Raw genomic sequence first — 55,924 nt, 5'->3', positions numbered from 1 at the left:
CGGCGGCGTCGCGGTGATCCGCGTCGGCGGTGCCACCGAGATCGAGGTCAAGGAGAAGAAGGACCGCGTCGAGGACGCGCTCAACGCCACCCGCGCCGCGGTGCAGGAAGGCATCGTCCCCGGCGGCGGCGTCGCGCTGCTCCGCGCCAAGAAGGCGGTCGGCCGTCTCACCAACGCCAATGACGACGTCCAGGCCGGCATCAACATCGTGCTGAAGGCGCTGGAAGCCCCGATCCGGCAGATCTCCGAGAACGCCGGCGTGGAAGGCTCGATCGTGGTCGGCAAGATCCTGGAGAACAAGTCCGAGACCTTCGGCTTCGACGCCCAGAACGAGGACTATGTCGACATGGTCGAGAAGGGCATCATCGATCCCGCCAAGGTGGTGCGCACCGCGCTGCAGGACGCCTCCTCCGTGGCCGGCCTCTTGGTGACCACCGAAGCCATGGTCGCCGAGCTGCCGAAGAAGGAAGCTCCGCCCGCCATGCCCCCGGGCGGCGGCATGGGCGGCTTCTGAGCCTTCCGTTCCGTGACAGGTTGCGAAGGCCGCCTCCGGGCGGCCTTCTTTTTTGCCGACCCTGCCGGCTTCGGTTTCCGATTCAACCAGCGGCCAAAACCCACTACGGTGGCGCGCCGATTCGATTGTTTGGGCATGATCCTCCCGGAAAACCGCTTCACACTTTTCCGGATCACGCCCGTTGCGCGAGGATGTCATCGATGCGTGCGCTTCTGGTTTGTTCGACGGTCGTTCTGGCCTTGCTCGCCGTTCCGCCGCAGGCCTTCGCCCAGATGAAACTGTCGCCGAAGGCGACCGCGCCGGGCGGACCCGAGACGCGCTACTTCACCTCGATCGACGGGCTGATGGACGGCAATGCCGACGTGATCCTGAAGGAGACGCGCCAGGGCAAGACGCTGACCGCGGCGGTGCTCGACGTCTGCTATCCCATCGCGAAGAACTCCGACCGCAAGGACCGCTTCGTCGTCAACCTCCAGGTCGCGGGCCAGACACTGACCGGATCGACGCAGAGCGTTGGCGAGAAGTCGCCGGTCAACGTCAAGCTGACGCGCAAGCAGTCCGGCGACACGGTCGAATTCCGCGGCCAGATCGCGATCGGCCAGACGGTGACCGAGGTCACCTCGCCGGACAATTCCGATCTCAGCGAAAAGGAATTCCTGGACAGTCAGACCTCCGACGACGGCATCACGCCGCAGCCGAAGGATTTCACCGACGTCTCGCCGGAAGCGATCGCGGTCAAGGTCAAGCTCGACGCCGCGACCGACTTCCTGAAGAGCCTGAAGGGCCAGGAGATCGAAGTGACGCTGGCGAGCCTCACTGTCGGCTGCGACGCGCTGCGCGCGGGCGAGCAGACCATCACCATGTCGGTCGATCCCGAGCGTGCCGGCGCGCTGCTGGCCAAGTTCAAGGCGATGCCCGGCGTCACGGCCGCAGGCTGGACCGCGGGCATGACCGAGATGGACCGCACCATCCGCTTTCCCGCGGCGGACTGGCGCGAGGGCGACAAGATCAACAAGGGCAAGCTGGCAAATGCGGTCGCGAACGTGCTGAGCAGGACGCTCGCGGCAAAGCCGGTCTCGCAGAACTTCAACCCGGCCACCGGCAAGCTCAAGCTGGTGTTCAAGCGGCCGAACCAGGATCATCCGGCGCTCGAGCTCACCGACACGATCGAGGTCGCGGGCCTCGTCTCACCCGACAAGCCGGGCACCACCGACAAGCTCATGCTCTGGATCGGCAGCCCGGCGACGACGACGGCCGACGAGGGCAGCGGGGCCAGGCTCAATCTGTCCGACGATGCCAGCGCGGACGAAGAGGGCGATCTGCCCGACGACAACGGCTCGATCGAGGCGCTCGTCAAGGAGCTGAAGGGCCAGCGCTGGGACGCCGACAGGTCGGTGTGGAAGTAGGCTCTCGTGCCCCGGACGCAGCGCGAACGCGCTGCAGAGCCGGGGCCCAGAGGCCACACACGCGATTGCAAAATAGAGTCTGGGTCCCGGCTCTGCGGAGCGTCACTTCGTGCCGCACCGCGTCCGGGACACGAGAGCGCTGCTTGCGATTCTAATTCCCCGTCGTCCTGAAGCGCAGCGGCTTCGGGCCGATCAGCGTCAGCACGTCGCCCTGGCGCTTCCAGGTCTCGACGCTGCCGAGGGCCGCGACGAGCTCGTCGTCGGCCTGCGCTCTCGCCGGCGGACAATTGCGGTCCTGGATCTGGCCGGGGACGAAGATCACGGTGTTGCCGGCGACGGAGAACTGGCCCTTGCCGCCCTTGCACCAGAGCTCCAGCACGACCTCGCCATTGTCGCCGATCTCGATGTTGGGGATCCGCTTCGAGCCTGCCTGCGGCAACGCCTCCAGCGTCATCTCGGTCCCGAACGGAAACCCCTCCTGGGCGCGCGCGAGCGTGGCCATCGCGAGCATTGCAACCGCCGCACACAGCAAGCGCAGAAGCGAAACCATGAGACCTCTCACCTGATTTGCGGCACCTTCTATAGGACAGCCGTGCCGTTGAGAAGGTTCGCGGAAGGTGCAAAAGATCCCCGCGGGGGCGAACCTCGCGGGGATTTGTGGACGCGGCCAGTCTGCTACTTCAGGACCAGTGCCGTGAAAGGCCAGACATAGGCCTGCAACGTCACCAGCACGCCGACGAGGCACGCCAGCACGATCGAGTGCCAGAACACGAAGCGCAGGATGGTGCCCTCATGGCCGTACCAATTGGTGGCGGTCGAGGCGACCACGATCGACTGCGCGTCGATCATCTTGCCCATCACGCCGCCGGAGGAGTTCGCCGCCGCCATCAGCACCGGCGACAGGCCGAGCTGCTCGGAGGTGATCTTCTGCAGGTTGCCGAACAGCACGTTGGAGGCGGTATCCGATCCGGTCAGCGCCACGCCGAGCCAGCCGAGCAGCGTGCCGAAGAAGGGATAGAGCACGCCGGTGGCGGCGAACGCCAACCCAAGCGTCGCGTCGACGCCGGACAGGCGCGTCAAGGTACCGATCGCGAGCATCGCCGAGATCGTGATCAGCGAGATCGCGCAGAGCCGGATGGTGCGGCCATATTGGATCAAAAGCTTGCCGGGACCGACGCCCATCAACAGACCGGAGATGATCGCGGCGACCAGCATGCCCGTGCCGGTGAAGGACAGGTAGGTGAAGGCGAACACCGCACTCTCCTTCGTCGGCCCCGGCGCGACCGGCGGCATCTTGTTGATCATCTGGTGCAGCTCGGGAACGGGATAGTTCCAGACGAAGATCGCGTTCGCCCAGGACTTGAAGGCGCCGTTGCCCCAGACCAGCATCACGACGCAGACGATGATCCACGGCAACAGCGCGCTGAACAGCTCGCTCTGCGTCAGCGGCGTCTTGTCGAGCGGTCTCGCCGCGGCCATCGTGGCGGCCGATTCGTCGCGGCCGCGCAGCGCCGGCGACAGCCAGAGCTGCCTCGGCTGCCACACCTTCAGGAACAGGATCAGCGCGCCCATCGAGATCAGCGACGCCCCGATGTCGACGATCCAGGGATTGATGTGGTTCGAGATCACGTATTGCGGGACCGCGAACGACACGCCGGTGACGAGGATCGCCGGCCAGACGTCCTTCATGCCCCTCCAGCCCGCGAACGCCCACACCACCCAGAACGGCACGATCAGCGAGAAGAACGGCAATTGCCGTCCGACCATGGCGCCGAGGATGTAGGGATCGAGGCCGGTGACCGAGGCGAGGCCCTGGATCGGCGTGCCCAGCGCGCCATAGGCGACCGGCGCGGTGTTGGCGATCAGCGACAGGCCGGAAGCCGCGAGCGGCGAGAAGCCGAGCCCGATCAGCACCGCACCCGTGATCGCGACCGGCGTGCCGAAGCCCGAGGCGCCCTCGAAGAACGCGCCGAACGAGAACGCGATCAGCAGCAATTGCAGCCGCCGGTCCTCGGTGACGCCGCCGACCGCGCGCTTGAGCAGCTCGAAACGCCCGGTGGTCACCGTGATCTGGTAGAGGAAGATGACGTTGAGAACGATCCAGCCGATCGGGAAGAACCCGGTGACGATGCCCAGCACCGAAGCGCGGATCGACATGTTCGCCGGCATGGTGAAGACGAAGATCGTGATCAGGTTGGTCACGATCACGGCGATGACGGCTGCGATATGCGCCTGGACGCGGCCGCTCGCGATCAAAACCAGCAGCGTGACGACGGGCACCGCCGCCGCGATCGTCGACAGCACCGGGCTGTGCAGCGGATCATAAATCTGATTCCACATAGTCTTCCTCCCCACGCATGTTGCGGCAGGCGGCCCGCGTGGAGAGCCGGTCCTGCTTGACGCCGGAAGCGATAGCCCCCGCGTTGGACGTGAATTCCTTGCGAATGCTGCGGTTCCCGGCCGCTCACAAGGTCGCGAAATCCCGGAGCACCTGCCCCGCGCCATCGAACCCCATGCTAGGGTTGCTGGCTGCGACAATCCAACGCAAATTGCAGACCTTGCGACTTTAGTCTAGGTGCGCCTGTTTCCGCCGTTGCCTCAAGTGTTTGGCTCCGGGCATTTATGCACATCCCCCAAGGAGACCCCGCTCTGTGAAGAACATCAGCGCCACGCTCGCGATCGTCTGGCGAATCGCCATCCCTTATTTCCGTTCCGAGGACAAATGGGCCGGCCGCGGCCTGCTCGCCGCGGTGGTCGTGATGGAGCTGGCACTGGTCGCGATCGACGTGCTGGTGAACCAGTGGCAGAACCGGTTCTACAGCGCGCTCCAGAACAGCGACTGGGACGCGTTCGTCACGCAGATCTGGATCTTCGTCGCGCTGGCCTCGACCTATATCGCGCTGGCCGCCTACAAGCTGTACCTGAACCAATGGCTCCAGATCCGCTGGCGGCAATGGCTGACGCGGCACTATCTCGGCGAGTGGCTGCAGGGCTCGACGCATTACCGCATGCAGCTCAAGGGCGATGCGGCCGACAACCCGGACCAGCGCATCACCGAGGACGTCAAGAACTTCGTCGAGCAGACGCTGACCATCGGGCTCGGCCTGCTGTCGTCGATCGTGACGCTGTTCTCCTTCGTGATCATCCTTTGGGGCCTTTCCAACGCCGCGCCGCTGCGCCTGTTCGGCACCGATCTCGTGATCCCCGGCTATCTCTGCTGGGGCGCGTTGATCTACGCGATCTTCGGCACCGCGCTGACGCACTGGATCGGCTCGCCGCTGGTCAACCTCAACTTCGAGCAGCAGCGCTATGAAGCCGACTTCCGCTTCAATCTCGTCCGCGTGCGCGAGAATTCCGAGCAGATCGCGCTGCTCAGGGGTGAAAGCGCCGAACGCGCCCGCCTGCTGGACCGCTTCGGCTTCGTGATCGCCAATTGGTACGGCATCATGAGCCGGACCAAGCGTCTCACCGCGTTCACGGCCAGCTACCAGCAGGCCGCGGTGTTGTTTCCCTACGTGCTGGTGGCGCCGGCCTTCTTTGCGAAGAAGATCCAGCTCGGCGACATGATGCAGACCGCTTCCGCCTTCTCCAGCGTTCAAGGCGCGCTGTCGTTCTTCGTCACGGCTTACCGGGCGCTGGCGGAATGGCGCTCGATCGTTGCCCGTCTCGACGGCTTCGAGATGTCGGTCGCCTCGGCGGTCAATCTGCCGGCACATGAGCCTGCCATCGCACTGGAGGTCGCCGGCCGCCATATCGACCTCGCGCAGCTCTGCGTGAACCTGCCCAACGGCACGCCGCTGGTGGCCGCCAAGGCCTTCACGGTTGAGGCCTCGGAGCGCGTGCTGATGACCGGACCGTCCGGCTCCGGCAAGTCCACGCTGTTCCGGGCCATCGCCGGCATCTGGCCGTTCGGCACCGGCACGGTTGTCATCCCGGAGAAGGCGAAGCTGATGATGCTGCCGCAGCGACCCTATTTCCCGGTCGGCATGTTGCGCGATGCCGTGGTCTATCCGGCAGCGTCCGGCGCGTTCGAGCCCGCGCAGATCCGCGAGGCCCTGCTCGCGGTCGGGCTGCCCGATCTCGCCGAGCGGCTTGACGAGGACGGCCACTGGAACCGAATGCTCTCACTGGGCGAGCAGCAGCGTCTCGGGCTTGCGCGCGCGCTGCTGCATGCGCCGGACTATCTGTTCCTGGACGAAGCCACCGCCTCGCTCGACGAGCCGTCGGAAGCCCGGCTCTACCGGTTGCTGGCCGAGAAGCTGCCGCAGGCCACCATCGTCTCGATCGGCCACCGCTCGACGCTCGAGGCCTTCCACACCCGCAAGGTGACACTGGTGAAGGACGGTGCGATCCATGTCGTCGGCGGCGAGCGCGCTGCGGCGGAGCCGAGCGCCGCGCGCTGAGGCGCAAGGGCTCCCTCGCCGGCCGTCGGTCGAAAGAACCGGATGGGCGGCCTCTGGTCGAAGGGAGGCCCCAACTCGGGCCTCGTCATTGCGAGGAGCTCTTGCGACGAAGCAATCCAGACTGCCTCGGCAGATAGACCCTGGATTGCTTCGCTGCGCTCGCAATGACGGAGTGTGAGGCAGCGGCGCCGCTCCCGGCTCGCATGTCGAGCCGCAGACGCAGCTTTGTAATCTCTTGGCCAGCCCCGCCCCAAAGCAAAAGGGCGGCAGGTTGCCCTGCCGCCCTCGCGAAGTCGTTCCGGAAGAGACTTACTTCAGGTTGGTCATCGCCGTCAGGTCGAACGAGAGCTTGGCCACGCCGGCCGCGCTGCACCAGTTGGAGCCGAAGCCGCCCGGGTTGATGGGGGTGAAGCTGCCGTCGAACTTGGCGGTGTGATCGCTGGTGAAGGCGTTGCAGTCGCCCTTGTTCATGTCGGTGTCGTAGTAGCGCAGATCGAGCGTGAACACCTTGTAGGTGAAGCCTACGCCGACGTTCCAGGTGTTGTAGCTCGGCTCCTTGATGCCGTTCGCGTACACCGGATCACCCGCGATGCCGTAGAAGATGTCGGAAGTGCCGAGCCACTGCCGGCCGAACTCACCCGACACGTACATGCCGACGCCGCTGGCGCCAAAGGTCGTGCTCGGCGCGGTCCACTTGGCGGTGATCGAGGCGTAATTGCCCCAGGCGCCGAGGTTCAGGAAGTTCGGCGAGTAGTACTCGTTGAAGCCGACCGTCCACTGGTCGTTGATGGCGACGTTCAGCTTGGCATAGGCTTCGTAGAAGCTCGCGTTCTTCTTGGCGAAGTTGCCGTTGATGGGAAGGCCGATCGCGCCCTGCGAATAATCGATGTCGCCGCCGCAATTGCCCTGCGCCAGGGTGCCCTGCGAGCCGAAGCATTGTCCGCCCGGATAGAGGTAGCCCCAGAGGCCGAAGTCGAAGGCGAACATACCGAAGGTCGGGCGGACACCGGCGTAGAAATCGACTTCCGCCGCAGCGCGGTTCGCGAAGGAGATGCTCGAGGCGGACGTACCGATGTAGAGCTGGAGATCCTTGTTGACGTTGTAGCGCGGCTCGAAATAGGCCGTGACCGCCGGCTTATGGTTCGACTGGGTGATGCCGCGGAAGATGTAATCGCTCATGATGCCGCCGCCGAAGGCGATATCCCAGGGATCGAACGCCGGGGGCGGCGGAGCCTTCAATGCCTTCACGCGCAGATCTGCCGCGAACGCGGATCCCGTCGTCACCATCGCCAGCGCCGTTGCCAACAAAGCCACTTTTTTCATTTCGGTCCCCATCTACCCGTTCTTACTTAGCAGTCGCCCCCGGAAGCCCCCCGGGGCATGCGGCCTACCTGCAAAATTGCGTCACTGCGGCAATTTGGATCGCTGGAACGGAACGGTGAAGCAAAAAGCGCGGGCATCTGCCGACTTTTTAGGCGTTTTGACGAATTCACGAAAGGTTGTCAGCCTGTGTGGCTTCTCGATCACATTATTTGCATTCCAAGGTGCAGAGGAGACCCGTGTAAACCCGGGGATCGCCAGGCGGCGTCACACCTTCGCTTCCGAATCAGGCTGGGCCCGGCACGGCAGCCGCCAGGGCGGCCTGCGGCGATGCAAAAAGGCCGCAGCACCAGGTGCAGCGGCCTTCTTGCTACCAGTCCCAAGTTACAGTCCCAGCGAGTGACGGTCCGAAGGCGATGAGAGGCCGCCTTCCTACCCCTGTCCCTCGGCCGGCGCCGCTTCCGCAGAAGACGAAGGCATCGCCCAGCTTGTCTCGGCGGGCGGGGGAGCCTCCGCCGGTGCCGACGGCTTCGGAGCAGGCGCTGCCTTCGCCTTCTTCGGTGCCGCCTTCTTCGCAGTTTTCTTGGCGGCCTTCTTCGGAGCAGCCTTCTTGGCCGCGGCCTTCTTTGCCGACTTCTTCGGGGTGGCCTTCTTGGCAGATTTCTTTGCAGACTTCTTGGCGGTCTTCTTGGCCGCCTTCTTCTTTGTCGCCTTCTTCGCCGCTACGACCTTCTTGGCCTTCTTGGCCTTCTTGCTTTTCTTCTTCTTCGCTTTCGCCATCGTGGTCCTCCTGTTGCCGCCGAACAATGGTCGATCGGGCGTCTTCAGTCGTCACCTCGGGAGGAAAGTTCAGGCTTCTGAAAGCTCAAACCTGCGCGTTCAGTGCCGGCCGCGCTCCGCCCGTCGCCCAATCGAGAAGCTCAATCGTGTGTACGACCGGAACTGACGTGCCACTGGCAATCTGCACCATGCAGCCGATATTGCCCGCGGCAATCATGTCCGGCTTGACGCTCGCGATGTTGGCGACCTTGCGATCGCGCAACCGACCCGCAAGCTCGGGCTGGAGAATGTTGTAGGTCCCCGCCGAACCGCAACACAAATGGCTCTCCGGTACATCTTTCACCACGAATCCATTCTTGGAAAGCAATTCTTTCGGAAGGCCTGTGATTTTCTGTCCATGCTGCAACGAGCACGCGGAGTGATAGGCGACGACGATGTCCTCGTGTCGCGCGGTCGGTTCGAGTCCGAGGCCGGCGATGTATTCGGTGATGTCCTTGGCGAGCGCGGAGATCTTCGCCGCGTCGGCGGCGAACGTCTTGTCCTCGCGCAAGAGATAGCCGTAGTCCTTGATCACCGTGCCGCAGCCGGACGCAGTCACCAGGATGGCGTCGAGCCCCTCGCCGGCTGCTTCTTTCCCCCACGCCGTGATGTTGGCCCGCGCCCGCGCCAAGGCATCGCCGTCGTTGCCGAGATGATGGGTCAGCGCGCCGCAGCACTGCTCGTCCCGAACCAAAACGACCTCGATACCGTGGCGGGTGAGCAGACTGATGGCGGCCTGGTTGATGCGCGGCGCCAGCACCTGCTGGGCACAGCCCTGCAGCAGCGCGACCCGGCCGCGCTTCTTGCCCAGCGCCGCGAACACGCTGCCGGGGAGCGGGCCCGGCGCCGGCAGCCGGCTTGGCGCCAGCGCCAACATCGCCTTGATGCGCTGGATCAGGCCGGGCGTGGCCGAAGGCCGCGGGGTCGGCAGGAACACGGCGAGCGGACGGGCCAGCCGTGCCAGCACCATGCTCAAGCGAAACCGCTGCGGGTCCGGCAGCACGAAGGCGAGCACCTGGCGCAGCAGCCGCTCGGCCAAAGGCCGCTGATAGCGCTGCTCGATCCTGACCCGGGCCTGGTCGACGAGATGCATGTAGTTCACGCCCGAGGGGCAGGTCGTCATGCAGGCGAGGCACGACAGGCAGCGGTCGACATGCTTGACCACCTCGGCGGTCGGCGCCTGATCCTTCTCCAGCATCTCCTTGATCAGATAGATGCGGCCGCGCGGGCTATCGAGCTCGTCACCGAGCAGCACATAGGTCGGACAGGTTGCGGTGCAGAAGCCGCAATGGACGCAGGCGCGCAGGATCTTGTCGGCTTCCGCAATGTCGGGATCGGCGAGCTGCGCGAGTGAGAAATCGGTCTTCATCAGCTAGCGCTCCGCGTGAGCCGCCCCCGGTTGAGAATGGTCTTCGGATCGAAGCTGGCGCGCACCCGCTCGCTCAGCGCGGCAATGCCCGGTGCCTGCGGATGGAACACGTCGACGTCGCGCCTGACATCATCGGTCGCCCGGATCAGCGTGGCATGCCCACCGACCGCATTCGCCCGCGCACGCACGAGCGCGGCATGCGCGTCCGGCTTCGGCGGCAGCGCCGCCCAGATCAGGCCACCGCCCCAATCGTAGATCACATCGCCGCCCGTCTCGCGCGTCAATTGGGTGCCGAGCGCCGCGCCCGAGGCCGGCGGGCAGACGATCCGCCAGACCGGCCAGGCGCCGAGCGCGCTGCTCGCCGCGAACGGCAGCACGTCGCGGATCGCGGTCCACAGGCCTGCGGATGCCCCGTCCTCGATCAGGGTCGCGGTTCCAAAAGGCGCCAGCAATTGCCGCAGCGAGCCGGCGCGGTGCGCGGCGGACGCGGTGATGCCCTCGAGCCGCAGCACGGTCAGCGCCTCGCTTTCCCCTGCGAGATCGCCCAGCCCCTCGGTCTTGGCCCGGAGCGCCGATTTCGGCAGATGCGCGGCGGCCGAGACGTCGAACGGGGAGCCCAGCGCCGCGGTCATGGCCTTGTTGGCCGCGGCATCATCGAGCCCGCGCAGCAGCAGCGTCCGCTCGGCCTCGGGCTTGGGCATCACCTTCAGCGTGACCTCGGTCATCACCGACAGCGTGCCCCAGGACCCCGCCAGCAGCTTGCAGAGGTCGTAACCGGTGACGTTCTTCACCACCTTGCCGCCGGTCTTGAAGCTGTCGCCAAAACCGGAGACCGCATGCGCACCAAGCAGGTGATCGCGCGCCCCGCCCGCCCGGATCCGCCTGGGACCGGCGAGCCCGGCCGCGATCATGCCGCCGATGGTGCCTGAGACAGGCGTGCCGAGCAGCGGCGCGGTATCCATCGGCTCGAAGGCGAATTGCTGGTTCTTGGCGTCGATCAGCGCCAGCACGTCGGCGAGCGGCGCCCCGGCCTGGAGCGTGATGATGAGCTCGTTGGGCTCGTAGGAGGTGACGGCATTGAGCGCGGAGACGTCGAGCACCGCATTGGTCGCCATCGCGTGCCCGATGCCGCGCTTGCCGCCATGGCCGATGATCTCGAGCGGCTGCTCATTGGCAATCGCCGCGCGCACCACCTCTTCGACGTCTTTGGCGTCTCTGACCTTGAGCGTATCCACGGGAAAAGGCGGTATCCAAGTTTAGAACGGAAAGCAAATCTGGCGCGACCTAGAACCGCGGCAAATCCGGGAACGCCAGCTTGCCCGCATGCACATGCATGCGGCCGAGTTCGGCGCAGCGGTGCAGGGTCGGAAATACTTTTCCGGGATTGAGCAGGCCCTGGGCGTCGAAGGCGCATTTCAGGCGCTGCTGCTGGTTGAGGTCGACCTCGCTGAACATGTCGCCCATCAGGTCGCGCTTCTCGATGCCGACGCCGTGCTCGCCGGTGAGCACGCCGCCGAACTCGACGCAGGCGCGCAGGATGTCGGCACCGAAGGCTTCGGCGCGCTCGATCTCGCCGGGCTTGTTGGCATCGTAGAGGATCAGGGGATGAAGGTTGCCGTCGCCGGCGTGGAACACGTTGGCGCAGCCGAGCTGGTACTTTTCCGAGAGCTCGCGGATGCGCGCCAGCGCCCTCGGCAGCGCGCCGCGCGGGATGGTGCCGTCCATGCAGAGATAATCGGGCGAGATGCGGCCCACGGCGGGGAACGCCGCCTTGCGGCCGGCCCAGAACAGGTTGCGCTCGGCCTCGGAACTGGAGATCTGCAGCGTCACCGAGCCGCAGCCTCGTGCAATGCTCTCGACCCGCGTGATCAGCTCATCGACCTCGATCTTGGGCCCGTCGAGCTCGATGATGAGCAGCGCCTCGACATCGAGCGGGTAGCCGGCATGGACGAAGGCCTCCGCGGCGTGGATCGCCGGCTTGTCCATCATCTCCATACCGCCGGGAATGATGCCGGCGCCGATGATGCGCGCCACGCATTCGCCGGCCGCTTCGACCTCGGCAAAACCTACCATCAGCGCGCGCGCCGTCTCCGGCTTCTGCAGGATGCGCACCGTGATCTCGGTAATGACGCCGAGCAGGCCTTCCGAGCCGGTGATGACGCCCATCAGGTCATAGCCGGGAGTCTCGCACCCCTTGCCGCCGATGCGCAGGATCTCGCCGCTCATCAGCACGATCTCGCAGCCGAGCACGTTGTTGGTGGTCATGCCGTATTTCAGGCAGTGCACGCCGCCGGAATTCTCCGCGACATTGCCGCCGATCGAGCAGGCGATCTGCGAGGACGGATCAGGCGCGTAATAGAAGCCCGCATGCGCGACCGCCTGGCTGATCGCGAGGTTGGTGACGCCAGGCTCGGTGACGACGACGCGGTTATCGAAATCGATCTCGCGGATGCGCTTGAACTTGCCGAGGCCGAGCAGCACGCCGTCCTCGAGCGGCAGCGCGCCGCCGGACAGCGAGGTGCCGGAGCCGCGCGGCACCACCTTGATGCCCTGCGCGGCACAATATTTCAGGACGAGCGAGACCTGCTCGGTCGTATCCGGCAGCACCACGACCATCGGCGGCTGCCGATAGGCAGTCAGCCCGTCGGATTCATAGGCCCGCATCTCGGCGAGGCTGTCGATCACGCCCTCGCCCGGCACGATGGCGCGCAAAGCGGCGACGATTTCGCTGCGACGCGCCAGCACGGCCTGGTCGCTTGCTGGCATCATGATGGCCATTTTGAGAAGCCTTCGTCCGACGGATGGAATTATCTCGGCAAATCAATCATGTCTTGCCGTCCTTGGGTAGGTCCTCCGAAGGTCGCATTGCTTTGTTGCAGCGCAAGTTCTCTCTGGGGCAAGTCTGCTATCAGGAAACCTGTCAAGGTTTCGCGGCTTGTCCACTTGCATCGGACCTGCCAAAACCACGACCCTCCATCTGACCCGGGAAGAGACGAAGAGCACACTTATGACAAAACTGACTTTCGGCGCGCTGACGATCCTCACCGCAATTGCCACCGCACCCGCCGCGATGGCGCAGGATGTCGCGGCCGGCAAGACATCGTTCAACAAGTGCCTGGCCTGCCACGCGATCGGCGAAGGCGCCAAGAACAAGGTCGGCCCCGAGCTCAACGGGCTCAACGGCCGCAAATCGGGCACTGCCGAGGGCTATAATTATTCGGACGCGAACAAGAATTCCGGCATCACCTGGGACGAGGCGACCTTCAAGGAATACATCAAGGACCCCAAGGCCAAGATCCCCGGCACCAAGATGGCGTTCGCCGGCATCAAGAACGAGACCGAGATCAACAATCTCTGGGCCTTCATCGCCCAATACGACAAGGACGGGAAGGTCAAGCAGTAAGCATGTGAGAACGCGGCCGCTGACTGCGCTTGAAAGACTTTAGTCGGCGGCCGCCTGCGCCGGAACGATTTTGCCGATCATCGTCTCGATCTCGGCCTTCACGAGATCCGGCACGGCGTTCTGCACCATGTGGCCGAGATCGGGCAGCACGATCAGCTTTGCATTCGGCACTGCCGCGGCGAACGGACGCGCGTGGATGCTGGTTCTCACCGTCTTGTCGGGCTCGCCGGCGATGATCGTGACCGGCGCGCTGATCTCGCCATAGCGCGCGACTTGCGCGGCGACCGCCTCTTTCAGCGTCACCAGATCATAGGCATTGGCGATGAACTCGCGCGGGCGCAGCAGAAGCGGCGTCGCGGAGTCCTCCACGAAACCATCCGGCATCGTCTGCGGCAGGAACACGTTGCGGGCCCCGGCTTCGGTGACGAAATAGCCGAGCGGGAGCGTGATGGTGTAGGCGAGCAGCGGGCCGATCACGGGCGTTGCGATGATCTCGTTGTAGCGCCCGACGCCGCCGCGCCAGGGATGCGTGACGGGCGCGAGCATCACGAGACCCGCAACGCGGTGCGGATGATCGAGCGCGATCCGGGCGCCGAGGGCGCCGCTCCAGGAATGCACCACGAAGACCGCGCGATCGATCCCGAGCCTGCCAAGCGCCTCGTCGATCATGCGCGCCTGAATCTGCGGCGTCGAATCCTGGCGGCTGGCGCGCGTGCTCCAGCCGTGGCCGGGGCGGTCGATCAGAATTACGCGATGATCCCTGGCGAGGAGATCGCCGAGCGGCCGGCGCATCGCTTCGAGATTGGAGCTCGCACCGTGCAGCATCACGATCGGCGGTCCGGCCTCGCGCGGCCCGAGATCGACGACATGAAGCGTCGCGCCATCGACCTCGATCATGCGGCCCTGCGGCGGAAAGGCGCGCTGCACGGCGACGACTCCGGCCTGCGTGAGCAGCGCCAGCAGGACCAGCGCCGTCACGACTGACATCACGATCATGGGGAGAATCCGGGTGGTCCTGGGCACGAGGCAGCTACGGCTCTGCTCGGGCGACAGTTTCGCCGGCGTCGGTCCGCGCTTCCATCGAAAATGCTGGGGCTGTGGATATGTGCATAATTGCCGATCGGAAAAACTCAACGAAATCAGGGCTATTCTAGGCGGCACGCAAGCTTCGGACCAGCTTCATGCGGGCGTCATGGCGGCTTCCATATAATCGCCATGGTCGGTTCCGCCATCTAGGCGCGGGTGGGCGCCGATCCTCCTCGCAACGTCAGGGGATGCGGGAAAGACCGGCAGGAATTGTCCTGGTTTGAACCGGAGAATTTTCGATGAGCTTCAGATCGAACGATAGTGCAATCGACGAAATCGTCGCGAGCTGCAATGGCGATCTGCGCGGTGCCGTGCGGGCGCTGCTGCTGATCAACGAGCATCTCGAGACCGAGCTGGCAAAGGCTTACGCCGCAGCCGCCGACCGCGGCCTCGTCGAGCGCGGCAGCAGCGTGCTGCATTGAGCACAGGCTAGTTCGTACCGTCCTCGTCTTTTTCCTCGTCCGGCGTGAGTGCGGGACAGACGCGGATCGTCGAGCGGGCAAGCTTGGCATCGGCCCTGGACTTGTAGGGACCGTCGCCGAACCAGATATCGCCGATGATGACCGGATTGCTGGTCACGATATTGCATTTTCCGGTGGCGCGATTGCCGACCACCCAGAACAATCCGTCGGCGAAGCTCGCCGTTCCCGACGCGAGCAGCACTACAGCTGCGACCATCAAACGCTTCATGGCTTTCGCTCCTGCCATGCAGGTAGGCCGGCAACAGGCCCCGCAATAGCCCTTGCGACGCCCTGGCTCGGATCGTGGTTAATCCGCGCCGGCCGCGATCGCTCGAGAAAGCATCGACTTATAGCTAGATGTCGCGGCCCTCGACCTTCTCGGTCAGCGCCTTGACCTGATCGGGGATCTTTTCGAGATACGGATTGAGGGCGAGCGCCTTGCGGTAGGCGTCGAGCGCGCGCTTCTCGTCTCCGACCTCCTGCATGATCATGCCGAGGCCGGCGAGCGCGCCGAAATGGCGCGGCTCGCGGGTCAGCACCTGCTGGATGTCCGCGAGCGAGCGGCCATAATCGTTCTGCATGTAATAGAGCGTCGCCCGCCGGTTCCAGGCCTCGATGTAATCGGGCCTGAGCTTGATGACCGAATCCAGCAGCTTGATCGCGACGTCGATCTTCTTTGCATCGACCGCGGTCTTGGCGCGTGACATCAGGAGCGCGGCGGTGTCGCTCGGGGTCTGCAGCCAGATCGCCCAGATCCGCGCCTCGACATGCTTGGCGCTGGCCTCGTCGGGCGCCGCCTTCAGCGCGCCGAACAGGAAATCGAGATTCTTGCTGCGGTCGACCTTCGGCAGCTTCGACGGCGCCTCGGGCAGCTTCTTCTGCTTGCCGGGCGGCTCGACCTGCTGGGCCAGGGCGGCCGGCGCAAGGCCGGCGGTTCCCAGCACGAGGGCCAGACACAGGGTGCGCGCGAAACGGAATCTCACTGCCATGGCAGAAGTCTAAACGCGCAAAGCCGCCCTTGCAAAGCAAAGGCGGCGTCAAACTCGTGTGAGACCGTGGTCTTGCGGGCGCGCAGAGGCGACCGCGGGGCAAACTCAGCCCTGGCGCGCCTTGAAGCGGCGCTGCACCTTGTTGATCACATAGACCCGGCCCTTGCGGCGGACCAGGCGGTTGGCGCGATGGCGACCGCGCAGCGATTTCAGCGAGTTACGGACCTTCATGGCGGAATCCTGAACGTTCGAAAGGCCGTGTTCGGCACTACCGTTTCGGCACGCGCGAATGTGGCAAAATGAGATTTTTCCCGCCGGCGGACCGACCGCCCGGGACGGAGCGGTTCTTAAGGCATGGCGGGAGGTGATGTCAATGTTAACTGGCTCCGCGGCCGCTCCAAAACCGTGAAAACAACCCCATGCACAGTAGAAGCGGCCGGATCGGCCCGATTTTCTCGCAATGACTTCAAAGGCTCTCCAACGCGCCTTGCCAAATTCGTTATATCCTATAATCAATTCGTCAACCCGTCGGGAGGACACAATGCCAAAGCTGAAGCTGCCTGATATCGACAAAGTCGTCGCCATCGACATCCACACCCATGCCGAGGAGCCCTGCGGCACCCATCCCGACGACGGCTATGACGATTTCCAGGCGCAGATGGCGGAGTATTTCAAGTCGCCGCACAAGCATCCGCCGACCGTGCCGGAGACCGCGGCCTATTACCGCTCCAAGAACATCGCCGCGGTGATCTTCCCCGTCGATGCCGAGCGCGAGACCGGCTTCCGCCGCTACAAGAACGAGGAGATGCTGGAGATCGCCTCCGACCATCTCGACGTGCTGATCCCCTTCGTCTCGATCGACCCGCACAAGGGCAAGCTCGGGGCCCGCGAGGCGCGCAAGCTGATCGAGGAATACGGCGTGCGCGGCTTCAAATTCCATCCGACCATGCAGGGCTTCTACGCCAACGACCGCATGGCCTATCCGCTCTATGAAGAGATCAACAATGGCGGCGCGATCGCGCTATTCCACACCGGCCAGACCGGCGTCGGCTCCGGCATGCCCGGCGGCATGGGCATGCGGCTGAAATATTCCAACCCGATGTACATGGACGACGTCGCGGCCGATTTCCCCGACCTCAAGATCATCCTCGCCCATCCCTCCTTCCCCTGGCAGGAGGAGGCGCTCTCGGTCGCGACCCACAAGCCGAACGTCTATATCGACCTCTCCGGCTGGTCGCCGAAATACTTCCCGCCGATCCTGGTGCGCTACATCAACTCGATCCTGCAGGACAAGATGCTGTTCGGCTCGGACTGGCCGGTGATCACGCCGGACCGCTGGCTGTCGGATTTCGCCAAGATCGACATCCGCGACGAGATCCGGCCGAAGGTGCTGAAGGCGAACGCGCGAAAGCTGCTGGGGATCTGACACGCATCGAGGGCTTCGGGCAACCGAAGCCCTCATGCTCAAAGTCTCAGACCTGCGCCAAGCCGCCGTCGACGAAAACCTCGCCGCCGGTCATGTAGCTGCTGTCCGAGGACGCCAGGAACGCGGCCACTGCCCCGGTCTCGCTGGGGTCACCGACGCGCCCGATCGGCGTCGCGCTGCCGAGTGCATCGAAGGCTTCCTCGCCGACGATCTCCAGCGCCAGCTCCGTCTTGGTCGGCCCCGGCGACAGCACGTTGACGCGGATGCCCGTGCCGCGCAGGTCCAGCGCCCAGCTGCGCGCCAGATTGCGGATCGCGGCCTTGGTCGCGCTGTAGATGCTGAATTGCGGCGTCCCCATCACCCCCGTGCTCGACCCGGTCAGGATGATCGACGATCCCTTGCTCATCAGCGGAAGGGCTTTCTGCACGGTGAATACCAGCCCTTTCACATTGACGTCGAAGATATGATCGTAATGCTCGACGGTGATCTCGCCGAGCGGGGCAAACAGCCCGGTGCCGGCGTTGGCGAACAGAATGTCGAGCCCGCCGCGTTCTTTCCTGACCGTCTCATAGAGCCGATCGAGATCGGCAAGGTCCGTCACCGATCCCCTGACGGCGCGCGCCGAGGACCCCAGCTTCGCCACGGCGGCATCGAGCTGCTCCTGCCGGCGCCCGAAAATGTAGACGAACGCGCCTTCCTCGACGAACCGTTTCGCCGCGCCAAACCCGATGCCGGTGCCGCCGCCGGTCACCACTGCCGTCTTGCCTTTTAGTCTGCTCATGATGTGCTCCTTCATTGAGGTTGCACTGAGCTGGCGGCGTACCCACCTATCGACAAGTATGCACCTTTTGGTAAGTACCCAAAAAATGTCAGACACGACTCTCCCGCCTGCACAGGCGCCAACACCTGGCCAGACTTGCACGCCGACTTTGCCCGGCTTCACCTGCGGTCTCGACGCGACCTTGCGGGTCGTCGCCGGCAAGTGGAAGCCGCTGATCCTGTACTTCGTCGCCCAGGACGGACCGACCCGTTACGGCGAGCTCCGGCGCGCCATACGCGACGTCAGCGACAAGGTGCTGATCCAGCAGCTGAAGGAGCTGGAGGCCGATGGCCTCGTGAAGCGGACCGACTACAAGGAAGTGCCTCCGCGGGTGGACTACAGCCTCACCCCGCTGGGTCACAGCCTCGCCCAGGCGCTGGTGCCGCTCTGCACGTGGGGCACCGAGCACATGGCGGAAGTCAGCCAGGTGTTTGCCGAGCGCGCGACCTGGCCGCGGCGAGGACGTCAGCCGACCGGCTAGCTTGCGCTGCACTCGTGTGAGGTTTGCTCCGCCAGGATTGCTGCGCGTTCGCGCAGCTCGCCTTGAGTCCGGCTTGGGCCCAGGAGCGGACTTTGAGGGGCGGCGTTGATCCCCATCAAGCACCGCCGCATCGCGGTTCTCTACGCTTTATCAAAGCTATCGGCGAGGATCGCACCATGCTTCCCTTCACGCCTGAGCAGTTCCTCAACGTCTTCGCGATCTACAATAAGGCGATCTGGCCCGCGCAGATTGTGGCTTACGTGCTTGGAGCCATAGCCGTGGCCGCCCTTCTTCGGCCGGGCCGTGTCTCTGATCGCGCAATCTCAGCCGTCCTAGGATTGATGTGGCTATGCACCGGCCTTCTCTATCACAGCGTCTTCTTCTCGTCGGTAAATAAGGCCGCCTTCGCCTTTGGCGCCTTGTTCGTGGTAGAGGGCGTGGCACTACTCTACACCGGCGTCCTCCGCGACGGTCTTCGCTTCGCGATCAATTACCGCTTTCGAGCGGCAATCGGCGCGGGGTTTATTCTCTATGCGTCTCTCGTCTATCCGCTGATCGGAATCGCGACGGGGCATTCTTGGCCGGCCTTACCGATGTTCGGCGTAGCGCCGTGCCCCGTCACGATTTTCACCTTCGGCCTGTTACTCACGACGACCCGCCGCTTCTCTTACTGGCTTCTAGTGATCCCCTTCATCTGGTCACTCATCGGCGGTAGCGCTGCTATCCTCCTCGACGTTCGACAGGATTGGGTGCTCTTAGTTAGTGGTCTCATTGCCGTTCCGATCATCGTCATCAGGGACCGGCATGCAGGTGCGGTAGCCGAGGAGGCCAGCCTGACACCCTCAGTCGAATTGCGTCCATGATCGACGAGTAGCAGCGACCGCGCGATTATTTGGAAAGCCACTCCTGAGAATGAGCGACCGACATCATGCCTTCAGGCGATAGGATGTGGAAGGCAGTTGTTGCAGGGTTGTGCGGAAGTATCACGCATTCGATGCTGATGTATTTCAAATCCTGGGCTGGACTGCTTCCGGCATTCCAGCCCTATGAAAGTCTCCAGACGACACTGAGCCATGTAACCGGCACTGCAATCCATCCGATGGTGCCTTGGTTAGTTTCATTCCTGAATGGCTCAACCTTCGTCAGTTTCATCTTTGGACATCTTTATCGGTGGCTGCCAGGCAACGTCGGTGCGGTCAAAGGAATGATATACGGTGTGCTCGGATGGGCGATTATGGGACTGGTGTTCTTTCCTATGATCGGCCTTGGGTTATTCGCACTCCAGGTTGGACTTGGCATTTCACCCGCACTGTTCTCGCTGGCAATGCTCCTAACCTACAGCGTAACACTGGGCATGGTTTACGGCGCACTCAATTCCTGACTTGTTTGAATGTGATCAGCGCAGGTCCGTTTGGGGTCAAAAGCTGCTTCTCGAACACGAGAAGCGCGGCTCTCCTTGTCTCCGGCACGCAGAAGTTGGCTTAGGCGGCCTTGCCTTGCATCAGATCGGCCCATCGCTCGCCAGTGCGTTTCTCGTAATAATCGGCCAGCGCGTTGAGAGCGATCGCGCCGTCGCCCTGGTAGGATGGCCCGTGCATCAGCGCCAGCGTCTTCGGCTTGAGCGGCGCGAGCCGGCGTATAGCCGCGCCCATGCCGGGCGAGAGTGCTGAATATTGGAACAGGTTCTCGCCCTGGATAGCCGGGCCGACAATGTCGCCCGTCGTCAGTGCAGGGTTATCGCCAAGTTGCGTAAACAGGTCGCCGCACAGCAGCGTCCCGGTCGACTCCTCGAACATCACGCCCGCGTCCCACCCGTGGGGCGTATGCGGCGTGTCGATGTAGCGCACGCGCTTGCCGCCGCCGAGATCGATGACCTCGCTGTCAGCCAGCACGCGCGGCGCGCGATCCGCCATATCATTGAGCGACACCAAGCACCCCGTCGTGCCGTGGGCGATTTGTGCGTTGGGCGCGGACGCGAGCCATTCGTTCATCGCGCCGCATTCGTCGGCTTCGTAGTGCCCGAACGCAATCCAACGCAGGCTCTCAACCGGGATCAGCTTGGCGGCCGCCTCCCGGTTCAGCGCAAACATCTTGTGCAGGCCGGTGTGGAAGAGCAGCGGCTGCTCGGCACGGATGAGGAACGAATTACAGGCAAAGCCGGCGGGCTCCGCGATCTGCGGCACGTAGGTCGACAGGCGATAAATGCCTTCGGCGATTTCGGCGATCTTCGTTTCCATAGGCCTCTCCAATGGTTGACTGGACTGGACCTCGATCCGATTTCATAATACATATATGTGTATCGAAATGAAGCGGTCCTGTCAATATGAATGCACAAGATTGTGTAGCGAAATAAATGGCTCGGAGCTACATCCTCAAAAAGCGTGCCCAACAGCAGGTTGAAACGCGCCTGCGCATCGTAGAGGCCGCGGTCGAACTGCATACGAAACTCGGCCCGGCAGCGACGACGTTCAGCATGGTGGCTGAAAAGGCCGGTGTGCAGCGGCACACGCTCTACGCCTATTTTCCCGACGAGCGGAGTTTGCTCATGGCTTGTTCGGGTCATGTTGAGGAGCGCGATCCCGTCCCCGACGCCACCGCTTGGCGTGACATTGTCGATCGGACGCTGCGCCTCACCACCGGCTTGCGCGCGATCTACGCCTGGTTCGAACGCAATGAGGTTCTACTGGGCAACGTGCTGCGCGATGCCGAGCAGGACAAGCTCGTGCAGGAGATCGGCCGCTTGCGCTACGGCCCGGCAATTGACGCTTGGCACGACGTGCTCGGGGCCAAGCTGAATGCGAACCAGCGCGCCATGCTGCATCTGGCCCTGAGCTTTTACACGTGGCGAAGTCTTGCACGCGAAGCCGGCCTCAAGCCTGCCGCCGCTGTCGACGCGATGGTCGGAGCGGTGAACGGGGCAGCGGTGACAAGCTTGGCTCGGTAATACGTAATACAAGGGAGAAAGAGTCAGCTTGGGGTGGCAAGCCGCCGGCCACGCTTGCAGTGGCAGACGTCCGCCGTGCTCTGGTAAGCTGACGATGATGAGCACTCCCCGATCGGAGCTTCTCGCGAACCACAGCGCCCCGGAAGGACAGCCAATGAGCAGCAAAGCCGTCGTCTTCGACGCCTACGGAACGCTCTACGACATCCAGTCGGTCGCTGAGGTCACCGAGGATGCGTTTCCCGGCTATGGCGAGATCATCACGCAGGTCTGGCGCATCAAGCAGCTCGAATACACCTGGCTGCGCTCGCTGATGGGACGCTACCGAGACTTTGACGCGGTCACCCGCGATTCGCTCGCCTATACGCTGCGCGTGCTCGGGCTGGCCTACGAGAACGAGGCGTTCGAGCGCGTGATCGAGAAGTATCTGCATCTCGATCTCTATCCGGATGCAGCCGAAACACTGGCGGAGCTGAAACCCCGCAAGCTCGCCATCCTCTCCAACGGCAGCCCGGACATGCTCAACGCGCTGGTGCGCAATTCCGGCCTCGATGCCCTGCTCGATGCCACCATCAGCGTCGACGCGAAGAAGATCTTCAAGCCGAGGCCGCAGGCCTATGAGCTGATCGGCGAGGTGCTCGGCACCGCGCCCGATGAGGTTCTGTTCGTCTCCTCCAATCCCTGGGACGCCGTCGGGGCGAAATCGTTCGGATTGAAGGTCGCCTGGATCGAGCGGGTGACGCCGGAAGCGATGGCGCTGGCTTGCGTCGAGACCGAACTCGTGGCACCGATCACCATGTTCAAGGCGATCCGCACCCAGATGGACGAGCTCGGCTTCGCGCCGGATCATCGTGTCCGCGCGCTCTCCGAGCTGCCGAGAATCGCTTGAGAGGTTGTCCGCCTGTGAGATTGGAATGAGCTGCCTGGAATGAGCCTGGAATCCGTTCGCGCCTTCTTCGCCGAGAAAGCCCCCGACATCTCCGTCATCGAATCCCCGATCAGCTCCGCGACCGTGGCGCTGGCGGCAGAAGCCTATGGGGTCGAGCCGGGAATGATCGCCAAGACGCTGAGCTTGCGCGTCGGCGAGCGAGTGATCCTGATCGTCGCGAGCGGCACCTCGCGCATGGACAACAAGAAGGTCAAGGCGCAGTTCGGCGGCAAGCCGAAGATGCTGGGCCTGGAGGAAGTCGCCGGGATCACCGGGCACGAGGTCGGCGGCGTCTGCCCGTTCGGGCTCAAATCGCCGCTGCCGGTCTATTGCGACGTCTCGCTGAAGGCATTCGACGTCGTGGTGCCCGCCGCCGGCTCGACCCACAGCGCGGTGCGCATCACGCCGGAGCGGATGGCCGAGCTCACCGCGGCCGAATGGGTCGACGTCTGCGAGCACAGGCCGTAGGGACGGCGCCGGATACGATGCCTGGTTGCATTGCCGGTCAGGCGGGCTAGCATAGCGGCGATGACCGACGACAAGGTGAAACGACGACTGACCACCGTGCTGTGCGCTGACGTGTACGGCTATTCTCGTCTCATGGAAGCGGACGAGACCGGAACGCTGGAGACGCTCCGCCGCTACCGCGCGGCCATCGCGCGCCTGGTCGAGCGCCATGACGGCCGGATCGTGAACACCTGGGGCGATGCCGTGATCGCCGAGTTCGCCAGCGTCGTCGAGGCCGTGCAATGCGCGATCGAGATTCAGCAGGAGATCTCCAGCCAGGCTTCGGACGCGTCCCAGGCGAGCCCGATGCAGTTCCGCATCGGCATCAACCTCGGCGACGTGATGGTGGACGGCACCGACATCTATGGCGACGGGGTCAATATCGCATCGCGCCTGCAGGAGCTCGCCGAGCCGGGCGGCGTCGTGATCTCGAGCTCCGTCTACGATCAGGTGCACAACAAATTATCCGTTGGCTTCGACTGCCTCGGCCAGCGCCCGATGAAGAACATTGCCCCCCTGACCAGTTACAGGCTGACCCTGGGCGGCCAAGCTGCAGGGTCTGGGAGCTTCCCGGTCGATGAACACGCAACGCCCCCAGAGCGGGCGCGGTCTCCGCGGTGGGACGACAGGCGCGCGCCATCCGCGCCGACGAATTTCGTCTCGGATTGGCTCGCAAGACTGCCTCGCTCGGTTGCAGCGGCCCTCACGGTGTCGGCGTTCCTGATCCTGATCAATCTGTTCACCAGCAACAGGATCTGGTTTCACTGGCCGGTCGCAGCCATTCTGTTCAGTGTGGTCTTGCGGATGGTGCTCGGATCGCGGCCTGAAACGGACCGCAGGCCCGAGCGCTGAACGAGGCGGCACGTCGCGCCTACGCCCGCACATCTCTCAGCCTAATCGTCATATTCGTCATAGGGCCGCGGTCCCGCGTACGGAGGTGGCGACGGCGCATTGTTATAGCGCGGCGGCGGCGCGGCGCGATTGCGCGGGAGCGGCTGCTGCGGTTGAGCTTGGTTGTTCGACTGGAACACCGCACGGCAGCCGCTGGAGAGCTGCGGCGTGTTCTGTTGCAGACAGGCCACGATACGGTTTACGTCGGGAATCTGGTCGCTGCATAACCGCCACACGTCGGGTGTGCAGGCCATCTGTTGTTCCATCGTGCCGCGGTATTCCTGCGCGGATGCAGCGCTCTGCGCCACGATGCCGCCGACCGCAAGCGCCACACCTAGCGCGATCCGCTCTGCTCGCATGTCCAAATCCTTCCCACGTCTCTCGAATTGTCTTCAATCAATGAGACGCGGGCTTGTTCTGGACCAACAACAAAATGTGAAAACCGAAACTGGAACCTACTCCACCTTGCCGATCTTCTTCACCGCCGCGATCAAACGTGCGCTGTCGGCGGCGACGAACTGCGCGAAGGCCGGCGCGTCCTGATAGGCGACGAGACTGCCCGAGGTCTCGAACGTCTTGAGGATGTCGGGACTCGTCATCACCTCTGCCATCGCCTCGCGCAGGCGGGTCGCAATCGGCGCAGGAAGAGCGCTTTGCGCGAACAGCCCGGCCCAGATGTAAAACTCGACATCCTTGTAGCCGAGCTCCTGGAAGGTCGGCACGTCCGGGAAGCTCGCGATGCGCTGCGCGCCGCAATTGCCGAGCACGCGCAGCCTGCCGTCGTCGACCTGCGGCTTCAGCGTGCCGGGTGCGGCGGCGATCGCCTGCACGGTGCCGCCGAGGATCGCGGTCAGCGCGGGGCCCGCCCCGCGGAACGGCACGTGCAGCAGCTTGATGCCGGCGCTGCCCGCGAACATCTCCATCGCCACATGCAGCGTGCCGTAGGGCCCGGACGAGCCATAGGCGATCTGGCCGGGCCGCTTCTTGGCATCCTCGACGAAATCCTGCGCGGTTCGCCACGGCGCCGAGGCCGGCACCGCGAGCAACGTCGGATCGGCGAGCACGCGCGCGATCGGCATGAACTGCGACATCTCGTAGGCAACGGGACGGTCGAACAGCCGGTCGGCCTCGGGCAGCACCGCGAGCGAGGACAGCGTCATCAGCAGCGTGTAACCGTCGGGCTCGGCTCGCGCGGCCGCGGCATTGCCGACCGATCCGCCGCCGCCGCCCGCCCGGTTGTCGACGATCACGGGCTTGCCGAGGATCCGCTCCAATGCCATCGCGACCGGTCGCGCCGCGAGGTCGGCTTGTCCGCCGGCCGGGAACGGCACGATCATGGTGATGTTGCGCGCGGGGTAGGCCTGCGCGAACGCGCTGTCCGGCAGGGCAGCCCGCAGCAACGGCAATGCCGCAGCGGCGCGAAAGAGATCGCGACGATCCATGGTGAGGCCTCCCCTGATTTTCTTAGTTGACGGGCCAGCCTAACGTGGCGACGGCCAAGAACAAGACGTTTACCAGGCGTTAGCCATGTCCGGCCCGGCCGGGAACGCCGGCCTTGAGCCGCCGTTGGCCTTCCAGGGAGTGAGTGATGCACAATCTTGGAACCATCGACGTCGCCTTGGACGAGATGCTGGTGAATCTCGCAGCGATCGTGTTGCGGCTTTCGACGCCCGAATTGACGCGAACGCCGGAAGCGCGGCGCGCGTTGGCGCAATCCGTCCATCAATACGGGGTGTGCGCGGCGCGGTCGAGCGACCCGCGCGTTCACGAATTGAAGGCGCAATTGGAGGGGACGCTGAAGCCGAGCCTGCGCATCGTCGCGAGCCATGGCGTGAAGGTGTCGTAGCCGACGGCGTCATTGCGAGCGCAGCGAAGCAATCCAGAATCTCTCCGCGGAGACACTCTGGATTGCTTCGCTGCGCTCGCAATGACGAGACTCCGGGACGGCTTGGTCTACGACCCCTTCGCCTTCGCGCGCGGCCGCCGCTTGCATGTGCCCGGCAGCTTCGCCGCGAGGAAATCGCCGAGCGCTTCGACGCGGGCGGGGCGGGGGCCGCCGGGCGGGGTCACGAGGTGCACGGCGCCTTCGGCCTGCTTCCAGTCCTTCAGGATGACCTCGACCTCGCCCGACGAGATCGCCTCACCGACGATGAACTCCGGCAGCTCGGCGATGCCGAGGCCCGCGATCAATGCCGGCATCACGGCTTCGCCGTTGTTGACGCGAAGCTGGCCGCCCGGGCGCACGCTGGCCTGCTCGCCGGCCGAATTGGTGTAGTGCCAGGCGTGGGGCGTGGAGAGATAGGCGTAAGCGAAGCATTTGTGCTGGGCGAGATGCATCGGGTGCGTCGGCCGGCCGTGCTTCTTGAGATAGGAGGGAGCTGCGACCGTGTAGCGCGGCATGGTGAAGAGCCGCCGCGCGATCAGCGAGGAATCCGGCAGCCGCGCAATCCGCACCGCCATGTCGAAGCCCTCGCCGATGAGATCGATGGTGGCATCGCTCAGATGCAGATCGACCGAGACTTCCGGATAGGTCTCGAAGAACTCGGGCAGCAGCGGCGCCACCGCCTTGATGCCGAACGTCATGGGCACGGCGAGCCGCACCAGCCCGCGCGGCGCCACCGATTGCGCGAGCGCCTCGTTCTCCGCCGCCTCGCCGTCGGCCAGCAGGCGCGTGGCGCGTTCGGCGAGCTTGTGGCCGGCGTCGGTCAACGCGAGGCGGCGCGAGGTGCGGTTGAACAGCCGCGCGCCAAGCCGCTCCTCCAGCCTGGTGACGGCCTTGGACACCGTCGCCTTGGACATCGCAAGCTCGCTCGCGGCTCCCGCAAACGACCGTAACTCCACGACTTTTGCAAAAATGGCGAGTGCCTCGAAATCCGGGAGTTTTGCCATGGAACCGGCCCGTCCGATCAATTTCAGGAAACAATGAGTTTCAACAGTTTCTATTTCTATACCAGAGGGGGAGCCTTATCCAAGGGGGCAATCGCACACGGTCCTCAAGACGGAGGTTCGGCGCCAGACGCGCCAAACCCTCGCATCAGGGAAAACGCAGATGATCGAACTCAGACCTTTCAACAAGCTCGGCGGCGCCGACCATGGTTGGCTGAAGGCAAAGCATCATTTCTCGTTCGCCAGCCACTACGACCCGAACAACATGGGCCATGGCGCGTTGCGGGTATGGAACGACGACGAGATCGCGCCAAACACCGGCTTTCCCGCCCATCCCCACGCCAACATGGAAATCATCACCTATGTGCGCGAGGGCGCGATCACCCATCAGGACAGCCTCGGCAACGAGGGCCGCACTGAAGCGGGCGACGTGCAGGTGATGAGCGCCGGCAGCGGCATCCGCCACTCCGAGTACAATCTGGAGCCAACGAAAACGCGGATATTCCAGATCTGGATCGAGCCGACGGCACGCGGCGGGCAGCCGACCTGGGGCTCCAAGCCGTTCCCCAGGGCGGATCGCTCCGGCAAACTCGTCACCATCGCCAGCGGCATCGAAGGCGACACGGATGCGCTGCCGATCCGCGCCGACGCGCGGGTGCTCGCCACCACGCTGAAAGCCGGCGAGAGCGCGGAGTACGAGCCCGAGAGGTCGCGGCATCTCTATCTGGTGCCCGCGGCGGGTTCGGTCGAAATCAACGGCGTGCGCGTCAACGCACGCGACGGCGTTGCGATCCGCGACGAGCAGAAGCTGAAGATCACCGCGCTCGAAGACTCCGAGCTCGTGCTCGTCGACGCGGCGTAACCACTCTCTCCGTCATGGCCGGGCTTGTCCCGGCCATCCACGCCTTTCCACGAGCAAGCAAGAACGTGGATACCCGGGCATCACGGCCAGAACAACTAGTCAAGACTCATCATCCAACGGAGATCACCATGACCAAAGTTCTCGTTCTCTATTATTCCGCCTATGGCCATATCGAAGCGATGGCGAATGCTGTCGCCGAAGGCGCGCGCGAGGCCGGCGCCACCGTCGACATCAAGCGCGTGCCGGAGCTGGTTCCGGCCGAGGTCGCGAAAGCCTCGTATTACAAGGTCGACCAGACCGCCCCGATCGCCAAGGTCGAGGAGCTCGCCAACTACGACGCGATCATCGTCGGCACCGGCACCCGCTTCGGCCGCATGGCCTCGCAGATGGCGAACTTCCTCGACCAGGCCGGCGGGCTCTGGGCCAAGGGCGCCCTGCACGGCAAGGTCGGCGGCGCCTTCACCGCGACCGCGACCCAGCATGGCGGCCAGGAGACGACGCTGTTCTCGATCATCACCAACCTGCTGCATTTCGGCATGGTGATCGTCGGCATGAACTACGGCTTTGCCGGCCAGATGAAGCTCGACGAGGTTACCGGCGGCGCGCCCTACGGCGCCACCACGATCACCGGCGGCGACGGCAGCCGCCAGCCCAGCGCCAACGAGCTCGCCGGCGCGCGCTATCAGGGCCGCCAGATCGCGGAGACCGCCAAGAAGCTGCATGGATAAGCTCCATGGATAAACTCCATGGCTGAGCTGCACGGCGGACGCGATGGGCGGTATTCCTTCGAGGAATGCCGCCTCAGCTCCGTTCTGTCTTCCTCCTGACGAGGTCCTTGCCGATCGGCCGCACGGGTTCGCTCCGCAGCACCAGCGAGGTCGTGACAGCGCCGAAACCGGCGATGCGATCGACGATGGTCTCGAGATCCTCCGGCGCGGGAACGAGCACCTTGAGCACGAAACAATCATCGCCCGTCACGCGATGGACTTCGACGATGTGAGGGATTTCGCTGAACCGCTTGAGGCAGGTCTTGATGTGCTCGTGCGAGGTGCGCAGGCGCACCAGCGCCATCAGGCCGAGCCCGAGGGCGCGCGGGTTGATGCGGGCGCCGTAGCCCTCGATGATGCCGGCTTCCTCGAGCCGCTTGACGCGTTCGGACACGGCCGGCTGCGACAGCCCGACGGAGCGGCCGAGCTCGGACAGCGGCACGCGCGCATTGGCTTGGAGCGCCTCGAGGATCTTCAAATCCTTGGCATCGATGCTTCCGAAGCGATCCAACTCGATTCTCCGTTCCACCTTGAGATCATCGGCAGATGGTCGATTTCGCCGATGACTTGCCATGTGATGCAGGACCGCGATCGGTCACACTGCGGCCTCACCTCAGATATCACGAGACGTTCATGCACGACATCATCACATTGCCCGGGCTCGGCGGCTCCGGAGATACCCATTGGCAGACGCTATGGGAGCGCAGGGATGCGCGTTTCACGCGATTCCAGCCGGCGAGCTGGGACCAGCCGGAGCTCGACGACTGGGAGCAGGCCCTGGAGCGCGCGGTCGCGCGCTGCGCCCGGCCGCCGGTCCTGGTCGCACACAGCCTCGCCTGCCTATTGGTGGCGCACTGGGCCGCGCGCTTCCCCTCCGCGATTGCCGGCGCCTTTCTCGTCGCCGTGCCCGATCCGGATGGCAGCCATTTTCCTGCGGAGGCCGTGGCGTTCAAGTCGGTCCCCCGCCCCGCGCTGCGCTTTCCTGCGCTGATCATCGCGAGCACGAATGATCCCTACGGAGCGCTCGAGGTGACGCGACGGCGGGCGCAGGACTGGCAGTCCGGCCTGATCGTGCCGGGTGCGCTCGGCCACATCAATGCCGCGAGCGGGCTCGGCGACTGGCCGCAAGGACGCGCGCTGCTGGATGCCTTCCGCGCGGGCCTTCCGAGATGATGGTGAGACAGACGACGCCCGTCAGCGCGTGCCCTTGCCCATCGCCCGCGCCGCGAGGGCGGCGAGTTTCGGATAGCGGCGCAGGCGCTGCGCGGCGTGATCGCGCCAGGCGAAGGGCAGGCCGCGCCAGGACAGCGCGACGCTGACGTCGGTCAGCGGCGTCCTCTCGGCGCCGAAGCGGCGCTTGTAGGCTTGATTGCCGATGCTGAGGTCGAAACGGCGCACGCCTTGTGCATGCAGCGCGGCCATGGTGCGCTCCGCGACGAGCAGACCCGGCGAGCAGCTCGACCATTGATCGCCGCCATGGCTGATGCGCAGCAGGAAATAGGTCGCGCCATGCCTGACGCCGAACGTGGTGGCGACAATTCCTTCGTCGCACACCAGCGCCGAGACCGTGGCATAACCTTCGGCGAGGCCCCGGCGGACGACCTCGCGATAGAATCGCGCATGGGTCTCGTCGTTGAGAACGAACCGCGAGCCGAGCTTTCGCATGCGGGCCTGCTGCTGGACATCCGTCACGTCGAGCAGCTCGTGGGCACGCGCGACATCGGCGGCGATCTCGAATCGCGCGCCGGCATGACGGCTGAAGACCCGCCAGCAGCGCCGCATCTGCAGGCGCTTGATCGAGGCCTGATAGTCGTCATAGTCGTCGCCCATCAGCACGAGATTGCCGTTGAGCGAGGAAGATCCGATCCGGCCGAGCGCGACCAGCGGGTTCGGCTTGCCGCCGACCTCTGCCGGCATCTTCTTCAGGCGGAGCAGATCGAGGCGGTCGGGCAGCGCGCGCAAGGCGTCGATCAGCGCCGTGTTGACCGCGTCCGTCGCTCCCGCATCCAAGGCGGCATCAAGCGCCAGGATCGGCGCGTTGTTGTCGGAGACGCCGAGGTCCGCAAACTCGACGATGCGGATGCCGCGCCTGACATGGCTGATCATCGGCACGATTGCGATGTCCTTGCCGGTGGCGGCATCGGAGATCACCGCGATCAGCGGAGCGACGTCGTGAAACGCCCCGTACCAGGCGCCGAGCCAGTCAGCATGCTGGAAGGCGGTGCGTTGTCCGGCGCTCAGGCGCGAGGCCGCATGCCGCCAGTCACGCAGGACATCGACCGCGAAGGCCGACGCGCTGGACGCAACATCATCGGGCTGCTCGATGCTGAGGAAGGTCATCCGCGGGGCTCGGTCTGCTCGACGCATTGGAACCTCGCCAGGAAGTGCAGTCCGGCGACGGCCAGCGCGAGCATGAACCAGATCGGATTCTGCCGTTCGAGCAGGAAGGTCTCGGTCGCACCGTAGTACAGGCCGAACAGCCACACGGTCAGGAACAGCTTGGCCAGTGCGCCACTGCGGCTGTGAGCCTGCGCCGTCTGGAAGTTGCCGAGCGGGGCGAGCACGAAGATGAGAATCACGAGCAGCAGCCCCGGCAGACCGATCGTGACCGCGAGATCGAGATAGCTGTTGTGGCTGTGCGCCGCCGACGTCGCCCATTCGGCGCCCTGGGCGGTCGCCCGCGCGCCCACGTCATCCCAGAACGCGGCATAGCCGTGGCCGATGATCGGCTTCTCGGCGAGGGCCGCGAGCGCGAAGTCCCAGATCGCGGAACGGCCGGTGAAGGTGGGATCGAGCGGAAGCAGCCGCGTCATCGCCGCCAGCGCCGGGCTGACGACACTGCCCACGGTCAAGAGGTTCATCGCAACCAGCGGCACGAAGCAGATGATCCGCTTCAGCCACAGGCTTGGCGTGACATAGACCAGCGAGGCGAGCGCGTAGATCGCAAGGCACAGCACCGACGAGGTCTTGCCGCCGGTGAAGACCAGGAAGGTGCCGGCCAGCACGGCGATCGCAGGCCCCATCACGAACGAGCCCACGGCGGACAGGTAGATGCCGACATAGACCAGGATGGTCATCACGGCCGAGGCGATGTTCTTGTGGCCGAAGCTGCCGCGCCAGTCGCCGGCCAGCTGCGGCTCGGTGACGTCGAGCGCCGTGTGGATCGCAAATTGCGGCGCGAAGAGGACGCCGAGATAGCAGAGCGCGAGCAGCACGAGTGCGGCGGCACCGAGGCAGAAATCGAAGCTGCGCTGCGTCGGCGGAAGCAGCGGCAACACGATGGCGAGCGACGTCACGCTGACCGTGAGGACGAATCGCTGTACCGAAACGCCACGGCTCTCGGAGAAGACGATATTGATCGCGAGCCAGCCCAGCAGGCAGAGATGCAGCGGCGTCACCAGGCTCCTCAGCGCGGGTGCATCGGTGGCAGCGACACACAGCATGGCGACCGCAGCCAGCAGGCCCCAGGCGATATAGGTCAGCGCCATTCGTCCGCCGACGATCACGGTGACGTCGGGATTGCGCAGGTCCGGGAACGGATCGAGCGTCACCAGCACCAGCAGCAGCGCTCCGACCGCGACGAGGCAGCGCGCCACCGGCGCGGCATCGAGCCCTGCAAGGCGATCGCGCAGGGCATGGCCGAACGATCGGGCCTCGACGTCGGTCATGTCGGCGGCGCTGCGGTCCATGGCTCAGGACATCTGGTGACGCCGGTGATTCCGGTCGCGGCTCAACTCTCCCGAGGCTTCGTCAACGGGCCGGCCCGAGCTCTGCAACGCGACAGGCTGCCGCATGATGCTCCGCGCGATCTCGTAATATTGCAGCGCCCGCTGCTCCAGCGTGAGATTGTCCAGGATGTAGCCGCGCGGATCGAACGCGCCGGCGTTGCATCCGGCCCAGAAATTGTTCCAGCCCGCCTCGAAGCCTGCGATGTCGGTGAACTTGACGCCGCAGCGTTCGTCCCAATACGGCACCGACGACACCGGCGCGAACTGCACGCGGTGCGGATAATAATCGGGGTCGCGCCACGGACCGCCCGGATCCCAGGCAAACACCGGAACGCCGCAGGACAAGGCCTGTTGATAGGCGATGCCCTGGCTCTCGCTCTGGCACAGGAAGATCATCGCGCGCGAATGAGCGAGCGCAGCCTGATAATCCGCTTCCTTGTAGCTGCCGTAGCGCAGCTCCGTGAACGAGCGGCCTTCCCTGGTGAGCCGGGCGCGAACGGGCTCGATCATCTCCGGCGCGTAGCGCTCGCGGTCCCAGTGCACCTTGTCGTAGATCAGGACGTCGACGGTCTTTTGCGCCTCTGCCGACGGCGCCCAGAGATCCGTGTCGATGCCGACAGGCCAGGCCTCGGTCTCGGGCCAATGAGGCCGGTACATGTCGACGTACCAGGAGCCGGGCACCACGACCTTCTTCACCGGCAGACGCTTGAACAGATCGGGGTCGTCGAGCGGATGATTGTGGGCGGCCACGCCGAGCAGGATCGGGTTCTTCCATGCGAACTTGTCGAGCAGGAAGGTGCGGCCGACGATGCAGGCGAGCTCGTCGGGATGCTGCGCGATGTAACCGTAATCGTTGACGCGGTAGCGGATGCCGAGCCGGTCGAGCCCCGCACAGAGATTGAGGAACACGCGCAGCTGTCCACTCATGCGCGGCTCGCCGAGCAGCAACCGGCGGGCGATGCGCCGCAGGTGCCGGTCGCCGGCAAACCAGCGGTCGTCCTTGTCCTCGTAGAAGAGGTTCAGGATCATCGCATCGGGGTCGTATTCGAACGTGTTTGCGGGCACTGGATTCCATCCGCGGCAGTCCGATGCGCATTCTCGCACGGGGCCGGCCGCCGCACTCTTCGAAATTTGCCACAGGCTTAATGCCAGCGGCTTAACGTTATTCTACGAAACCGGCTGCACCCGAACCTTCTCGGCAGCGGCTTCGAGCGCAATGCTTGTATCATTCGCGCGCGCCGGGCTTGGCGATCGCCAGTGTTTCTCGGCGCGGCCCACGGGTCCTGGTTAACAGATCATTAAAGGCGAGCCGTAGCGTGATCACCGCCGAAGAGGTTCTCGAACTGCCCGCCGCCTCCCGCGCGGCAGCGCCCGCGCGCTTGCCGCTTCAGGTCGGCTCGACCACATCGGTATCCGTCGTCATTCCCGCCAAGAACGTTGCGGCCTATGTCGGCGAAACGCTCGCCAGCGCGCTGGCGCAGCGCGAGGTGACCGAGGTGATCGTCGTGGACGACGGCTCGGACGACGAAACCGTTGCGATCGTCCGCGGCATGCGTGACCCGCGGCTGCGCTTGTTCCACAATGATTCCGCCGGCGTATCGGCCGCGCGCAATCTCGGCGCGCGACAGGCAGGCGGCGAGTGGCTGCTCTTCCTCGATGCCGACGACCGCCTGCGACCCGGCGCGGTGGCGGCGCTGCTCGCTGCAGCGCGCGGCGCGCCGCGCGCCGTTGTCGTCTATGGCGATTACAACACGATCGACAGCGAAGGCCGCCAGATCGGCCGGCGCGATCTCTTGAAGGGACGCCGGAAGCCGTCCGGCGACGTGCTGACGCGGCTCGCCGCCGGCAATTTCATCGTCAATGGCGGCATAGCACTCGCACGCGCGGAGGCTTTCCGTGCCATCGGCGGTTTCGATCCGTCGCTCAAATATTGCGAGGACTGGCATTGCTGGTGCCGCCTTGCTGCGATCGGCGAGTTCGCGTTCGCGCCGGAGTTGCTGCTCGATTATCGTCTTCACACCGCCAACACCATGAACGCCGCGGTCCGGACGCCGAAGGACTTCTTCCCGGCCATCGCGCGGGTGTTCGATGACGGATTGATCCTGGCGAGACTACCCGAGCGCATGACAGCCGGGCTGCGCCTCGCCGCCGAGATTCATCTCGTCACCTATTCTGCGATGCAGGCGGTTCGCTTCGGCAGGTATCGCCAGGCATTCGCGTATCTCGCGATGATCGGCCGGCGGTCGCCCAGATCGCTGCCGCGCTCGGCAATCCGCGTCGTCCTCGCCCGCTTCGGCATCTAATCCTCGCCTCAAGACGCGATCTTCGAGGCCTCGTAAGGCTTCGGCTCGAGGCCGAGCGCTGCCAGGCCGGCGCCAAGCGCGACCATCACTGGATGCATTGCGACGACGGCTTTCGACGACGTCAACAAGGCTGCACTACGAAGCAGCGACAGCGGCAAGCGCCCCAACATCTGCGCGAACACCCGCGCCCGCGCCGCGGTGCTCCGCGCGGCCTTGTACTGCACACGATAATTGATCGCGCCGATGCGCAAGCCGCGCTTTGCGATCCAGCCGAGGCTGGTGCGGCCTCGCGGCACGGTCTCGGTGATGACCGCCTCCGCCGTCCAGTGGAACAGCATGCCGGCGTCACGGCATCGCACGAAGAAATCACAATCGCCGCCGCCGAGAAAATTGAAGCGCAGGTCGAACGCGGGCCGGTCGAACCGCTCGAAGGCGGCACGCGTGATCAGGCAATTGCCGCAGCCGTAGATCAGCGGCACCGCACCGCTGTAGTCGTAGGCTGGACAGAAGGCGGGATGACGCGAAAGCCAGGGCTTGCTGTCGTCGTCGAAGACCGGCAGCACCGGCCCGCCGACCACGTCGGCGCCGGTCGCCTCCGCGGTGCGGACCATCAGCTCGAGCCAGTCGCTCGATGCGAGCTCGTCGTCGTCGATCATCAGGAAACGGGTCGCGGCGGGAAACAGCTCCTGCGCCGTCTCGAAGGCAGCATTGATCGCCTGGCAATTTCCCTGCCGCGTCTCGATAAGGCAGACGCCTTGGAGCCGTCCAGCAGACAGGAACTCCGCGGCAACCGGCGCGCTTTCGCGCCGCACCGCATCGTTCTCGACCATGACGACGGCAAAGGACCGCGGGGTGCGCTGGTTCGCCAGCGATTCCAGTGTCAGCCGCAAATGTTGCGGACGACGGAAGCAGGGAACGCAGACCACGATGCCGACCGACAGGTCGATGATTCGAGAGCTCGCCACGATCTCCCTGTTGGGATCGCGCACGGCGTCCGAGATGCGCGCCGCGGACAGGTCGGTCGGGATCAATGTCATGAGCTCTAGATGTCCGAGATGTATTGAAAAAGCCCTGCTTCGATCGCGCGTCCCACGACGGTACATCGCCGCGGGACAAATGCGTCTCAAAACGGACGGCGGCCGCGCGGCACATCGCCGCCAGGTTCGCCGCACATCATGCTGCAATTGGCGGTCCATGCTCCGACAACGCTCCAACATGAACAATGCCGTAGTTAATGCGCATGCGCATTAACCGGGCCGTAAGCACTGCGACCGGTGAGCCGGCGCGGCATCGGATTTGCTCTTCGGGCAGGCGCATTTTTTCCTGTAAATTTGAATAGAACAAGCGCGGTCAGAAAATATGAACAAGCCAGCCACGATCGATTTCGCGACAGCCACCACGATCCAGATCCCCGCGGCCGTGCCATTTGCGGAGGCGCTGCATGATCTCGTCCCCGGCGAAGCCCGCGACAGCCTGCTCGCCGTCCATGACGTGCTGGGCCGCGAGCTGCCGCGGGGCCGGCTCGCGATCTATGAAGCAGGCGGAGGCTCGTGCAGCGTTCTGCCGCCGGACTTGCTGAGCCGCAGCAAGGTCACCGTCGTCGATATCGACGAGGACCAGGTCCGCAACAACAGCTACGCCGACGAGGCGATCCTCGGCGACGTCCAGACCTACCGCTTCGCCCGCGAGACCTTCGATCTCGTGATCTGCTACAACGTGATCGAGCACCTGCCCAAGGTCGACGCCGCGCTGCTGAACTTCCGCGACGCGCTCAAGCGCGGCGGGTTGATCCTGATCGGCGCGCCCAATCCGCGCTCGCTCTCGGGGGTGGTCACCAAATATTCGCCGCACTGGTTCCACGTCTGGTTCTACCGGCACATCCGCGGCATCAAGGACGCCGGCCTGCCCGGCGAGCCGCCGTTCCCGACGTTCTTTCATCCGCTGGTGACGCTGCCCCGGCTGGAAGCATTCGCGGCCGCCAATGGCCTCGAGATGATCTATCGTCGTGAGGTCGAAAGTCCGCGCTATCCCGAGATGCGCCGGCGCAAGAAGCTGGTTGCGGCCCTGGTCGATGCCGGCGCCGCGGTGCTCAACGCCGTGCTGCCGCGCGGCACCGACGTCCGCCGCGGTGACTATCACGTCATCCTGCGGAGGATCTGACCGCGATGACGCGTGTGCGGCCCATCAACGGACGCATGGCGGCCCGCGGCCATTCTGCGCGCGGTAACGGATCGTTAAGTCTCGGAAGTGGCGGGCGTCGCGGCGACGCGCCGAGGGACGGCATGGGCTTAAACGCTTTGTTTGCCATTTCGGTGAATAGTCCCTCAATGAGTATGGTTAATTTTCCCTGTTGCGTTGATTGGGCACCTATATCCCGGGTGCGTGGCGTAAAGCGAAGAGTAACCCCTCAGCCCGCGACACTTGGAATGAAAGCTGGGGATCATGCTTGATTATAGCCAGCCGATCGATCGAGCCAGGCCGGAGGCTTCGCAACGCAAGCCTCAGGCCGGCTTCAACGTGCTGGAGCTCGCCCATCTGCTCTGGCGGCGGAAGGTCGCGATCGCCGCGGCCGCCTTGATCGGCGCAACGCTTGCCGTCACCATCGGCAAGAGCGTGACGCCCCGCTACACCGCGACCGCTCAGCTCTATGTCGACCCGCGCGAGCTCCAGCTCGTCGACCGCGAGCTCACGCCCCGCGCCCAGGACGTCTCCGGCATGTCCATGGTGGTGGAGAGCCAGGCGCGCCTGATCACCTCCAACAGCGTGCTGCTCCAGGTGATCCAGCAGGCCGGTCTCGACAAGGACCCGGAATTCGGAGGCGGTGACGCTGCGAGCCTGATGTCGTCGCTGCTCGGCCTGATCGGCGTGCAGCCGCGCGCGCCCTCCGCCGCGGAGACGAAGGAGGTGCAGCTTGCGGCGCTCGAGGCGCTGAACAGGCACATCGCCGTCCGCAAGACCGAGAAGAGCTTCATCGTCGACGTCGAGGTCTGGTCGACGAATCCCGCGAAGGCGGCGATGCTCGCCAACACGCTGACCGATGCCTATCTCGCCGAATCCCGCAAATCGCAGGCTTCGGCCGCACGGCGCGCCACCAACGATCTCTCCGGCCGCCTGAACGAGCTGCGCGACCGGCTGCGCAACGCCGAGACCGCGCTGGCGACCTACAAGGCCCAGAACAATTTCGTCGGCACCCAGGATGCGCTGATCAGCGATCAGCAGCTCTCCGCCAGCAACCAGCGGCTTTCCGCGGCCCGGGCGGCAACGATGGACGCGCAGGCGCGGCTCGACCAGATCGAGGCGAGCCGCCGTACCGCCGCCGACGCCGGCGCGATCCCGGAGGCGCTGCAATCGCCGACGATCGCGAATTTGCGCGCGCAATATGCCGATGCGCGGAAGAAATATGCGGAGCAGGCCGGTGAGCTCGGCCCGCGCCATCCGGCACTGCGCCAGACCGAGAAGCAGGTCGAGGACCTCAAGCGCAACATCAACGAGGAGATCGACCGCTTCGCCCAGTCCGCCAAGAACGACCTGACGCGCGCCCGCGATTTCGAGGCCTCGCTCAACCGCGCGCTGGAAGCGCAGAAGCGGCAGAGCGTCCAGCTCAGCCAGGCCGCCGTGCGCTTGCGCGAGCTCGAGCGCGAAGCCGATGCCAGCCGCGAGGTCTATCAGTCCTTTCTCAAGCGCTCCCGCGAGACCGAGGAGCAGGAGAGCCTGAACACCTCGGCCGCCCGAATCATCGGCGAGGCGACGGTGCCGCAGCGGCGCTCGTTCCCGCCGGCCATGAGCCTGTTCGCCATGATCGGCTTCGTCTTCGGGGCAATCGCGGCATCGAGCTGGTTCGTCGTGACAGAGCTGCTGCTTGCCGGCGCGGCCGCGCCTGCGACGCCGGCACAAGCCGGGCGTGCGCGTTCGCCGACGCCACCGGCTCCCCGGGCGCCGGAGCTCCCGCGGGCCGCGGAGGTTGGCCAGCCGCGGCAGGCCCCGCGCGCGCCTGAAGCTGCGCCGGCTCCGCCGGAACTTGTCGCGCCTCCGCTGCAGCCGTCGATGGTCGAGCAGCCCTTGATCGAGAAGCCGCTGATCGCACGCTTCCAGGAAGCCGACGTCATCCACACCCTCGGCGCCATACTTCCCACCGGCGGCGGCGTCGATCTCACACGGCTGGGTTGGCCGACGCTGCGCCCCGGCTTTCCCCTGACGAGCCTGCTCAATGCCTGGCGCGACATGCGCGCGGCGGTGGCGCGCCGCGCCGGCGGCAAGGCGATGCCGGTCGTCGCGCTCGTCGGTGCGGGCAAGACCAGCGCACGCAGCGTGGCCGCGCTCAATTTCGCGCTTGCCGCCGCACGCGACGGCGCCCGGGTCCTGATGATCGATGCCGACCATCAGGCGCGCGCGCTCTCGAACAAGGTCATCCGTCCCGGCAAGAGCGAGCCGAGCAGGCTCGGATGGCTCTCGATCGGCAGCAAGGAGGCACGCGAGATCAGGACGGTCAACGGCATCTCGGTGCTGCCCGCCGCGGAGGGTGACGCCGGCAAGGCCGCCGACGCCATCCGCAAGGCGATTGCGCAGGCCCGTTCGTCCGGCGGCTATGATCTCGTGATCCTCGACGGCCCGGCCGTGCCGCTCGCGGTCGGCGGCCGCAAGCTGCTCGACGACATCGACTCGCTGGTGGCCGTGCTGCCGACCAGCCTCGACGTCAACGACAGCCTGGAAGAGATCCTGGCCGCGCTCGGCGAGGCCGAACGCAAGCTCGTCGGCGTCGTGCTCGACGAGCTCACCCCTGCAATGCAAACGCGCCAGCGAGGCAGACAATATGCTTGAGCGCCGCGTCAACCTCGACGGACGGGAAGCCACCGCCGAGGTGCCGAGAATCACCGTCGGCGGACTTCGCATGGCCGCGATCGACCTGGAAGAGACCGCCGATTTCATGATCGAGGCGACCAATCCCGATCATCGCATTGGCCGTCCGCTGTTCCTGACCTCGGCCAATGGCGAGGTGCTGGCGCGCTGCGCGACCGAGCCGCAGACCGATCACCTGTTCCGCGCCGCCGATTTGATCAACGCCGACGGTCAACCGCTGGTCGCGGCTTCGAAGCTGCAATCCTGGTTCCCGCTGCCGGAGCGGGTTGCGACCACGGACCTATTCCACGTCGTCGCGCGCAAGGCCGAAGCCGCCGGGCGCACCTTCTACATGTTCGGCGCAAGCGAGCAGGAAAACGCCGCTGCGGTCGCAAACGTCCAGAAGATGTATCCACGCCTCAAGATCGTCGGGCGCAGCCACGGCTATCTGCGCGGCGAGGCGCTGCGCGCCAAGGTGGACGAGATCAACGCCCTGGCACCGGACTATCTGTGGGTTGCGCTCGGCGTGCCCAACGAACAGGCATTCGTGAAACAATTCACGCCGCATCTGACCAATGTTGGCGTCATCAAGACATCCGGCGGACTGTTCAACTTCTTGTCAGGAAGCCGTTCCCGCGCGCCGCAATGGATGCAGAAGTTCGGGCTCGAATGGGCCTGGCGCACCTTGCTCGAGCCGCGCCGTCTGCTCTGGCGCTATTTGACCACCAACCCCCGCGCGCTCTATCTTCTCTTCAGCCGCAACCGGCCCGTCCGCTAAGAGAAGAGCAGATCACGACATGACCGACCGACCGACCGTCCTCGTCACCGGGGGCGCGGGCTACATTGGCTCGCATGCCTGCCGCGCATTGACCGCCGCCGGCTATCAGCCCGTCGTTTATGACAATCTCTCGACAGGTCATCGCAGTTTCGTGTCCGGCCCGCTGGTGACGGGCGATCTGCTCGACGGCGCAACGCTGGCGCGCGCCTTCGCCGACCACAAGATCACGGCGGTGATGCATTTCGCTGCGGCGAGCCTGGTCGGAGAGTCCATGACCGACCCGCAGAAATATTACGTCAACAACGTCCAGGGCACGCTGTCGCTGTTGCAGGCGATGCGCAACGCCGGCTGCCATCGAATCGTGTTCTCCTCGACCGGCGCCGTCTACGGCAACGCCGATTCCAAGGCGCTGCCGGAAGACTTTCCTTGCGCGCCGATCAATCCTTACGGCGCCTCGAAACTGATGATCGAGCGCATGCTCGCCGATTACCGCACGGCCTATGGCTTCGGTGCGTTCTGCCTGCGCTATTTCAACGCCAGCGGCGCCGATCCGGCGGGCGGCATCGGCGAGCTGCGCGACAACGAGACCCACCTCATTCCGCGCGCGATGATGGCGCTTCAGGGCCACGTCGACTTCGCGGTGTTCGGCGACGATTACGACACGCCCGACGGCACCGCGATCCGCGACTACATCCACGTCACGGACCTTGCCGCGGCGCATGTGGCGGCCTTGAAGCTTCTGGAGCAGGGCCATGCCGGCGCCAGCTTCAATCTCGGCACCGGCTCCGGCTTTTCCGTGCGCGAGATCCTCGACGCCATCAGGCAGGAGACCGGGCGCGAGGTGCCGCACACGGTCAAGCCGCGCCGCGCCGGCGATCCCACCTTTCTGGTCGCCGATCCCTCTGCTGCGAGACAGGTGCTGAACTTCGTGCCTGGCCATTCCGACCTGCCGACAATCGTCCGCACGGCCTGGGCCTGGCACCAGAAGGCGCATCCGTTCAGGCCGCGTTAGGCAATCGCGCCTCCAATCGCTTGCTTGTCCTGCCCTCGAGCGGCTAGAATGAACTGTCGCGGCCGCGCCGGCACATCGCCGACCGCCGCGCGTTCCGCATTGCCGACGACGATGTCGGCCTGCATGGTTCGGCCCAGTTGCACGAACCGATTTTTCCGAGCGACGTGACGATCAAGTCAACGGGCCTACCCGTCGTCCGACGCTATTCTGGGAGCATCGACCACATGCATCAGGCTGCCCGCCTGGAATTCGAGCGCGTGATGGAGGAGTTCGCCCGCTGGCATGTCGTGCCGGGGGACGAGCGTTCGCCCGCGCCCGCCTGGTGGTGGGGACCAGCCATGGCCGTGGTCGACGACCAGGAGCCGATGAGCGCAACGTGCTGCTGCGCGTTGAACGTGAGCGAGGGGGCGAGCTTCGCCGAAGGCGCGCGTACCATTCTCGCGCTGTTCACCGAGCAGACGTCGCTGACGGCCCCGCAGGACTTTCCGAGCAAAGCCGAGGGCGAGGAGCACGAGGTCCGCGAGTTGCACCCGCAGCCGTCAGACGACAGCGCGTTTCAGCCTTGAGGCTGCGTCTTCGCCGGCCGCCTCCGGCTGGAGCGGCGGCGCAGCTGTCAGCACCATCGGCCGCAGCAGCTCGGCCATCTCCCGCGCCGGCAGCGGCTTGGAGACGAGGAAGCCCTGCATCTCGTCGCAGCCATGGGTGCGCAGGAACGCCTCCTGCTCGGCATTCTCGACGCCTTCGGCGACGACGGTCATGCCGAGCGCCTTGCCCATGCTGATGATCGCCTGCGCGATCGCCTGATCCTCCGAATCCTGCGGCAGGTCGCGCACGAAGGAGCGGTCGATCTTGATGGTGTCGATCGGGAAGTGCTTCATCAGCGACATCGACGAATAGCCGGTGCCGAAATCGTCGATGGCGAGACGAATGCCGCGGCTCTGGATGGAGTCGAGCACCTTGAGCGCGCGCCCGACGTTGCGCATCATCATGCTCTCGGTGACCTCGAGCTGGAGCAGCACCGGCGACATGCCGGAGGCCGCCAGCGCCTCGTCGACGTCCTGCAACAGATGCTCGTCGGCAAACTGCCGCGGCGACAAATTGACCGCCATCGACAGCGGCAGCAGACCGCGCCGCTGCCAGGCCATGGCCTGGGCGCAGGCCTCTTTCAGCACCCAGCGGCCGATCGGCACGATCAGCCCGGTTTCCTCCGCGAGCGGAATGAATTGCGCGGGCGAGACGTTGCCGAGATCGGGATGCGCCCAGCGCAGCAGGGCCTCGACGCCCGTGATCTGGCCGGTCGCCATGTCCACCTTGGGCTGGTAGTTGAGCGAGAATTGCTCGCGTTCCAGCGCGCGGCGCAGCGCGCTTTCCAGCGACAGCCGCTCGATCGACTGCGTCTTCACCTCGTTGGAGAAGAAGCGATAGCCGTTCTTGCCGTCCTCCTTGGCGAGGTACATCGCCATGTCGGCATTCTTCGTCAGCGTCTGCGCATCGGAGCCGTTGGCCGGATACATTGCGATGCCGATCGAGGCCGTGGTATGGCACTCGTGACCGGCGAGCTCCATGGGCTCGGCGAGCGCGGCTAGCAGCCCGGTCGCGATGCGCTGGACGTCGTCGATCTCGCCGCACTGGTCGAGGATCACCACGAACTCGTCGCCGCCGAGGCGCGCGACCACGTCGCTCGCTCGCAAGGCGCCGCGCAAGCGGTTGGCGACTTCGAGCAGGAGCAGGTCGCCGGCCTCGTGGCCGAGCGAATCGTTGATGACCTTGAAACGGTCGAGGTCGATGAACAGCACCGCAAAGCGGTGATCGTGGCGCTGCGCCGCATCGATCGCCTCGCGCAAGAGCCCGTTGAAAGTCTCGCGATTCGGCAGGTCGGTCAGGCTGTCGTGCGAGGCGAGGTATTCGATGCGCTCGTCGGCCTTTTTCTTCTCGTCGGTGCGATCGAAATTCTCCATCGCGAAGGAGACGTTGTCGGCGAGACGCTGCAACAGCTCGACGAATTCGGGCGTGAAAGTCCCCGGCTCGGTCGACATGTAGATCATGACGCCGACGGCCTGGTCGTGCGCGATCAGCGGAAACGCGGCGCCCGACCGCGCGCCGTCCCCGCGCACGATGGGGTGGAAGACGCGGACGCGGTCGTCGTTGAGATAGTCGTTGCTGATGCAGGGCCGGCGCGTGCGAAACGCCGTGCCGCTCATGCCGCGTCCTTCGGGCCGCTCCGGATCGACGGAGAGCCGCACGTTACGGGTGGTGTCGGCCGACGGGCCTGCGCTCGCCACGATTTCCAGCTGATCGCTACCGGCCCTTGCCAGCGCGATCGTGGTCGAGGTGAACTTGGCCCCGCTCGATGCCGCAAGGCAGACGAGGTCGAACAGCTCGGCACGCGACTTCGCGCGCATGATCGCCTCGTTGGTCGCACTCAATGCCGCGAACATACGCGTGAGGCGCTCCTTCTGCGCCTCGGTGCGGGCCTTCTCCTCGGCGCGTTCGAAATTGTCGAGCGCGAAGGAGACATTCTCCGCGAGGCGCCCCAGCAGCTCGACCAGATCGGGCGTGAACGTATTCTCTTCCGGCGCGAGGAAGAGCAGAATTCCGACCGGCTCCCGCCCCGCTTTCAGCAGGGGAAAGCACGCCGCAGCCCGCGTTCCGTCCTCGACGGCCTTGGTGCGCCAGTGTACTGAGCGCGGATCGTGCAGATAGTCGTTGATGACACTAGGCTGGCGCGTCCGCAGCGAGGTGCCGATGATGCCGTCGCCCTCGGGATGGCCCGCCGAAATGCTGCAAGTCCGCCCGATCATGCGCTCCTGCAGGCGTCCCTTGACGGCAACGACGCGGACGAGCTCGTGCTCTTCGTCGACGATGCCGATCGTCGCCGAGGCGAACAGACCGCCGAGCACGGCGGCCTGGCAGGCGGCCTCGAACAATTCCTCGCGCGTCTTGGCGCGAATGATGGCTTCGTTGGTTGCGCTCAGCGCCTCGAACATGCCGCTCAGGCGATTGCGCTGCTTGTCCGCCCGCGCCTTCTCGTCGGCGCGATCGAAGCTTTCCAGCGCGAAGGCGACGTTGGCCTGAAGCTTGCGCAGCAGCTCGACGAGCTCCGGCGTGAAGGTGCCGCGCTCCGGGGAGTTGAACAGAAAAACGCCCTCGAGCCGGTCGCCGTTGAACAGCGGCAATGCCGCGGAGGATGCGATGTCGTTGCGGCGGGCGCTGGCGTGCCAGGGCGCGATACGGTCGTCGGCGAGCACGTCGTTGCTGACCGCTGGCTGGCGCGTGCGAAACGCGGTGCCGGTCAGGCCGCGCCCTTCAGGCACCTGGTCGGAGGTGGAGAACGTGAAGCTGCGAACATGATCGGCGTTCGGGCCGTAGCAGGCAGCGACGCGCAGCAGCCCGGTCCGATCGTCGACCAGCGCGATGGTAGCCGAGGTGAACTTTGCTCCCGTTGCCGTCGCCTCGCAGACGAGGTCGAACAGCTGGGCCCGCGACCGCGCCCGCAGGATCGCCTCATTGGTGGCGCTGAGCGCCGCAAACATGCGCGCCAGGCGCTCTTCTTCGGCGGCGATCCGGGCTTTCTCGGCCTCGCGGCCGAAGTTCTCGATCGCGAACGAGACGTTCTCGGCCATGCGCAGCAGCAGCGCGACGATCTCCTCGTCCTTGGCCCAGGAGCGGCTGATGAAGAACAGCAGCACCCCGACGCTCTCGCCGTGCCGGATCAACGGCGCGACGACGCAGGCGGCGACGCCGGTGTTGACGTTGGCCTGCTCCCACGGCGTTCCCCTGGTGCGGCTCGCGAGGTCGTCCTCGACAATGGCTTTCTGCGTCCGGAACACCTCGCCCGAGATGCCCTGGCCGCAGGGATGTTCCGGATCGACCGAATAGCGCGCCTGGGTGACGAGCTCGAGGTTCTGCCCGGTGGCGGCAACCGGCTTCATCCAGTGCGAATCCGGCTCGCGAAGCAGAACGATGGTCGCCAGTGACTTGCCGCTGTTGACCGAGGCGTCGCACACCAATTGGTACAGCTCCTGCTCGGTCTTGGCGCGCAGGATGGCTTCGTTGGTGGCGCTGATGGCACCGAACATGCGGTTGACTCGCCGTGTCGCCCGCTCGCTGGTCTGCCGCGCGGTCTCGCGCGCGAAATTGTCCAGCGCGTAGGAAATGTTCGCCGACATGCGCTCGAACAGCGACACCATCTGCTCGTTCAGCGAATAGGCCTCGCTCCGCGTCACGTACAAGACGCCGACGCTCTTGCCGTTGCAGAGCAGCGGCAGAGCCGCCGCCGCGCCGATGTGGGCCTTGGCGGCACCCTCGCGCCAGGCCAGCGAGCGCGAATCGTTCAGATAATCGTTGCTGACGCACAGCTTCTGGTCGCGAAACGCCTCGCCGCCGACGCCGGATCCCTCGGGCGTGCCGGCTTCCGTCGTGATCATGATCGAGCGCAGCCGTGCAATGTCATCGCCACAGCCGGCCGCGAAGCGCAACCTTCGGCCGCCCGGCTCGACCAGGAACACGGCAACCGCCAGGAAATCCCCGCTCGAAAACCCGGCGTCGCAGACCTTCTGGTACAGCTCCTCCGGCGATCTCGCGTAAAGGATCGCTTCATTGATGGCGCTCAACGCCGCAAAGGTGCGCGCGAGTGTCGTCGGCACGATCTCAGCTCCCGGGCATTTCTGCCTATTTATCCCGGGGCCTTTATGGACGGCGACCGCCTAAGTGGTCGTTATTGCGCGGCGCAAACCGTCGATCAAAGTGAACGAGCTGCGAACGAGCGCGGCAAAACTCGCGGGGATACCGCGGCGCGGCCGAACCGTCGACGAACGGCATGTTCCGTTTACCAATTTGCAGCCCTGTGTTGGTTTACGGGAGATTGATATGGCTGCTGCGCTTTGAGACGATGGCAGCCAACAAGAGGGAGCGAGAGGGAGCGGCAGCATGAATCGACAGATGATATTGGTCGGCTTCCTCCAGGCGCAGAACTGCACCAACCTGCCAAGCTCCTGGCGACATCCGGACTCGCGCGATGATTCGATGTCGGCGGGTTATTATCAGGAGATCGCCGGGATCCTCGAAGCCGGCAAGTTCCATATGGCCTTCTTCGACGATCGCCTGGCGATGCCGGACCGCTACGGCAACGACCACGCCCACACCGTCGAATACGGCATCCGCTGCGTGAAGATGGACCCGCTGATCGTGCTGACCACGATGGGCATGGTCACCGAGAGGCTCGGCTTGGGCGCGACATGCTCGACCACCTACTACGAGCCGTTCGACGTCGCGCGCCGCTTCGCAACGCTCGACTTGATGTCCGGCGGTCGCGCGGGGTGGAACGTCGTCACCTCGCTCAACGACGGCGAGGCGCTGAACATGGGGCGCGACTCCCATCCCGAACATGATTCCCGCTACGACCGCGCCGACGAGTTCATGGCGGTGGTGCTCGGCCATTGGGACACCTGGGAGGACGGCGCGATCGTCATGGACAAGACAAGCGGCCGCTTTGCCGACCCGGCCAAGGTGAAGCGGCTCGATCACAAGGGATCGGCCTTCAAGTCGCGGGGGCCGTTTACCGTGCCGCGCTCGCAACAAGGCCATCCCGTGATCATCCAGGCCGGTGCATCGGGCCGTGGCCAGCGCTTTGCCGGCCGCTGGGGCGAGGTGATCTTCACCGCCGCGCGCAACCTCGCCGCCGCCAGGGAAGGCTATGCGTCCGTGCGCAACGAAGCCGCCAAGGCCGGCCGCGATCCCGACCAGATGTTCCTCTGCAACCTGACGACGCCGGTCTGCGCCGCGACCAGGATGGAAGCTGAAGACAAGATGGCGCTGATCAACAAGCTGCCGCTCGAGATCGACGCGCTGTCGCTGCTGGCCGAAGCCCTGAACTACGATTTCGCCTCCAAGGGTCTCGACGAGCCGCTGACCACGGAAGATCTGAAGAGCATGCAGGGCATCCTCGGCATCCGCGACGGCGTGCTGAAGGCCTCGGGCAAGAGCAACCCGAGCGCGCGCGACTTCGTCACCTTCTCCGGCCGCGGCCAGGTGCAGGACGCCATGGTCGGCGGCCCCAAGGAGATCGCCGACAAGCTGGAGGAGATGTTCGTCGAGCGCGGTTGCGACGGCTTTGTCATTGCCGCGACCTACGTGCCCGGCTCCTACGCGGACTTCGTGCAGCACGTCGTGCCGGAGCTGCAGCGCCGCGGCCTGTTCCAGAAGGACTATCGCGGCAAGACGTTGCGGGAAAATCTCGGGCTGAAGCGGCCGGCCGCGGGGGCCTGGAAGGTGCGGCCGCGCGATGCCGCGGAATGACAAGGACATGACATGCGCTGGCTGAAATTCACCGCCTCGGGCAAGACCTCATGGGGGATCGTCGAAGGCGCCAAGGTGGTCGCGGTCGACGGCGATCCCTTTGGCGAATGGCAACGCACCTCGCGCATGCACTCGCTTGGCGACGTCAAGATCGAGCTGCCGCTGATCCCGCGCACCTTCTATTGCGTCGGGCTGAACTACCTCAAGCATCTGAAGGAAGCCGCCGACAAGCGCGGCGAGGTGCCGGCGGTGCCTGACAGGCCCGAGATCGGCTATCGGGCACAGAACGCGCTGATCGCGCATGACGAAGATGTCGTGATCCCCTCTTTCGCGACGGAGAAGATCCACTATGAAGGGGAACTCGTCGTCGTCATCGGCAAGAAGGTGAAGCATCTCACCGAGACGAACGCGATGGATTGCGTGTTCGGCTACACGATTGGCAACGACGTCAGCGAGCGCAGCTGGCAGAAGGCCGATCGCAGCCTGTGGCGCTCCAAGAATGCCGACACGTTCAAGCCGATGGGGCCGTGGATCGAGACCGCGGCCGATCTTGCGACAATGCAGACGATCGTCCGGGTCAACGGCCGCGAGACCAACCGCTTCGCGACCGGCGACATGATCTTCGGCGTGGTGCCGTTCCTGATCGAGCTGACGAAGTATTTCACGCTGTGGTCGGGCGACGTGATCTGGATGGGCACGGACGGCGCCTCGCCCGACATCAAGCACGGGGATGTCGTGGAGATCGAGATCACCGGCGTGGGGACGCTGCGCAACAGGTTCGTGCGGGAGGGGAGATTGGCGCCGGTGCCGTAGGGTGGGCAAAGCGAAGCGTGCCCACCAACCTTCGTTAATCGAGCGAGATCGTGGGCACGGCGCAAGAGCGCCTTTGCCCACCCTACGAGACCTTGATCAAAACGGCAGCGCCACGCTGGTCTTGATCTCCTTCAGCACAACATTGCTGCGGACGTAGCGGATGCCGGGGATGCGGAACATGAACTCGTCGAGGAAGCGGTTGTAGGCCGCCATGTCCTGGACGACGACGCGCAAATGGTAATCGGCGTCCCCGGTGGTCGCAAAACACTCCAGCACCTCGCGGCGCTTGGTGACCCTCGCCACGAATTCGTCGACGAATTTCGCATCGTGCCGCTCCAGCGAGACGTGGAGGATGGCGGACATCGCAAAGCCCGCCTGCTCGCGCGCGACCAGCGCCGCATAGCCCTGGATGATTCCGCTCTCCTCCAGCGCCCGCACCCGCCGCCAGCAGGCCGACGTGGACATGCCGACCTCCTCGGCGAGCTGCTGGTTGGTGGCGCGGCCATCTCGCTGGAGATGAGCGAGGATTCGCGTGTCCTGTTCTTCGATCATGATGGCCTCTCCAACTGGGAACCTCTACCAAATTTGATAGCTGCGCGCAAAATTCTACCGAATTCGTGATCTATCCGGGATAAATAGGTAAGACCTACCAGCGGCCCGGGCATAACCTTCCACGATCAGGCAGGATGCCGCGCGAGGTCCGCCATGGACGCCATTTCCTCACTCGACACGTACGAGCTCTCCGATCGCTACGAGCGCGAGGAGGGCCGCGTCTTCCTCACGGGCACGCAGGCCATCGTCCGCATCGCGCTCGACCAGGCGCGACGCGACCGCGCGGCCGGGCTCAACACCGCCGGCTTCATCTCCGGCTATCGCGGTTCGCCGCTCGGCGGCATCGACCTCGAGCTCTGGCGCATCCAGCAGCGGCTCAAGCAGGATCGCATCGAATTCCTCCCCGCCGTGAACGAGGACCTCGCAGCGACAGCCGTGCTCGGCTCGCAGCAGGTCGAGACGCAAGGCGACCGCGAGGTCGATGGCGTCTTCGGCCTCTGGTACGGCAAGGGCCCGGGCGTCGATCGGTCCGGCGATGCGCTCAAGCACGGCAACGCCTATGGCTCCTCGCCGCATGGCGGCGTGCTGGTGGTCGCCGGCGACGACCACGGCTGCGTCTCCTCCTCGATGCCGCACCAGTCCGACGTCGCCTTCATGAGCTGGTTCATGCCGACGCTGCATCCGGCCGATGTCGGCGAATATCTGGCGTTCGGCGAATATGGCTACGCGCTGAGCCGCTTCTCCGGCATGTGGGTCGGCTTCAAGGCGATCTCGGAGATCGTCGAATCGGGCGCCTCCGTCGCGCTACGCCCGCCGCGCCTCTTCCGAAACCCCGACTTCACGCCGCCGCCCGGCGGCCTGCACTATCGCTGGCCCGATTTGCCGGGTCCGCAGATCGAGGAACGGCTGGAAGCCAAGAAGCACGCGGTCTACGCCTTCGCAAAGGCCAATCCGATCGACCGCCACATCTACGATATCCCTGGCGCCACCTACGGCATCGTCACCACCGGCAAGGCGCATCTCGATTTGATGGAGGCGCTGCGGCTGATGGGCCTCGATGAAGCGGCCTGCCGCCGCATCGGCATCGACGTCTACAAGGTCGGCATGGTCTGGCCGCTGGCGCTGCATGACGCGATGGAGTTCGTGAAGGGCAAGCGCGAGATCCTCGTGGTCGAGGAGAAGCGCGGCATCATCGAGAGCCAGTTCAAGGAGTACTTTTACGACTATCCCGGCAGCAAGCCCGAGCGTATGGTCGGCAAGCACGACGAAACCGGCGCACGGCTGATCTCCTGGATCGGCGAATTGTCGCCCCGCGCGCTCGCGAGCGTGCTGGCGCGCCGGCTCGATCCGATGTTTCCGGGTCTCGATCTCGCCGCGCGCGCGGCCGCCCTGATGCCGGAGGCCGCGCGCACGATCAATGTCAGCGGCGCGACCCGTACGCCCTATTTCTGCTCGGGATGTCCGCACAACACCTCGACGAAAGTGCCGGAGGGATCGAAGGCGCTCGCCGGCATCGGCTGTCACTTCATGGCGAGCTGGATGGACCGCGAGACCTCCTCGCTGATCCAGATGGGCGGCGAGGGCGTGAACTGGGCAGCCTCGTCACGCTTCACCGGGCACAAGCACGTGTTCCAGAATCTCGGCGAAGGCACCTACTATCATTCCGGCTCGATGGCGATCCGTCAGGCGATCGCGGCCAAGGCCAACATCACCTACAAGATCCTGTTCAACGACGCGGTCGCCATGACCGGCGGCCAGCCGGTCGACGGGCCCGTCAGCGTCCATGCCATCGCCCACAGCGTCCGCGCCGAAGGCGTGACGCGCATCGCCCTGGTATCGGACGATCCCGCGCAGTTCTCACCAGCCGACCTGCCCTCAGGCGTGACCATCCATCCGCGCGAGGAGATGGACGCCGTGCAGCGCGAGCTGCGCGAGGTTCCCGGCGTCTCGGTCCTGATCTACCAGCAGACCTGCGCCACCGAGAAGCGGCGCCGGCGCAAGCGCGGGCAGATGGCCGATCCCAAGCGGTTCGCCACCATCAACGATCTCGTCTGCGAAGGCTGCGGCGACTGCTCGGTCGAATCCAACTGCCTCAGCGTCGAGCCGAAGGAGACGCCGTTCGGCCGCAAGCGGCAGATCAATCTGTCCGCCTGCAACAAGGATTTTTCCTGCCTGAACGGCTTCTGTCCGAGCTTCGTGACCGTGGAAGGCGCGACGCGCCGGAAGAAGGCCGCGAGCGAGATCGACGCGATTGGCCGCGCCGCCACGCTTCCCCTGCCCGCGCCCGCAACGCTCGACCGGCCCTACGACGTCATGGTGACCGGCGTCGGCGGCACCGGCGTGATCACGGTCGGCGCGCTGATCGGCATGGCCGCCCACCTCGAACGCCGCGGCGTCTCGGTGCTCGACTTCACCGGCTTTGCGCAGAAGTTCGGGCCTGTGCTGAGCTATATCCGCCTCGCACCTGACCCCGAGGCCCTGCACCAGGTCCGTATCGACCAGGGTGCGGCCGATGCGCTGATCGGCTGCGATCTCGTCGTCAGCTCCTCGCCGAAGGCGTCGGGCACCTATCGCCGCGGCACGCGTGCCACCGTCAACACCGCGGAGATGCCGACCGGCGACGTCGTCCGCTTCCGCGATGCCGATCTCGCCTCCCCCGCTCGCCTGCGCGCGATCGGCCAGGTCATCGGCGAGCCCAATCTCGACACGATCAATGCCAACGCGCTGGCCGAGCGCCTGCTCGGCGATGCCGTCTACGCCAACATCATCATGCTCGGTTTCGCCTGGCAGCACGGTCTGGTCCCGGTCTCGTTGCAGGCGCTGCTGCGCGCGATCGAGCTCAACGGCGTCGCGGTCGAACGCAACAGGCAGGCTTTTGCCTGGGGCCGGATCGCCGCGGCCGATCCGGATTTTCTGCCGACATCGGACAAGGCACCTGAAGCCGAGACGCTCGACCAGATCATTGCCCGGCGCATCGAGTTCCTCACGGCTTATCAGAGCGACGCCTACGCGGCCCGTTACCGGGCAATGGTTGCACGGGTCCGCAATGCCGAAACCGGCCTGAACAGCGAGGCGCTGACCGAGGCGGTCGCGCGCGCACTGTTCAAGCTGATGGCCTACAAGGACGAGTACGAGGTGGCGCGGCTGCACATGCGAAGCGGCTTTCTCGACGAGCTGAAGCGCGAATTCGAGGATGGCTTCAGCGTTCAATATCACCTTGCGCCTCCCTTCGTGCCCGGAAGGCGCGACGCACGCGGTCGTCCGCGCAAGCGCGCCTTCGGGCAGTGGATCCAGGGGCCTCTGGCCATGCTCGCGCGACTGAAGGGGTTGCGCGGAACGCTGTTCGATCCGTTCGGCTACACCGCGGAACGGCGCGCCGAGCGTGAACTGATCGCCTGGTATGAAGGCCTGATCGCGCGGATGCTGGGCGAGCTCGATGCGGCGCATCTGCCAAATCTCGCGGCAATCGCCAAAGCCCCGATGGAGATCCGCGGCTACGGACCGGTGAAGGACGCCGCGATCGCGAGGGTGAAGGCCGACGTCGAGCGGCGGCTCGCTGAACTCGACACGCCATCGCCGGCAAGGATGCACGCCACCGGTTGACGCGACGCCGCGGACGCTTCAGCCTCTCCTCCTTGAGGGGCGCTCTGATGGCCTCCTGCAATCGGGTGAAGCATCATGGATTTCGACCAGTTGACACTGACCGAGGCTGCGGCCTGCCTCAGCGCCGGGACAATCACGAGCACCGCACTCACCCGGGAAGCTCTGGCCCGCGCCAAGGGCAAGGCCGAGCTCAATGCCTTCGTCACCCTGGATGAAGCCAGTGCCTTGAAGGCCGCGGCTGCGTTTGACGCGGCGGGCGACAAGACAAGGCCGCTCGGCGGCGTACCCATCGTGATCAAGGACAATATCGAGGTCGCGGGATTGCCCTGTAGCGCCGGCACCCCGGCGCTGAAGGATTACATTCCGAAGGCCGATGCGCCTGTTGTGGCAAAGCTGCGCGATGCCGGGGCGGTCATCATCGGCAAGACCAGCATGCACGAGCTCGCCTTCGGTATCTCCGGCTACAACACGGCGTTCAAGACCGGCTCCGAGTACGGCGTGCGCAACGCCTATGATCGCACTCTGATCGCCGGCGGCTCCTCGTCAGGCACGGGCGCGGCGATCGGCGCGCGGATCGTCGCCGGCGGGCTCGGCACCGACACCGGCGGATCGGTGCGGGTGCCCGCCGCCCTGAACGGATGCGCCTCGCTGCGCCCGACTGTCGGCCGCTATCCGCAAGACGGCATCGCACCGATCTCGCACACCCGCGATACCGCAGGCCCGATGGCTGCGACCATGGCGGACGTCGCGCTGCTCGACCGCGTCATCGCCGGTGGCGATGCGCTTGCGCCGGCGGATCTGACACAGGTCCGCGTCGGCATCGTGAGATCGATGCTGGCCAATCTCGATGCCGACACCGAGGCCGCGTTCCATGCGGCAGTCACCAGGATGGAGGCGCAAGGCGTCACATTCGTCGAGATCGAGATGCCGCAGCTGGCGGAGCTCGACGGCCAGGTCAGCTTCCCCGTCGCGCTGTACGAGGCCTATGACGATCTGGTCGCCTATCTCAGGCATACCGGCACCGGCCTGTCCATCGCGGCACTGGCGGAGCAGATCGCCAGCGCCGACGTGAAGGGCACCTATGACGGCTTGGTGATCCCGCGCAAACTGCCTGCTCCGGACGGCACCCTGGTCGACGCCAAGCCGATCTACGACGCCGCGATCGAGATTGCGCGCCCCGCGCTGCAGGCGCTGTACGCCAGGAGCTTTGCCGACAACCGGCTCGATGCGATCGCCTTCCCGACCACACCGCGCGTCGCCATTCCCTCCAATCCGGACTCCAGCAGCCTGGAGAATTTCGGCCTGTTCATTCAGAATACCGATCCCGGCAGCAATGCCGGTATTCCCGGAATCCAGGTCCCGGTCGCGCTCGGCGCCAGCAGCAGATTGCCGATCGGGCTTGAGCTCGACGGCCCTGCCGGCAGCGATCGCCGCCTGCTCGCGATCGGCATGGCGCTCGAGGCCGTGTTCGGTCGATTGCCGCCGCCGACTTCTTAGAGGAACAGTGGGAGGCGCGGGCTCTCGAACTCCTAAAGCGCGATGCGATTGGGCTGAATCGTCATCGCGCTTTAGGTTATTGTTTGAGCATGATCTTTTCGGAGAACCGCTACACACTTGTCCGGATCATGCTCTAGCCGGTGGAACAGGATGAAGATTGCGGGCCCGATCCCGATATTTCGATCGGGGTCGGCGCACCTTCCTTGTCGCCATCGAACAGGATCAGGACCCGTAGTCCGGTTGCCGTCTTGTCCAGCGGCAGGAGCCCCTCAGGTTTGCGCTTCGGATCAAACGGCAAGTCCTTCAGCAGCTCGACGGAGTCCGATGCGCCATCCCAGGCGTAGACGGCGTAAGACCCGGGTCCATCCGCTGCCGGACCTGCCAGGACGAGAATGCGGTCCCCGAAGGATGCGAGGTCGCGCACGCCACGACCATCGCCGAGCGGCAGCCGATGCAGGCGGTGATCCGTGCTCTTTGCTTTACCGAACAGGGAGGCCACCTCCACCGACAGAACGACGGCGCACTTGCCGTTCAGCACGGGGCCACGGAATCCCGCGAGCAGCGTCCGATCGCCCTTGATCGCCATGCCCTCGATGGTCAGGCCGTTTTTCTCCAGCCGGACATCCATGAAACCGCGAAGAGCAGGTTCGGCTGCGATGACCTCACGCAGTTGCCCCGTACGCTCGAGGCTCGCCGCGTTGCCGTCCGCGCCCGTCGTGCGGAACCGAACGATCTGGCTGCTTGCGGCGATCTTGGCCCGAATCTTCTCGGCGTCTTTCTCAGGATCGAGCTTGTGGTCCTTGTCCCGCGGATGGCCATGCGAGCCGATAACGTAGTAGTATCGATATTCCCCTTTGGAGAAGGCGACGCCCTCGCCATCGAGTTCGAGCGCCTTGCCCTTGAACGTGTTGTCGATCAACTTGACGGAGCTGCCGGCGACAAGCTTGCCGTCGCTCAGTTCGATGAATTGAGCGTCCTGGAGATTGTCGTCGATGACGAGGCACGAGCGGGGAAACCCGTCAGTGGTCGTGCAGGCGATGCCACTGACGTCCTTGGACTTGCCGCCGTCCTCGCCGATCAGCTTGTTCTTGACTGGCCAGGCACCGTCGGCCGCAGCAGGAGAAGGCTGCACAGCGCCCGCCACCACGAGGCTGAGCAGCAAGGTCGCAATCCGTCCCGTTGTGGCAATGGTCATAGAAGCCTCCCTTCAACAGCAGTCGGTCCAGAGCGAGCCCATCCAGCTTCATCACAGGATAAGGCGGCCAATCCCTTGCGAAGCTCTCACGCGGGCGAATGTCGATCGGCTTGCGGCCTGTCCGTGGCGTCAAACATGAAGGAGCAAGAGATGGAAGAGCGGAAGCCGGAATGCTGGTCTGAACGAGCTCACATCGAAAAACAGGATCGGCCGATCAATCTGGTCTAAATATAACGCTGATATCTCAGGTTGTATTGTTGCAGACAACTCGGCGATGTCAATTCGCTTTCCGAGCGACGTGGCGCTCCGGCGAGAAGTCTCATGAGTACGGGTTGATCAGCTTCTGCTGCTCGGCGCTGTGCCGTGCATCCGGTGAAGGTGAAGGCGTCGGTGGCGTAGTCGGCGATGGAGGCAAACGCGCCTCCACACATTCAACTGTCATGCCCCGCGAAGGCGAAGGGGCATCCAGTACGCCGCGGCCTCTCGATTTAATCACTGATGTCACGGAGTACCGGATCGCCCGGTCAAGCCGGACGATGACAGCTGTGGGGTCGGCCTAAACCGCCGTCGCCTTGGCGAACTCCACGTAGATCTCGCGCAGGCGCGTCGCCATCGGACCGGGCTTGCCGTCGCCGATCGTCTTGCCGTCGATGGCGACCACCGGCTGCACGAAGGAGGAGGCGCTGGTGATGAACGCTTCCTTGGCGGCGAGCGCTTCGGCGACCGTGAAGGAGCGCTCCTCGACGCGGAGCTGGCGCTCCTCGGCAAGCGCGATCACGGCCTTGCGGGTGCAGCCGGGCAGGATCGCATTGGAATTCTTGCGGGTGACGATGACGTCGTCCTTGGTCAGGATGAACGCCGTGGACGAGCCGCCTTCGGTGACGTAGCCATCCTGCAGCATCCAGGCTTCGCCGGCGCCGGCTTCCGCCGCCGCCTGTTTCGCCAGCACCTGCGCCAGCAGCGCCACGCTCTTGATGTCGCGGCGCTCCCAGCGGATGTCGGGCACCGTGATGACCTTGATGCCGGTCTTG

Annotated in this window: 53 protein-coding genes (2 of these 53 running past the window's edge); 27 read left to right on the top strand and 26 right to left on the bottom strand. The window is 65.1% G+C overall.

Going from position 1 to position 55,924, the window contains the following annotated elements; all coding sequences use genetic code 11:
• Both groL and BDOA9_RS09890 read left to right on the top strand, forming a co-directional pair.
• Positions 1 to 514: the end of a chaperonin GroEL gene (groL, locus tag BDOA9_RS09895; RefSeq protein WP_025033778.1), read on the top strand. Its footprint begins 1,118 nt before the window's first position; 514 of the gene's 1,632 nt are visible here — the last part of the coding sequence; the start codon falls outside the window, past its left edge; its stop codon occupies positions 512 to 514.
• Between the two features lie 200 nt (positions 515 to 714).
• A complete protein-coding gene (locus BDOA9_RS09890; RefSeq protein WP_025033777.1) occupies positions 715 to 1,920 on the top strand; it encodes a hypothetical protein in 1,206 nt (401 codons plus the stop codon).
• A 151-nt stretch (positions 1,921 to 2,071) separates the two neighbouring features.
• Here BDOA9_RS09890 and BDOA9_RS09885 read toward each other — a convergent pair whose 3' ends face one another.
• Positions 2,072 to 2,470, bottom strand: coding sequence for an META domain-containing protein (locus BDOA9_RS09885; protein WP_025033776.1), 399 nt, complete (start codon positions 2,468 to 2,470; stop codon positions 2,072 to 2,074).
• Between the two features lie 125 nt (positions 2,471 to 2,595).
• Positions 2,596 to 4,260 (bottom strand): L-lactate permease, encoded by a 1,665-nt coding sequence (locus BDOA9_RS09880; protein ID WP_025033775.1) that lies wholly within the window; start codon positions 4,258 to 4,260, stop codon positions 2,596 to 2,598.
• A 311-nt stretch (positions 4,261 to 4,571) separates the two neighbouring features.
• Between BDOA9_RS09880 and BDOA9_RS09870 the strand changes: the two genes are divergently transcribed.
• The gene (locus BDOA9_RS09870; RefSeq protein WP_025033773.1) at positions 4,572 to 6,323 is read left to right on the top strand and encodes an ABC transporter ATP-binding protein/permease; all 1,752 of its coding nucleotides are present in this window, start codon (positions 4,572 to 4,574) and stop codon (positions 6,321 to 6,323) included.
• 309 nt (positions 6,324 to 6,632) lie between these two features.
• Here the strand turns inward: BDOA9_RS09870 and BDOA9_RS09865 are convergent, their stop codons facing one another.
• The 5 genes from BDOA9_RS09865 to BDOA9_RS09845 form a co-directional block, all read right to left on the bottom strand.
• Positions 6,633 to 7,646: a TorF family putative porin gene (locus BDOA9_RS09865; protein WP_025033772.1), complete on the bottom strand. Its 1,014-nt coding sequence runs from the start codon at positions 7,644 to 7,646 to the stop codon at positions 6,633 to 6,635.
• A gap of 429 nt (positions 7,647 to 8,075) precedes the next feature.
• On the bottom strand, positions 8,076 to 8,423 hold the full coding sequence (locus BDOA9_RS09860) for a hypothetical protein (protein WP_042336453.1): 348 nt from the start codon (positions 8,421 to 8,423) through the stop codon (positions 8,076 to 8,078).
• A gap of 85 nt (positions 8,424 to 8,508) precedes the next feature.
• Positions 8,509 to 9,831, bottom strand: coding sequence for a glycolate oxidase subunit GlcF (gene glcF, locus BDOA9_RS09855; RefSeq protein WP_025033770.1), 1,323 nt, complete (start codon positions 9,829 to 9,831; stop codon positions 8,509 to 8,511).
• On the bottom strand, positions 9,831 to 11,066 hold the full coding sequence (locus BDOA9_RS09850) for an FAD-binding protein (protein WP_025033769.1): 1,236 nt from the start codon (positions 11,064 to 11,066) through the stop codon (positions 9,831 to 9,833). The genes glcF and BDOA9_RS09850 overlap by 1 nt, the downstream gene beginning before the upstream one ends.
• Before the next feature lie 49 nt (positions 11,067 to 11,115).
• Entirely contained in the window at positions 11,116 to 12,609 is a 1,494-nt protein-coding gene (locus tag BDOA9_RS09845; RefSeq protein ID WP_025033768.1) for an FAD-linked oxidase C-terminal domain-containing protein, read from the bottom strand.
• A 229-nt stretch (positions 12,610 to 12,838) separates the two neighbouring features.
• Between BDOA9_RS09845 and cycA the strand changes: the two genes are divergently transcribed.
• Positions 12,839 to 13,234 carry a cytochrome c-550 CycA gene (gene cycA, locus BDOA9_RS09840; RefSeq protein ID WP_025033767.1) on the top strand — a complete coding sequence of 132 codons (396 nt, stop codon included), beginning with the start codon at positions 12,839 to 12,841 and terminating at the stop codon, positions 13,232 to 13,234.
• Positions 13,235 to 13,273: 39 nt separating this feature from the next.
• Here the strand turns inward: cycA and BDOA9_RS09835 are convergent, their stop codons facing one another.
• On the bottom strand, positions 13,274 to 14,230 hold the full coding sequence (locus BDOA9_RS09835) for an alpha/beta fold hydrolase (RefSeq protein WP_025033766.1): 957 nt from the start codon (positions 14,228 to 14,230) through the stop codon (positions 13,274 to 13,276).
• Positions 14,231 to 14,559: 329 nt separating this feature from the next.
• Here BDOA9_RS09835 and BDOA9_RS09830 point away from each other — a divergent pair, with 329 nt between their 5' ends.
• On the top strand, positions 14,560 to 14,742 hold the full coding sequence (locus BDOA9_RS09830) for a hypothetical protein (protein WP_025033765.1): 183 nt from the start codon (positions 14,560 to 14,562) through the stop codon (positions 14,740 to 14,742).
• 7 nt (positions 14,743 to 14,749) lie between these two features.
• Here the strand turns inward: BDOA9_RS09830 and BDOA9_RS09825 are convergent, their stop codons facing one another.
• The 3 genes from BDOA9_RS09825 to ykgO all read right to left on the bottom strand — a co-directional run bounded on the left by BDOA9_RS09825 (position 14,750) and on the right by ykgO (position 16,001).
• Complete coding sequence (locus BDOA9_RS09825; RefSeq protein WP_025033764.1) at positions 14,750 to 15,010, bottom strand: hypothetical protein; 261 nt, start codon at positions 15,008 to 15,010, stop codon at positions 14,750 to 14,752.
• Positions 15,011 to 15,134: 124 nt separating this feature from the next.
• A complete protein-coding gene (locus tag BDOA9_RS09820) occupies positions 15,135 to 15,770 on the bottom strand; it encodes a tetratricopeptide repeat protein (RefSeq protein WP_025033763.1) in 636 nt (211 codons plus the stop codon).
• 105 nt (positions 15,771 to 15,875) lie between these two features.
• Positions 15,876 to 16,001, bottom strand: a complete 126-nt coding sequence (gene ykgO, locus BDOA9_RS09815) for a type B 50S ribosomal protein L36 (protein WP_006611362.1) — start codon at positions 15,999 to 16,001, stop codon at positions 15,876 to 15,878.
• Positions 16,002 to 16,311: 310 nt separating this feature from the next.
• Between ykgO and BDOA9_RS09810 the strand changes: the two genes are divergently transcribed.
• On the top strand, positions 16,312 to 17,196 hold the full coding sequence (locus BDOA9_RS09810) for an amidohydrolase family protein (protein WP_025033762.1): 885 nt from the start codon (positions 16,312 to 16,314) through the stop codon (positions 17,194 to 17,196).
• A 46-nt stretch (positions 17,197 to 17,242) separates the two neighbouring features.
• On the opposite strand, the gene BDOA9_RS09805 is transcribed toward BDOA9_RS09810, so the two are convergent.
• A complete protein-coding gene (locus tag BDOA9_RS09805; RefSeq protein WP_025033761.1) occupies positions 17,243 to 17,977 on the bottom strand; it encodes an SDR family NAD(P)-dependent oxidoreductase in 735 nt (244 codons plus the stop codon).
• Positions 17,978 to 18,062: 85 nt separating this feature from the next.
• Here BDOA9_RS09805 and BDOA9_RS09800 point away from each other — a divergent pair, with 85 nt between their 5' ends.
• From BDOA9_RS09800 to BDOA9_RS09790, 3 genes are all read left to right on the top strand, one after another.
• The gene (locus BDOA9_RS09800; RefSeq protein ID WP_082847806.1) at positions 18,063 to 18,497 is read left to right on the top strand and encodes a winged helix-turn-helix transcriptional regulator; all 435 of its coding nucleotides are present in this window, start codon (positions 18,063 to 18,065) and stop codon (positions 18,495 to 18,497) included.
• 176 nt (positions 18,498 to 18,673) lie between these two features.
• Complete coding sequence (locus BDOA9_RS09795) at positions 18,674 to 19,360, top strand: DUF6064 family protein (RefSeq protein ID WP_025033759.1); 687 nt, start codon at positions 18,674 to 18,676, stop codon at positions 19,358 to 19,360.
• Positions 19,361 to 19,443: 83 nt separating this feature from the next.
• On the top strand, positions 19,444 to 19,878 hold the full coding sequence (locus BDOA9_RS09790; protein ID WP_244521461.1) for a DUF6789 family protein: 435 nt from the start codon (positions 19,444 to 19,446) through the stop codon (positions 19,876 to 19,878).
• Between the two features lie 100 nt (positions 19,879 to 19,978).
• Here the strand turns inward: BDOA9_RS09790 and BDOA9_RS09785 are convergent, their stop codons facing one another.
• Positions 19,979 to 20,734, bottom strand: coding sequence for an MBL fold metallo-hydrolase (locus tag BDOA9_RS09785; RefSeq protein WP_025033757.1), 756 nt, complete (start codon positions 20,732 to 20,734; stop codon positions 19,979 to 19,981).
• 116 nt (positions 20,735 to 20,850) lie between these two features.
• Here BDOA9_RS09785 and BDOA9_RS09780 point away from each other — a divergent pair, with 116 nt between their 5' ends.
• The 4 genes from BDOA9_RS09780 to BDOA9_RS09765 all read left to right on the top strand — a co-directional run bounded on the left by BDOA9_RS09780 (position 20,851) and on the right by BDOA9_RS09765 (position 23,725).
• Positions 20,851 to 21,441 (top strand): TetR/AcrR family transcriptional regulator, encoded by a 591-nt coding sequence (locus tag BDOA9_RS09780; RefSeq protein ID WP_025033756.1) that lies wholly within the window; start codon positions 20,851 to 20,853, stop codon positions 21,439 to 21,441.
• Positions 21,442 to 21,595: 154 nt separating this feature from the next.
• The gene (locus BDOA9_RS09775; RefSeq protein ID WP_025033755.1) at positions 21,596 to 22,327 is read left to right on the top strand and encodes a haloacid dehalogenase type II; all 732 of its coding nucleotides are present in this window, start codon (positions 21,596 to 21,598) and stop codon (positions 22,325 to 22,327) included.
• 39 nt (positions 22,328 to 22,366) lie between these two features.
• Positions 22,367 to 22,834, top strand: a complete 468-nt coding sequence (locus BDOA9_RS09770; RefSeq protein WP_025033754.1) for a YbaK/EbsC family protein — start codon at positions 22,367 to 22,369, stop codon at positions 22,832 to 22,834.
• 60 nt (positions 22,835 to 22,894) lie between these two features.
• Complete coding sequence (locus BDOA9_RS09765; protein WP_025033753.1) at positions 22,895 to 23,725, top strand: adenylate/guanylate cyclase domain-containing protein; 831 nt, start codon at positions 22,895 to 22,897, stop codon at positions 23,723 to 23,725.
• 41 nt (positions 23,726 to 23,766) lie between these two features.
• On the opposite strand, the gene BDOA9_RS09760 is transcribed toward BDOA9_RS09765, so the two are convergent.
• Both BDOA9_RS09760 and BDOA9_RS09755 read right to left on the bottom strand, forming a co-directional pair.
• A complete protein-coding gene (locus BDOA9_RS09760) occupies positions 23,767 to 24,123 on the bottom strand; it encodes a hypothetical protein (RefSeq protein ID WP_025033752.1) in 357 nt (118 codons plus the stop codon).
• Between the two features lie 96 nt (positions 24,124 to 24,219).
• Entirely contained in the window at positions 24,220 to 25,206 is a 987-nt protein-coding gene (locus BDOA9_RS09755; protein WP_025033751.1) for a tripartite tricarboxylate transporter substrate binding protein, read from the bottom strand.
• Between the two features lie 146 nt (positions 25,207 to 25,352).
• On the opposite strand from BDOA9_RS09755, the gene BDOA9_RS09750 reads away from it, so the two are divergent.
• A complete protein-coding gene (locus BDOA9_RS09750; RefSeq protein WP_025033750.1) occupies positions 25,353 to 25,610 on the top strand; it encodes a hypothetical protein in 258 nt (85 codons plus the stop codon).
• Positions 25,611 to 25,717: 107 nt separating this feature from the next.
• Here the strand turns inward: BDOA9_RS09750 and BDOA9_RS09745 are convergent, their stop codons facing one another.
• The gene (locus tag BDOA9_RS09745) at positions 25,718 to 26,653 is read right to left on the bottom strand and encodes a LysR family transcriptional regulator (RefSeq protein ID WP_025033749.1); all 936 of its coding nucleotides are present in this window, start codon (positions 26,651 to 26,653) and stop codon (positions 25,718 to 25,720) included.
• A 160-nt stretch (positions 26,654 to 26,813) separates the two neighbouring features.
• Between BDOA9_RS09745 and BDOA9_RS09740 the strand changes: the two genes are divergently transcribed.
• On the top strand, positions 26,814 to 27,512 hold the full coding sequence (locus BDOA9_RS09740) for a pirin family protein (RefSeq protein ID WP_025033748.1): 699 nt from the start codon (positions 26,814 to 26,816) through the stop codon (positions 27,510 to 27,512).
• 128 nt (positions 27,513 to 27,640) lie between these two features.
• On the top strand, positions 27,641 to 28,240 hold the full coding sequence (gene wrbA / locus BDOA9_RS09735; protein WP_025033747.1) for an NAD(P)H:quinone oxidoreductase: 600 nt from the start codon (positions 27,641 to 27,643) through the stop codon (positions 28,238 to 28,240).
• 73 nt (positions 28,241 to 28,313) lie between these two features.
• Here the strand turns inward: wrbA and BDOA9_RS09730 are convergent, their stop codons facing one another.
• On the bottom strand, positions 28,314 to 28,790 hold the full coding sequence (locus tag BDOA9_RS09730; protein ID WP_025033746.1) for an Lrp/AsnC family transcriptional regulator: 477 nt from the start codon (positions 28,788 to 28,790) through the stop codon (positions 28,314 to 28,316).
• Positions 28,791 to 28,912: 122 nt separating this feature from the next.
• Between BDOA9_RS09730 and BDOA9_RS09725 the strand changes: the two genes are divergently transcribed.
• Positions 28,913 to 29,452: an RBBP9/YdeN family alpha/beta hydrolase gene (locus tag BDOA9_RS09725; RefSeq protein WP_025033745.1), complete on the top strand. Its 540-nt coding sequence runs from the start codon at positions 28,913 to 28,915 to the stop codon at positions 29,450 to 29,452.
• Positions 29,453 to 29,473: 21 nt separating this feature from the next.
• Here BDOA9_RS09725 and BDOA9_RS38760 read toward each other — a convergent pair whose 3' ends face one another.
• From BDOA9_RS38760 to BDOA9_RS09710, 3 genes are read right to left on the bottom strand one after another with little or no spacing between them, the layout of a single operon-like run.
• The gene (locus tag BDOA9_RS38760; protein ID WP_025033744.1) at positions 29,474 to 30,619 is read right to left on the bottom strand and encodes a GNAT family N-acetyltransferase; all 1,146 of its coding nucleotides are present in this window, start codon (positions 30,617 to 30,619) and stop codon (positions 29,474 to 29,476) included.
• A complete protein-coding gene (locus BDOA9_RS09715; protein ID WP_025033743.1) occupies positions 30,616 to 31,968 on the bottom strand; it encodes an O-antigen ligase family protein in 1,353 nt (450 codons plus the stop codon). Before BDOA9_RS09715 ends, BDOA9_RS38760 begins: the two co-directional genes overlap by 4 nt.
• 3 nt (positions 31,969 to 31,971) lie before the next feature.
• Complete coding sequence (locus BDOA9_RS09710) at positions 31,972 to 33,072, bottom strand: glycosyltransferase (RefSeq protein ID WP_025033742.1); 1,101 nt, start codon at positions 33,070 to 33,072, stop codon at positions 31,972 to 31,974.
• A gap of 251 nt (positions 33,073 to 33,323) precedes the next feature.
• On the opposite strand from BDOA9_RS09710, the gene BDOA9_RS09705 reads away from it, so the two are divergent.
• A complete protein-coding gene (locus tag BDOA9_RS09705) occupies positions 33,324 to 34,310 on the top strand; it encodes a glycosyltransferase (RefSeq protein WP_025033741.1) in 987 nt (328 codons plus the stop codon).
• A gap of 8 nt (positions 34,311 to 34,318) precedes the next feature.
• Here BDOA9_RS09705 and BDOA9_RS09700 read toward each other — a convergent pair whose 3' ends face one another.
• Positions 34,319 to 35,347, bottom strand: coding sequence for a glycosyltransferase family 2 protein (locus BDOA9_RS09700; protein WP_025033740.1), 1,029 nt, complete (start codon positions 35,345 to 35,347; stop codon positions 34,319 to 34,321).
• Positions 35,348 to 35,669: 322 nt separating this feature from the next.
• On the opposite strand from BDOA9_RS09700, the gene BDOA9_RS09695 reads away from it, so the two are divergent.
• The 4 genes from BDOA9_RS09695 (at position 35,670) to galE (ending at position 40,936) form a co-directional block, all read left to right on the top strand.
• On the top strand, positions 35,670 to 36,470 hold the full coding sequence (locus tag BDOA9_RS09695) for a class I SAM-dependent methyltransferase (protein WP_025033739.1): 801 nt from the start codon (positions 35,670 to 35,672) through the stop codon (positions 36,468 to 36,470).
• A 282-nt stretch (positions 36,471 to 36,752) separates the two neighbouring features.
• A complete protein-coding gene (locus BDOA9_RS09690) occupies positions 36,753 to 39,128 on the top strand; it encodes a Wzz/FepE/Etk N-terminal domain-containing protein (RefSeq protein ID WP_025033738.1) in 2,376 nt (791 codons plus the stop codon).
• On the top strand, positions 39,121 to 39,924 hold the full coding sequence (locus BDOA9_RS09685; RefSeq protein WP_025033737.1) for a WecB/TagA/CpsF family glycosyltransferase: 804 nt from the start codon (positions 39,121 to 39,123) through the stop codon (positions 39,922 to 39,924). Before BDOA9_RS09690 ends, BDOA9_RS09685 begins: the two co-directional genes overlap by 8 nt.
• Before the next feature lie 19 nt (positions 39,925 to 39,943).
• Positions 39,944 to 40,936, top strand: coding sequence for a UDP-glucose 4-epimerase GalE (gene galE / locus BDOA9_RS09680; protein ID WP_025033736.1), 993 nt, complete (start codon positions 39,944 to 39,946; stop codon positions 40,934 to 40,936).
• Here the strand turns inward: galE and BDOA9_RS39875 are convergent.
• A complete protein-coding gene (locus BDOA9_RS39875) occupies positions 40,933 to 41,061 on the bottom strand; it encodes a hypothetical protein (RefSeq protein ID WP_256375389.1) in 129 nt (42 codons plus the stop codon). The genes galE and BDOA9_RS39875 overlap by 4 nt on opposite strands.
• A 99-nt stretch (positions 41,062 to 41,160) precedes the next feature.
• Between BDOA9_RS39875 and BDOA9_RS09675 the strand changes: the two genes are divergently transcribed.
• Complete coding sequence (locus BDOA9_RS09675; RefSeq protein WP_025033735.1) at positions 41,161 to 41,502, top strand: hypothetical protein; 342 nt, start codon at positions 41,161 to 41,163, stop codon at positions 41,500 to 41,502.
• On the opposite strand, the gene BDOA9_RS09670 is transcribed toward BDOA9_RS09675, so the two are convergent.
• Positions 41,476 to 45,582, bottom strand: a complete 4,107-nt coding sequence (locus BDOA9_RS09670) for a bifunctional diguanylate cyclase/phosphodiesterase (RefSeq protein WP_025033734.1) — start codon at positions 45,580 to 45,582, stop codon at positions 41,476 to 41,478. The two genes, BDOA9_RS09675 and BDOA9_RS09670, sit on opposite strands and share 27 nt — an antisense overlap.
• Positions 45,583 to 45,865: 283 nt before the next feature.
• Between BDOA9_RS09670 and BDOA9_RS09665 the strand changes: the two genes are divergently transcribed.
• Both BDOA9_RS09665 and BDOA9_RS09660 read left to right on the top strand, forming a co-directional pair.
• Positions 45,866 to 47,233: an LLM class flavin-dependent oxidoreductase gene (locus BDOA9_RS09665; protein WP_025033733.1), complete on the top strand. Its 1,368-nt coding sequence runs from the start codon at positions 45,866 to 45,868 to the stop codon at positions 47,231 to 47,233.
• Positions 47,234 to 47,245: 12 nt separating this feature from the next.
• Positions 47,246 to 48,046 carry a fumarylacetoacetate hydrolase family protein gene (locus tag BDOA9_RS09660; protein ID WP_025033732.1) on the top strand — a complete coding sequence of 267 codons (801 nt, stop codon included), beginning with the start codon at positions 47,246 to 47,248 and terminating at the stop codon, positions 48,044 to 48,046.
• Between the two features lie 96 nt (positions 48,047 to 48,142).
• Here the strand turns inward: BDOA9_RS09660 and BDOA9_RS09655 are convergent, their stop codons facing one another.
• Positions 48,143 to 48,598, bottom strand: a complete 456-nt coding sequence (locus tag BDOA9_RS09655; RefSeq protein ID WP_025033731.1) for an Lrp/AsnC family transcriptional regulator — start codon at positions 48,596 to 48,598, stop codon at positions 48,143 to 48,145.
• A 153-nt stretch (positions 48,599 to 48,751) separates the two neighbouring features.
• Between BDOA9_RS09655 and BDOA9_RS09650 the strand changes: the two genes are divergently transcribed.
• A complete protein-coding gene (locus BDOA9_RS09650) occupies positions 48,752 to 52,201 on the top strand; it encodes an indolepyruvate ferredoxin oxidoreductase family protein (protein WP_025033730.1) in 3,450 nt (1,149 codons plus the stop codon).
• Between the two features lie 75 nt (positions 52,202 to 52,276).
• Positions 52,277 to 53,698 (top strand): indoleacetamide hydrolase, encoded by a 1,422-nt coding sequence (gene iaaH / locus BDOA9_RS09645; RefSeq protein WP_025033729.1) that lies wholly within the window; start codon positions 52,277 to 52,279, stop codon positions 53,696 to 53,698.
• A 133-nt stretch (positions 53,699 to 53,831) separates the two neighbouring features.
• Here the strand turns inward: iaaH and BDOA9_RS09640 are convergent, their stop codons facing one another.
• Both BDOA9_RS09640 and BDOA9_RS09635 read right to left on the bottom strand, forming a co-directional pair.
• Positions 53,832 to 54,893: a DUF3616 domain-containing protein gene (locus BDOA9_RS09640; RefSeq protein WP_082847805.1), complete on the bottom strand. Its 1,062-nt coding sequence runs from the start codon at positions 54,891 to 54,893 to the stop codon at positions 53,832 to 53,834.
• Positions 54,894 to 55,449: 556 nt separating this feature from the next.
• A protein-coding gene (locus tag BDOA9_RS09635; RefSeq protein WP_025033727.1) for a D-amino-acid transaminase crosses the window boundary here: on the bottom strand, positions 55,450 to 55,924 show its 3' portion. It continues 386 nt past the right edge of the window; only the last 475 of its 861 coding nucleotides appear in the window; the start codon falls outside the window, past its right edge — the gene reads right to left on this strand; its stop codon occupies positions 55,450 to 55,452.

It is taken from the genome of Bradyrhizobium sp. DOA9, from assembly GCF_000617845.2.
GTDB lineage: Bacteria > Pseudomonadota > Alphaproteobacteria > Rhizobiales > Xanthobacteraceae > Bradyrhizobium.
The sequence above is the reverse complement of the archived record's forward strand: the minus strand, read 5'-3'. Positions and strand labels throughout refer to the sequence as shown.

Coding starts and splice junctions, on each gene's coding strand:
- BDOA9_RS09770 (WP_025033754.1), top strand. CDS start 22,367: ATGAGCCTGGAATCCGTTCGCGCCTTCTTCGCCGAGAAAGCCCCCGAC.
- BDOA9_RS09800 (WP_082847806.1), top strand. CDS start 18,063: ATGTCAGACACGACTCTCCCGCCTGCACAGGCGCCAACACCTGGCCAG.
- glcF (WP_025033770.1), bottom strand. CDS start 9,831: ATGAAGACCGATTTCTCACTCGCGCAGCTCGCCGATCCCGACATTGCG.
- BDOA9_RS09810 (WP_025033762.1), top strand. CDS start 16,312: ATGCCAAAGCTGAAGCTGCCTGATATCGACAAAGTCGTCGCCATCGAC.
- BDOA9_RS09690 (WP_025033738.1), top strand. CDS start 36,753: ATGCTTGATTATAGCCAGCCGATCGATCGAGCCAGGCCGGAGGCTTCG.
- BDOA9_RS09725 (WP_025033745.1), top strand. CDS start 28,913: ATGCACGACATCATCACATTGCCCGGGCTCGGCGGCTCCGGAGATACC.
- BDOA9_RS09835 (WP_025033766.1), bottom strand. CDS start 14,230: ATGATCGTGATGTCAGTCGTGACGGCGCTGGTCCTGCTGGCGCTGCTC.
- BDOA9_RS09775 (WP_025033755.1), top strand. CDS start 21,596: ATGAGCAGCAAAGCCGTCGTCTTCGACGCCTACGGAACGCTCTACGAC.
- BDOA9_RS09695 (WP_025033739.1), top strand. CDS start 35,670: ATGAACAAGCCAGCCACGATCGATTTCGCGACAGCCACCACGATCCAG.
- BDOA9_RS09780 (WP_025033756.1), top strand. CDS start 20,851: ATGGCTCGGAGCTACATCCTCAAAAAGCGTGCCCAACAGCAGGTTGAA.
- BDOA9_RS09655 (WP_025033731.1), bottom strand. CDS start 48,598: ATGATCGAAGAACAGGACACGCGAATCCTCGCTCATCTCCAGCGAGAT.
- wrbA (WP_025033747.1), top strand. CDS start 27,641: ATGACCAAAGTTCTCGTTCTCTATTATTCCGCCTATGGCCATATCGAA.
- BDOA9_RS09790 (WP_244521461.1), top strand. CDS start 19,444: ATGTGGAAGGCAGTTGTTGCAGGGTTGTGCGGAAGTATCACGCATTCG.
- BDOA9_RS09750 (WP_025033750.1), top strand. CDS start 25,353: ATGCACAATCTTGGAACCATCGACGTCGCCTTGGACGAGATGCTGGTG.
- BDOA9_RS09740 (WP_025033748.1), top strand. CDS start 26,814: ATGATCGAACTCAGACCTTTCAACAAGCTCGGCGGCGCCGACCATGGT.
- BDOA9_RS09755 (WP_025033751.1), bottom strand. CDS start 25,206: ATGGATCGTCGCGATCTCTTTCGCGCCGCTGCGGCATTGCCGTTGCTG.
- BDOA9_RS09785 (WP_025033757.1), bottom strand. CDS start 20,734: ATGGAAACGAAGATCGCCGAAATCGCCGAAGGCATTTATCGCCTGTCG.
- iaaH (WP_025033729.1), top strand. CDS start 52,277: ATGGATTTCGACCAGTTGACACTGACCGAGGCTGCGGCCTGCCTCAGC.
- ykgO (WP_006611362.1), bottom strand. CDS start 16,001: ATGAAGGTCCGTAACTCGCTGAAATCGCTGCGCGGTCGCCATCGCGCC.
- BDOA9_RS09805 (WP_025033761.1), bottom strand. CDS start 17,977: ATGAGCAGACTAAAAGGCAAGACGGCAGTGGTGACCGGCGGCGGCACC.
- BDOA9_RS09640 (WP_082847805.1), bottom strand. CDS start 54,893: ATGACCATTGCCACAACGGGACGGATTGCGACCTTGCTGCTCAGCCTC.
- BDOA9_RS09830 (WP_025033765.1), top strand. CDS start 14,560: ATGAGCTTCAGATCGAACGATAGTGCAATCGACGAAATCGTCGCGAGC.
- BDOA9_RS09880 (WP_025033775.1), bottom strand. CDS start 4,260: ATGTGGAATCAGATTTATGATCCGCTGCACAGCCCGGTGCTGTCGACG.
- BDOA9_RS09760 (WP_025033752.1), bottom strand. CDS start 24,123: ATGCGAGCAGAGCGGATCGCGCTAGGTGTGGCGCTTGCGGTCGGCGGC.
- BDOA9_RS09675 (WP_025033735.1), top strand. CDS start 41,161: ATGCATCAGGCTGCCCGCCTGGAATTCGAGCGCGTGATGGAGGAGTTC.
- BDOA9_RS09765 (WP_025033753.1), top strand. CDS start 22,895: ATGACCGACGACAAGGTGAAACGACGACTGACCACCGTGCTGTGCGCT.
- cycA (WP_025033767.1), top strand. CDS start 12,839: ATGACAAAACTGACTTTCGGCGCGCTGACGATCCTCACCGCAATTGCC.
- BDOA9_RS09865 (WP_025033772.1), bottom strand. CDS start 7,646: ATGAAAAAAGTGGCTTTGTTGGCAACGGCGCTGGCGATGGTGACGACG.
- BDOA9_RS09825 (WP_025033764.1), bottom strand. CDS start 15,010: ATGAAGCGTTTGATGGTCGCAGCTGTAGTGCTGCTCGCGTCGGGAACG.
- BDOA9_RS09650 (WP_025033730.1), top strand. CDS start 48,752: ATGGACGCCATTTCCTCACTCGACACGTACGAGCTCTCCGATCGCTAC.
- BDOA9_RS39875 (WP_256375389.1), bottom strand. CDS start 41,061: ATGCAGGCCGACATCGTCGTCGGCAATGCGGAACGCGCGGCGGTCGGC.
- BDOA9_RS09660 (WP_025033732.1), top strand. CDS start 47,246: ATGCGCTGGCTGAAATTCACCGCCTCGGGCAAGACCTCATGGGGGATC.
- BDOA9_RS09860 (WP_042336453.1), bottom strand. CDS start 8,423: ATGGCGAAAGCGAAGAAGAAGAAAAGCAAGAAGGCCAAGAAGGCCAAG.
- BDOA9_RS09845 (WP_025033768.1), bottom strand. CDS start 12,609: ATGGCCATCATGATGCCAGCAAGCGACCAGGCCGTGCTGGCGCGTCGC.
- galE (WP_025033736.1), top strand. CDS start 39,944: ATGACCGACCGACCGACCGTCCTCGTCACCGGGGGCGCGGGCTACATT.
- BDOA9_RS09700 (WP_025033740.1), bottom strand. CDS start 35,347: ATGACATTGATCCCGACCGACCTGTCCGCGGCGCGCATCTCGGACGCC.
- BDOA9_RS09685 (WP_025033737.1), top strand. CDS start 39,121: ATGCTTGAGCGCCGCGTCAACCTCGACGGACGGGAAGCCACCGCCGAG.
- BDOA9_RS09665 (WP_025033733.1), top strand. CDS start 45,866: ATGAATCGACAGATGATATTGGTCGGCTTCCTCCAGGCGCAGAACTGC.
- BDOA9_RS09745 (WP_025033749.1), bottom strand. CDS start 26,653: ATGGCAAAACTCCCGGATTTCGAGGCACTCGCCATTTTTGCAAAAGTC.
- BDOA9_RS09885 (WP_025033776.1), bottom strand. CDS start 2,470: ATGGTTTCGCTTCTGCGCTTGCTGTGTGCGGCGGTTGCAATGCTCGCG.
- BDOA9_RS38760 (WP_025033744.1), bottom strand. CDS start 30,619: ATGACCTTCCTCAGCATCGAGCAGCCCGATGATGTTGCGTCCAGCGCG.
- BDOA9_RS09890 (WP_025033777.1), top strand. CDS start 715: ATGCGTGCGCTTCTGGTTTGTTCGACGGTCGTTCTGGCCTTGCTCGCC.
- BDOA9_RS09715 (WP_025033743.1), bottom strand. CDS start 31,968: ATGGACCGCAGCGCCGCCGACATGACCGACGTCGAGGCCCGATCGTTC.
- BDOA9_RS09820 (WP_025033763.1), bottom strand. CDS start 15,770: ATGGCAGTGAGATTCCGTTTCGCGCGCACCCTGTGTCTGGCCCTCGTG.
- BDOA9_RS09795 (WP_025033759.1), top strand. CDS start 18,674: ATGCTTCCCTTCACGCCTGAGCAGTTCCTCAACGTCTTCGCGATCTAC.